Source organism: Rhodococcus sp. KRD197 (assembly GCF_017168235.1).
Taxonomy (GTDB): domain Bacteria; phylum Actinomycetota; class Actinomycetes; order Mycobacteriales; family Mycobacteriaceae; genus Rhodococcoides.
The window spans coordinates 1-57,671 of sequence record NZ_JABFAO010000011.1; the positions used below are offsets into that span (position 1 = coordinate 1).

At 64.8% G+C, this 57,671-nt stretch carries 50 protein-coding genes (1 of these 50 running past the window's edge); 21 read left to right on the forward strand and 29 right to left on the reverse strand.

Going from position 1 to position 57,671, the window contains the following annotated elements; translation table 11 throughout:
- Positions 1 to 1,161 (reverse strand): condensation domain-containing protein (locus J1M86_RS15810; protein ID WP_241260168.1); only part of this gene is annotated, 1,161 nt, incomplete at its 3' end.
- A 56-nt stretch (positions 1,162 to 1,217) separates the two neighbouring features.
- On the opposite strand from J1M86_RS15810, the gene J1M86_RS15815 reads away from it, so the two are divergent.
- The gene (locus J1M86_RS15815) at positions 1,218 to 1,922 is read left to right on the forward strand and encodes an HNH endonuclease signature motif containing protein (RefSeq protein WP_206510610.1); all 705 of its coding nucleotides are present in this window, start codon (positions 1,218 to 1,220) and stop codon (positions 1,920 to 1,922) included.
- Positions 1,923 to 1,975: 53 nt separating this feature from the next.
- Entirely contained in the window at positions 1,976 to 2,404 is a 429-nt protein-coding gene (locus J1M86_RS15820) for an ABC transporter permease (RefSeq protein ID WP_206510611.1), read from the forward strand.
- A 9-nt stretch (positions 2,405 to 2,413) separates the two neighbouring features.
- Here J1M86_RS15820 and J1M86_RS15825 read toward each other — a convergent pair whose 3' ends face one another.
- The gene (locus J1M86_RS15825; RefSeq protein ID WP_206510612.1) at positions 2,414 to 2,791 is read right to left on the reverse strand and encodes a PPOX class F420-dependent oxidoreductase; all 378 of its coding nucleotides are present in this window, start codon (positions 2,789 to 2,791) and stop codon (positions 2,414 to 2,416) included.
- A gap of 15 nt (positions 2,792 to 2,806) precedes the next feature.
- Positions 2,807 to 6,412 (reverse strand): cobaltochelatase subunit CobN, encoded by a 3,606-nt coding sequence (cobN, locus tag J1M86_RS15830; protein WP_206510613.1) that lies wholly within the window; start codon positions 6,410 to 6,412, stop codon positions 2,807 to 2,809.
- 169 nt (positions 6,413 to 6,581) lie between these two features.
- Between cobN and cobG the strand changes: the two genes are divergently transcribed.
- The 3 genes from cobG to cobJ are packed head-to-tail and all read left to right on the forward strand — an operon-like array spanning position 6,582 to position 9,878.
- Positions 6,582 to 7,715, forward strand: coding sequence for a precorrin-3B synthase (gene cobG / locus J1M86_RS15835; protein ID WP_206510614.1), 1,134 nt, complete (start codon positions 6,582 to 6,584; stop codon positions 7,713 to 7,715).
- A gap of 31 nt (positions 7,716 to 7,746) precedes the next feature.
- Positions 7,747 to 8,373 (forward strand): precorrin-8X methylmutase, encoded by a 627-nt coding sequence (locus J1M86_RS15840; RefSeq protein WP_075839774.1) that lies wholly within the window; start codon positions 7,747 to 7,749, stop codon positions 8,371 to 8,373.
- Positions 8,370 to 9,878 (forward strand): precorrin-3B C(17)-methyltransferase, encoded by a 1,509-nt coding sequence (gene cobJ, locus J1M86_RS15845; RefSeq protein ID WP_206510615.1) that lies wholly within the window; start codon positions 8,370 to 8,372, stop codon positions 9,876 to 9,878. Before J1M86_RS15840 ends, cobJ begins: the two co-directional genes overlap by 4 nt.
- On the opposite strand, the gene J1M86_RS15850 is transcribed toward cobJ, so the two are convergent.
- The 3 genes from J1M86_RS15850 to J1M86_RS15860 are packed head-to-tail and all read right to left on the reverse strand — an operon-like array spanning position 9,861 to position 12,549.
- Positions 9,861 to 10,598, reverse strand: a complete 738-nt coding sequence (locus J1M86_RS15850; protein WP_307786657.1) for a cobalt-precorrin-6A reductase — start codon at positions 10,596 to 10,598, stop codon at positions 9,861 to 9,863. The genes cobJ and J1M86_RS15850 overlap by 18 nt on opposite strands.
- The gene (cbiE, locus tag J1M86_RS15855) at positions 10,595 to 11,797 is read right to left on the reverse strand and encodes a precorrin-6y C5,15-methyltransferase (decarboxylating) subunit CbiE (RefSeq protein ID WP_206511071.1); all 1,203 of its coding nucleotides are present in this window, start codon (positions 11,795 to 11,797) and stop codon (positions 10,595 to 10,597) included. The genes J1M86_RS15850 and cbiE overlap by 4 nt, the downstream gene beginning before the upstream one ends.
- Complete coding sequence (locus J1M86_RS15860; RefSeq protein WP_206510617.1) at positions 11,797 to 12,549, reverse strand: SDR family NAD(P)-dependent oxidoreductase; 753 nt, start codon at positions 12,547 to 12,549, stop codon at positions 11,797 to 11,799. The genes cbiE and J1M86_RS15860 overlap by 1 nt, the downstream gene beginning before the upstream one ends.
- Before the next feature lie 32 nt (positions 12,550 to 12,581).
- Between J1M86_RS15860 and J1M86_RS15865 the strand changes: the two genes are divergently transcribed.
- Positions 12,582 to 13,007 (forward strand): PPOX class F420-dependent oxidoreductase, encoded by a 426-nt coding sequence (locus J1M86_RS15865; RefSeq protein WP_075839755.1) that lies wholly within the window; start codon positions 12,582 to 12,584, stop codon positions 13,005 to 13,007.
- A gap of 14 nt (positions 13,008 to 13,021) precedes the next feature.
- Here the strand turns inward: J1M86_RS15865 and J1M86_RS15870 are convergent, their stop codons facing one another.
- Positions 13,022 to 14,167 carry a Xaa-Pro peptidase family protein gene (locus tag J1M86_RS15870; protein ID WP_206510618.1) on the reverse strand — a complete coding sequence of 382 codons (1,146 nt, stop codon included), beginning with the start codon at positions 14,165 to 14,167 and terminating at the stop codon, positions 13,022 to 13,024.
- A 27-nt stretch (positions 14,168 to 14,194) separates the two neighbouring features.
- Between J1M86_RS15870 and J1M86_RS15875 the strand changes: the two genes are divergently transcribed.
- Positions 14,195 to 15,166 (forward strand): 5'-3' exonuclease, encoded by a 972-nt coding sequence (locus tag J1M86_RS15875; protein ID WP_206510619.1) that lies wholly within the window; start codon positions 14,195 to 14,197, stop codon positions 15,164 to 15,166.
- A gap of 15 nt (positions 15,167 to 15,181) precedes the next feature.
- Here the strand turns inward: J1M86_RS15875 and J1M86_RS15880 are convergent, their stop codons facing one another.
- The 7 genes from J1M86_RS15880 to pafA form a co-directional block, all read right to left on the reverse strand.
- On the reverse strand, positions 15,182 to 15,931 hold the full coding sequence (locus J1M86_RS15880) for a DUF4333 domain-containing protein (protein WP_206510620.1): 750 nt from the start codon (positions 15,929 to 15,931) through the stop codon (positions 15,182 to 15,184).
- A 68-nt stretch (positions 15,932 to 15,999) separates the two neighbouring features.
- Positions 16,000 to 18,717, reverse strand: coding sequence for a DEAD/DEAH box helicase (locus J1M86_RS15885; protein ID WP_307786658.1), 2,718 nt, complete (start codon positions 18,715 to 18,717; stop codon positions 16,000 to 16,002).
- A 15-nt stretch (positions 18,718 to 18,732) separates the two neighbouring features.
- Positions 18,733 to 19,677: a twin-arginine translocase subunit TatC gene (tatC, locus tag J1M86_RS15890; RefSeq protein ID WP_075839752.1), complete on the reverse strand. Its 945-nt coding sequence runs from the start codon at positions 19,675 to 19,677 to the stop codon at positions 18,733 to 18,735.
- 66 nt (positions 19,678 to 19,743) lie between these two features.
- On the reverse strand, positions 19,744 to 20,025 hold the full coding sequence (gene tatA, locus J1M86_RS15895; protein WP_075839751.1) for a Sec-independent protein translocase subunit TatA: 282 nt from the start codon (positions 20,023 to 20,025) through the stop codon (positions 19,744 to 19,746).
- A 137-nt stretch (positions 20,026 to 20,162) separates the two neighbouring features.
- Positions 20,163 to 21,128, reverse strand: a complete 966-nt coding sequence (locus tag J1M86_RS15900; RefSeq protein ID WP_206510622.1) for a YafY family protein — start codon at positions 21,126 to 21,128, stop codon at positions 20,163 to 20,165.
- A complete protein-coding gene (locus tag J1M86_RS15905; RefSeq protein ID WP_206510623.1) occupies positions 21,125 to 22,114 on the reverse strand; it encodes a YafY family protein in 990 nt (329 codons plus the stop codon). Before J1M86_RS15905 ends, J1M86_RS15900 begins: the two co-directional genes overlap by 4 nt.
- 31 nt (positions 22,115 to 22,145) lie before the next feature.
- On the reverse strand, positions 22,146 to 23,504 hold the full coding sequence (pafA, locus tag J1M86_RS15910) for a Pup--protein ligase (RefSeq protein WP_206510624.1): 1,359 nt from the start codon (positions 23,502 to 23,504) through the stop codon (positions 22,146 to 22,148).
- Between the two features lie 100 nt (positions 23,505 to 23,604).
- Between pafA and J1M86_RS15915 the strand changes: the two genes are divergently transcribed.
- Positions 23,605 to 24,156, forward strand: coding sequence for a phosphatase PAP2 family protein (locus J1M86_RS15915; protein ID WP_075839749.1), 552 nt, complete (start codon positions 23,605 to 23,607; stop codon positions 24,154 to 24,156).
- Between the two features lie 34 nt (positions 24,157 to 24,190).
- Here J1M86_RS15915 and prcA read toward each other — a convergent pair whose 3' ends face one another.
- The 5 genes from prcA to arc form a co-directional block, all read right to left on the reverse strand.
- Positions 24,191 to 24,967: a proteasome subunit alpha gene (gene prcA, locus J1M86_RS15920; protein WP_075839748.1), complete on the reverse strand. Its 777-nt coding sequence runs from the start codon at positions 24,965 to 24,967 to the stop codon at positions 24,191 to 24,193.
- Positions 24,964 to 25,839 (reverse strand): proteasome subunit beta, encoded by an 876-nt coding sequence (gene prcB, locus J1M86_RS15925; RefSeq protein ID WP_075839747.1) that lies wholly within the window; start codon positions 25,837 to 25,839, stop codon positions 24,964 to 24,966. Before prcB ends, prcA begins: the two co-directional genes overlap by 4 nt.
- Positions 25,836 to 26,030 carry a ubiquitin-like protein Pup gene (locus J1M86_RS15930; RefSeq protein ID WP_075839746.1) on the reverse strand — a complete coding sequence of 65 codons (195 nt, stop codon included), beginning with the start codon at positions 26,028 to 26,030 and terminating at the stop codon, positions 25,836 to 25,838. Before J1M86_RS15930 ends, prcB begins: the two co-directional genes overlap by 4 nt.
- A gap of 93 nt (positions 26,031 to 26,123) precedes the next feature.
- Positions 26,124 to 27,623: a depupylase/deamidase Dop gene (gene dop / locus J1M86_RS15935; protein WP_075839745.1), complete on the reverse strand. Its 1,500-nt coding sequence runs from the start codon at positions 27,621 to 27,623 to the stop codon at positions 26,124 to 26,126.
- A 188-nt stretch (positions 27,624 to 27,811) separates the two neighbouring features.
- Entirely contained in the window at positions 27,812 to 29,584 is a 1,773-nt protein-coding gene (gene arc, locus J1M86_RS15940; protein ID WP_075839744.1) for a proteasome ATPase, read from the reverse strand.
- Between the two features lie 294 nt (positions 29,585 to 29,878).
- On the opposite strand from arc, the gene J1M86_RS15945 reads away from it, so the two are divergent.
- The gene (locus J1M86_RS15945; protein ID WP_241260169.1) at positions 29,879 to 30,244 is read left to right on the forward strand and encodes a hypothetical protein; all 366 of its coding nucleotides are present in this window, start codon (positions 29,879 to 29,881) and stop codon (positions 30,242 to 30,244) included.
- A gap of 22 nt (positions 30,245 to 30,266) precedes the next feature.
- On the opposite strand, the gene J1M86_RS15950 is transcribed toward J1M86_RS15945, so the two are convergent.
- Complete coding sequence (locus J1M86_RS15950; RefSeq protein ID WP_206511072.1) at positions 30,267 to 31,121, reverse strand: tRNA (adenine-N1)-methyltransferase; 855 nt, start codon at positions 31,119 to 31,121, stop codon at positions 30,267 to 30,269.
- Positions 31,122 to 31,326: 205 nt separating this feature from the next.
- Between J1M86_RS15950 and J1M86_RS15955 the strand changes: the two genes are divergently transcribed.
- Both J1M86_RS15955 and J1M86_RS15960 read left to right on the forward strand, forming a co-directional pair.
- Positions 31,327 to 32,190: a RecB family exonuclease gene (locus J1M86_RS15955; protein ID WP_307786686.1), complete on the forward strand. Its 864-nt coding sequence runs from the start codon at positions 31,327 to 31,329 to the stop codon at positions 32,188 to 32,190.
- Positions 32,187 to 33,008, forward strand: coding sequence for a thioesterase family protein (locus J1M86_RS15960; protein WP_075839742.1), 822 nt, complete (start codon positions 32,187 to 32,189; stop codon positions 33,006 to 33,008). The genes J1M86_RS15955 and J1M86_RS15960 overlap by 4 nt, the downstream gene beginning before the upstream one ends.
- A gap of 7 nt (positions 33,009 to 33,015) precedes the next feature.
- On the opposite strand, the gene hisG is transcribed toward J1M86_RS15960, so the two are convergent.
- Genes hisG through metH form a run of 4 tightly spaced genes read right to left on the reverse strand, consistent with a single transcriptional unit; the run spans position 33,016 to position 38,448 of the window.
- On the reverse strand, positions 33,016 to 33,867 hold the full coding sequence (gene hisG, locus J1M86_RS15965) for an ATP phosphoribosyltransferase (protein WP_075839741.1): 852 nt from the start codon (positions 33,865 to 33,867) through the stop codon (positions 33,016 to 33,018).
- Between the two features lie 48 nt (positions 33,868 to 33,915).
- On the reverse strand, positions 33,916 to 34,197 hold the full coding sequence (locus J1M86_RS15970; protein ID WP_187346772.1) for a phosphoribosyl-ATP diphosphatase: 282 nt from the start codon (positions 34,195 to 34,197) through the stop codon (positions 33,916 to 33,918).
- Complete coding sequence (locus tag J1M86_RS15975) at positions 34,194 to 34,886, reverse strand: HAD family phosphatase (RefSeq protein ID WP_206510626.1); 693 nt, start codon at positions 34,884 to 34,886, stop codon at positions 34,194 to 34,196. The genes J1M86_RS15970 and J1M86_RS15975 overlap by 4 nt, the downstream gene beginning before the upstream one ends.
- Positions 34,879 to 38,448, reverse strand: a complete 3,570-nt coding sequence (metH, locus tag J1M86_RS15980; RefSeq protein WP_206510627.1) for a methionine synthase — start codon at positions 38,446 to 38,448, stop codon at positions 34,879 to 34,881. The genes J1M86_RS15975 and metH overlap by 8 nt, the downstream gene beginning before the upstream one ends.
- 265 nt (positions 38,449 to 38,713) lie before the next feature.
- Between metH and J1M86_RS15985 the strand changes: the two genes are divergently transcribed.
- From J1M86_RS15985 to J1M86_RS16020, 8 genes are all read left to right on the forward strand, one after another.
- Positions 38,714 to 39,574, forward strand: coding sequence for a PAC2 family protein (locus tag J1M86_RS15985; RefSeq protein ID WP_307786687.1), 861 nt, complete (start codon positions 38,714 to 38,716; stop codon positions 39,572 to 39,574).
- A gap of 103 nt (positions 39,575 to 39,677) precedes the next feature.
- Positions 39,678 to 40,025, forward strand: a complete 348-nt coding sequence (locus J1M86_RS15990; RefSeq protein ID WP_206510628.1) for a molybdopterin oxidoreductase — start codon at positions 39,678 to 39,680, stop codon at positions 40,023 to 40,025.
- Complete coding sequence (nirB, locus tag J1M86_RS15995; protein WP_206510629.1) at positions 40,025 to 42,514, forward strand: nitrite reductase large subunit NirB; 2,490 nt, start codon at positions 40,025 to 40,027, stop codon at positions 42,512 to 42,514. The genes J1M86_RS15990 and nirB overlap by 1 nt, the downstream gene beginning before the upstream one ends.
- The gene (locus J1M86_RS16000; protein WP_075839770.1) at positions 42,511 to 42,825 is read left to right on the forward strand and encodes a Rieske 2Fe-2S domain-containing protein; all 315 of its coding nucleotides are present in this window, start codon (positions 42,511 to 42,513) and stop codon (positions 42,823 to 42,825) included. The genes nirB and J1M86_RS16000 overlap by 4 nt, the downstream gene beginning before the upstream one ends.
- Positions 42,826 to 42,917: 92 nt before the next feature.
- A complete protein-coding gene (locus tag J1M86_RS16005; protein WP_241260228.1) occupies positions 42,918 to 44,393 on the forward strand; it encodes a TIGR02677 family protein in 1,476 nt (491 codons plus the stop codon).
- Complete coding sequence (locus tag J1M86_RS16010; protein WP_206510631.1) at positions 44,390 to 45,778, forward strand: DUF2398 family protein; 1,389 nt, start codon at positions 44,390 to 44,392, stop codon at positions 45,776 to 45,778. Before J1M86_RS16005 ends, J1M86_RS16010 begins: the two co-directional genes overlap by 4 nt.
- Positions 45,775 to 49,944, forward strand: coding sequence for a TIGR02680 family protein (locus J1M86_RS16015; RefSeq protein WP_206510632.1), 4,170 nt, complete (start codon positions 45,775 to 45,777; stop codon positions 49,942 to 49,944). The genes J1M86_RS16010 and J1M86_RS16015 overlap by 4 nt, the downstream gene beginning before the upstream one ends.
- Positions 49,945 to 49,957: 13 nt before the next feature.
- On the forward strand, positions 49,958 to 51,199 hold the full coding sequence (locus J1M86_RS16020; protein WP_206510633.1) for a DUF2399 domain-containing protein: 1,242 nt from the start codon (positions 49,958 to 49,960) through the stop codon (positions 51,197 to 51,199).
- Positions 51,200 to 51,206: 7 nt separating this feature from the next.
- On the opposite strand, the gene mshC is transcribed toward J1M86_RS16020, so the two are convergent.
- The 5 genes from mshC to J1M86_RS16045 form a co-directional block, all read right to left on the reverse strand.
- The gene (gene mshC, locus J1M86_RS16025; RefSeq protein WP_075839737.1) at positions 51,207 to 52,448 is read right to left on the reverse strand and encodes a cysteine--1-D-myo-inosityl 2-amino-2-deoxy-alpha-D-glucopyranoside ligase; all 1,242 of its coding nucleotides are present in this window, start codon (positions 52,446 to 52,448) and stop codon (positions 51,207 to 51,209) included.
- Positions 52,449 to 52,493: 45 nt separating this feature from the next.
- Positions 52,494 to 53,297, reverse strand: a complete 804-nt coding sequence (locus J1M86_RS16030) for an SCO1664 family protein (protein ID WP_206511075.1) — start codon at positions 53,295 to 53,297, stop codon at positions 52,494 to 52,496.
- A gap of 35 nt (positions 53,298 to 53,332) precedes the next feature.
- Positions 53,333 to 53,926: a DUF3090 domain-containing protein gene (locus tag J1M86_RS16035; RefSeq protein ID WP_075839736.1), complete on the reverse strand. Its 594-nt coding sequence runs from the start codon at positions 53,924 to 53,926 to the stop codon at positions 53,333 to 53,335.
- A gap of 72 nt (positions 53,927 to 53,998) precedes the next feature.
- Positions 53,999 to 54,718, reverse strand: coding sequence for a histidine phosphatase family protein (locus J1M86_RS16040; RefSeq protein WP_075839735.1), 720 nt, complete (start codon positions 54,716 to 54,718; stop codon positions 53,999 to 54,001).
- 26 nt (positions 54,719 to 54,744) lie between these two features.
- Positions 54,745 to 55,587 (reverse strand): undecaprenyl-diphosphate phosphatase, encoded by an 843-nt coding sequence (locus J1M86_RS16045; protein ID WP_206511076.1) that lies wholly within the window; start codon positions 55,585 to 55,587, stop codon positions 54,745 to 54,747.
- Positions 55,588 to 55,855: 268 nt separating this feature from the next.
- Between J1M86_RS16045 and J1M86_RS16050 the strand changes: the two genes are divergently transcribed.
- Both J1M86_RS16050 and J1M86_RS16055 read left to right on the forward strand, forming a co-directional pair.
- On the forward strand, positions 55,856 to 56,788 hold the full coding sequence (locus J1M86_RS16050; RefSeq protein WP_206510634.1) for an aldo/keto reductase: 933 nt from the start codon (positions 55,856 to 55,858) through the stop codon (positions 56,786 to 56,788).
- An 88-nt stretch (positions 56,789 to 56,876) separates the two neighbouring features.
- Positions 56,877 to 57,671, forward strand: partial view of a hemin ABC transporter substrate-binding protein gene (locus tag J1M86_RS16055; RefSeq protein WP_241260230.1) — the 5' portion only. Its footprint extends 168 nt past the window's final position; only the first 795 of its 963 coding nucleotides appear in the window; its start codon is at positions 56,877 to 56,879; its stop codon lies off the right edge, out of view.

A 57,671-nucleotide genomic window follows, 5' to 3' on the forward strand; every position in this document is an offset into this window, starting at 1 on the left:
GACGTCGAGTCCGGGGAGTTCGAGGTGTGCGGTGGTGTTGTTCTGGAATTCGAGGAGGACTTGGAACAGGGGTGAGTGGTCGGTCGAGCGTGTGGGTGCGAAGGCGTCGACGAGTCGCTCGAAGGGGATGTCGGTGTTGTCGAAGGCGGCGAGGTCGGTTGCGCGGGTGCGGGCGAGGAGGTCGGTGAAGGACTCGTGCGGGGAGACCTCGGTGCGCAGCACCAGGGTGCCGACGAACATGCCGACGAGGTTGTCCAGGCCTGCTTCACCGCGGCCGGCGATGGGGGTTCCGACGGTGATGTCCTCGGTGCCACTGAGCCGAGAGAGGAGAAGTGCGAGCGCAGAGTGCACAACCATGAACAGAGTGGCATCGTGTGCAGCGGCGCAACGCGTGAGCTGCGCACGAATATCGGACGGAATCTCGAATCGAGTCGTGGCGCCGTCGACAGTTTGCTGGGTGGGTCGTGGGTGGTCGAGCGGCAACGGCAACACATCGGGCACATCTGCCAACGTCTGCGACCAGAACGCCAACTGCTTCGACGCCACCGACTCCGGATCGTCCTCGTCACCGAGCAACGACCGCTGCCACAACGTGAAATCGGCGTACTGCACCTCGAGCGGCGCCCACGACGGAGCACTGCCGGAGACCCGCGCCGAATACGCCACCATCACATCCGCCGCCAACGGCGCCATCGACGCACCATCAGCGGCGATGTGATGCACCACGATCGCCAACACGAACCGATCGAGCGACTCGGAGTCCGCATCGACGACCCGATACAACGACGCCCGGAACGGACGATCCACCGTCACATCGAACCCACGCGAGGCATCGGCCAACACCCGCGCCGACACCTCAGCGGACTCGACCTCGACAACATCGAACGAGAAAACTCCGACCTCGGCTGGATGAATCAACTGATGCGGCAACTCCCCCACCGTCGGGAACGTCGTCCGCAAACTCTCGTGCCGAGAAACCACATCGGACACCGCAGCACCCAAGGCAGCGATGTCGAGTGCACCGGTCAACTGCACCGCAAGAGGAATGTTGTACGCCGCCGAGGACGTATCGAACTGATTGATGAACCACATCCGCTGCTGCGCCTGCGACAACGGCACCCGATCCGGACGCTCCATCGGCACCAGAGCCGGACGCTCCATAGATGCTTAACCGAGCCTTATCGTCGGCAGCGTCAGATGTGTATAAGGGACAGCGCATGAGCACACCCACCCGCACACAAACCACTGACGACCGACGCCGAGCCACCCTCACCACCACCGACAACAAAGACGACCCGAAACCCGACGACCCGAACCCCGACACCGAGACCGAAGGCACCGACACCGGCAACAACGGATTCCTCTACGACACCGACCTACTCGCCGACCTCACAGAACCCGAACCTGCCAGCACCACCCCCGACCTGATCCTCGGCCGCACCCGCACCCTCGCAGCCGGACACCTACCCGACCCGCCACCGAACCCGCCACGGGCGCCTGCACCCGCCACCACCGCCGCAGGCCTCGCCGACTACTACCGCGCCGTCGTCGCAGGCGACCCACACCACGATCACGCCGAACACCCCGACGGCCACGGCGGTCATCCGACACCTCCACCCGGAGCCCTCACCTACACCCCCGGCACAGCACTCGCGACGTACATCCGCGCCCAATACCCCACCTGCCGCCACCCCGGCTGCACCATCGCCTCGAACCGCTGCGACCTCGACCACATCGTCGAATTCGACCATCACAACCCCCACCGCGGCGGCTGGACCATCGCCGCCAACCTCGCCCCCTACTGCCGCACCCACCACAATCTCAAAACCAGCAAACTCTGGACCACCGAAAAACTCCCCTATGACGTCATCCACACCACCGACCCACACGGCAACCACTATTTCGACCCACCCGAACTATGAGCGCGCACATAACCTTCGAGCAGACAGATTGCAGGCCGGGATAGGCTGCGGGCGTGTGGAGAGCAGTGTGGTGGGCCCTGGTTGTGGTCGCAGTGGCCGTCACCGCGAGTGTCGGGACCTCGTGGTCGATGGCTGATGTGTCGCTCTCGTGCTCCAAGATCGGCGAAAGCGGATCTTTCTACCAATGCGATGACCGTGCCGTCCACGTGCTTGGGGTATGGCCGTTGATCGGTGTGGGACTGTTGCTCGCGGCACCGCTCGTAGTGGCAGCATTGGCCATGCGAAAGTGGGTTTCCTGGGTCGCTGTTGCGGCGTTCCTCGGTCTGTCTTTCGCCGGGCTTCAGCTATGGGCCGCGTCCTCTTATTGGAGCCTGCTTTTCCTTGCGGTTCCCTTGGCGGCCCTCGGATCAGTCGCCGCCACGTTCCAGCGCAGTGCCCCGCGCCCAGGAACGTCAGGACGCCGTTCTACTCCAGTGGCGTAGATCTCCAGGTCACCCAGGTACGACGACGATCCCGACTGTTCCGTCCTTGCCACGGCGAAGTGAACTGCCCTTGACCACCAGCCATCCTACGATGCCGTACTTCGACGTGATCGCCGCGCGAGCCTTCTCGGTCCCCGCCGCGTCGAGGACTTCGGCGATGCCGTCGACAGCGTCGCCCTCGATCTTTCCGCGTGCCGAGCAGGGCGCGACGGTGACCTTCGCGTTGCGCCTGATCCGTTTGACCTTCCACGAATCGGCCGTGGTCCAGACGAGGAGTCGGTCACCGTCGCGCGCGCCCCACAGGGGTGTCGCGACGGGCGTTCCGTCCTTCTTGAACGTAGTGAGCGAAACGTACTTTCCGTCGGCGATCTCCTGGAACGTAGCCATGCGCCAAGCGTACGGCTACTCGCCCTCGAGGTCTCCCTCTGTTTCCAGGTACACCTGACGCAACCCGTCGAGCACATTCGGATCGGGTTCTGCCCACATCTTCCGTTCAGCGGCCTCGAGGAGACGCTCGGCGATTCCGTGTAGTGCCCAAGGATTCGACTGCTGCATGAACTTCTGGTTCTGCTCATCCAACACGTATGTCTCGGCGAGCTTCTCGTACATCCAGTCGGCCACCACGTCCGTTGTGGCGTCGTAGCCGAAGAGATAGTCGACAGTTGCCGCCATCTCGAACGCACCCTTGTAGCCATGTCTACGCATCGCATCGAGCCAGCGCGGATTGATCACACGCGCACGGAACACCCGAGCAGTTTCCTCGGACAGTGTGCGAGTGCGGACCGATTCCGGTCGCGTGCTGTCGCCGATGTAAGCCTCGGGTGACTTACCGGTCAGCGCACGCACGGTCGCAACCATGCCGCCGTGATACTGGAAGTAGTCGTCGGAATCGGCGATGTCGTGCTCGCGCGTGTCGGTGTTCTTGGCTGCCACGGCAATACGCCGGTACGCGGTGCGCATGTCGTCGGATGCAGGAACACCGTCGAGGCCGCGACCGTAGGCGAAACCGCCCCACGTCGTGTACACCTGTGCCAGGTCCTCGTCGCTGCGCCAGGTCTTGCTGTCGATCAGCTGGAGTAGCCCCGCGCCGTAGGTACCGGGCTTACTGCCGAAGATTCTCGTCGTCGCGCGTCGTTCGTCGCCGTGTTCGGCGAGATCGGCCTGGGCGTGGGCGCGGACATAGTTCTGCTCCGCCGATTCGTCGAGGGCGGCGACCAATCTGACTGCGTCGTCGAGCAGTGCCAGCACGTGCGGGAACGCGTCCCGGAAGAAGCCGCTGATCCGGACGGTCACATCGATGCGTGGCCTACCCAGCTCATCGAGGTCGATCACCTCGAGTTTCGTCACCCGGCGGGAGGCCTCGTCCCATACCGGACAAACACCCAGCAGCGCGAAGACCTCCGCAACGTCGTCGCCCGAGGTACGCATCGCCGAGGTACCCCACACGGAAAGGCCTACCGACTTCGGCCAATCGCCATGGTCCTTGCGGTATCGAGCGAGCAGTGACTCGGCCATCGCCTGACCGGTTTCCCAGGCCAGTTTCGACGGCACCGCTTTCGGATCGACCGAGTAGAAGTTTCGGCCGGTCGGAAGCACATTGATCAGTCCGCGCAGTGGGGAGCCGCTCGGACCGGCGGCGATGAATCCGCCGTCGAGGGCATGCAGCACCTGCGAAATCTCGTTCGAGGTTCCCCGCAGCCGTGGTACCACCTCGGTGGCAGCGAACCGGAGGATGTCGACGACAGTCGAACCATGCTCGCCCGCAACACTTTCCACCTCGGCCGGGTTCCATCCGGTGGCAGCCATCGCCGCGACGAGACCGTGCGCGGTGGCTTCGACCTCGTCGACCCGCACCCGCGCCTCGTCGCCGTCCTCACTGAGCCCGAGAGCTTCGCGAAGCCCCGGGACGGACTGCTCGCCGCCCCACATCTGGCGGGCACGAAGCATCGCCAGCACCAGTTCGACCTCGGCGTCGCCGACGGGTTCTTGCCCCAGGATGTGCAACCCGTCGCGTATCTGGACATCTTTGATCTCGCACAGCCAGCCGTCGACGTGGAGCAGCATGTCGTCGAACACTTCTTCGTCCGGACGCTCCTCCAACCCGAGGTCTTGATGCATCTGCGCGGCAGTCATCAATGTCCAGATCTGCTGTCGGATGGCAGGCAACTTGGCAGGATCCAACGTCGAGATGTTGGCGTGCTCGTCGAGAAGCTGTTCGAGCCGTGAGATGTCGCCGTAGCTTTCCGCCCGCGCCATCGGTGGAATGAGGTGGTCGACGAGGGTTGCATGTGCCCGTCGCTTCGCCTGCGTGCCCTCACCCGGGTCGTTGACCAGGAACGGATAGATCAGGGGTAGGTCGCCGAGTGCGGCATCGGTACCGCACGAGGCCGACATGCCCAGCGTCTTACCCGGCAACCATTCGAGGTTTCCGTGCTTGCCGAGGTGAACCATCGCGTCGGCGCCGAATCCGCCGTCCTCACGGGCAGCTTGGATCCAGCGGTAGGCCGCCAGATAGTGATGACTCGGCGGCAGATCCGGATCGTGGTAGATCGCGACCGGCCGCTCACCGAATCCGCGGGGCGGCTGCACCATGATCACGACGTTGCCGAACTGCATCGCGGCAATGACTATCTCGCCATCTGGATCGCTCGAACGGTCGACGTACATGTCCCCCGGCGCCGGGCCCCAATGCTCCTCCACCGAGGAGGTGAAATCCTCGGGTAGCTCGGCGAACCACGAGCGGTAGCGGGCGGCGGAGATTCGGATGGGGTTGCCCTCGAGCTGTTCTGCGGTAAGCCAGTCGGGGTCCTGTCCGCCGCGCGCGATCAGGGCATGGATCAAGGCGTCACCGTCTCGTGCCGCCAGGCCGGGAATGGCGTCGGGCCCATCCTCTGGACCGAGATCGTAACCGGCGGAGCGCATTTCCGACATCAAAGCGATGGCACTGGCCGGGGTGTCGAGACCGACGGCGTTGCCGATGCGGGCATGCTTGGTCGGGTAAGCCGAGAACATCAGGGCTATACGACGGTCGGCGGCCGGGATGTGACGGAGCTTGGCATGGCGGACTGCGATTCCGGCGACCCGCGCCGCACGTTCGTGATCGGGAACGTAGGTCGTGAGGCCGTCCCCGTCGATCTCCTTGAAGGAAAACGGAACGGTGATGAGTCGACCGTCGAACTCGGGCACCGCCACCTGGGTCGCGACATCGAGTGGCGAGAGACCGTCGTCGTTGTCGTTCCAGGTGGCGCGGCTGCTGGTCAAACACAACCCCTGCAGGATCGGCACATCGAGAGCGGCCAGTTCGGCCACATCCCACGCCTCGTCGTCGCCGCCGGCCGATGCACCGGCCGGTTTGGTACCACCGGCTGCAAGCACGGTGACGACCATGGCGTCCGCAGACTTCAGCGTGCTGAGGAGTTCGGGTTCGGCGGTGCGCAGCGACGCGCAGAAGATCGGCAGTGCGCGCCCGCCGGCCTTCTCGATGGCAGTGCAGAGCGCGTCGATATAGGCGGTGTTGCCGGCGAGGTGCTGCGCCCGGTAGTACAGGATTGCAACGGTCGGGCCGTCCACCTCGATGGTCGGAGTGCGGCCGAGCAGGCCCCATGTCGGCGTATGGAGCGGTGCCGCGAAGCCGTGCCCGGTCAGCAGCACGGTGTCGGAGAGGAATGCGTGCAGCTGTGCGAGGTTCTCCGGGCCACCCTCCGCCAAGTAGTTGTGGGCCTGAGCCGCGACATTGGCCGGAACGGTCGACAGCTCCATCAGCTCGGCGTCCGGAGCCTGCTCGCCGCCGAGGACGACAACGGGAACTCCCGCGGCCAGGACTGCGTCGACACCGTCCTCCCAGGATCGCTTGGAGCCCAGGATGCGGAGGACGATCAGATCTGACCCGTCGGCCAAGCCAGGTACATCGTCGGCCAGCAATCGCGACGGATTGCCCCACCGGTATTCCGCGCCACTGGCACGCGCGCTGAGAAGATCGGTGTCCGAGGTGGACAGCAGCAGGATCACAGGTAACGCCCTTCTGAGAGGTTTTCGCGCCCCTCGTTCAAGTGTGTAGCTCACCGAGAGGGTCTGACTGTGACAGTGGCGCGACCGCACCGGAATTTCACCGGTTTCCTCTCGGCCGAAGCCTACTTCAGCGGAATGCTACCGAAGTTCCAGCTAGTAACCTGGATGCGTGAGCTCGCCCGCGCCCCGCACCACCCCCGACAGATGTCCGGGTGCGCTGTCCACGCACCAGGCTGCGGACGGGGCGCTGGCACGGGTTCGATTGCCCGGCGGTCTGCTCACATCGGCGCAGCTACAGGTACTGGCGCACTGCGCCGCGGAGCTCGGCAACGGGTCGATCGAGCTGACCTCACGCGGCAACGTGCAGCTTCGCGCGGTGACCGATACCGAAAAGTTGGCACGTAGGCTCGCCGATATCGGGCTGCTCCCGTCCCCCTCGCACGAACGCGTGCGGAACATCGTGGCGTCGCCGCTCAGCGGCCGCGTAGGCGGCACCTCCGACGTGCGTTCGATGATCGGCCGCCTCGATGTGGCGGTGTGCGCGGAGCTCGAGCTGGCAGATCTGCCTGGTCGTGTGCTGTTCGCACTGGACGACGGTCGCGGTGACGTCGCATCACTTGCCCCGGATTTCGGTGTTCTGGCGGTTGCACCCGACCGGTACGCACTGCTTCTCGCCGGTGCAGACACCGGTGTGCGGATCAGCGAGGACACCGTCGAGGTTCTCGTCGCGGCGGCACGTCACTTCGTGGAGTTGCGGCGCGAGCAGTGGAGGCTCAGCGAGCTGCCCGACGGTACGGCCCGGGTGCTGGCCCGGTTGGGTCTCGCGTCAGGTGCCTCGACCGATGTTCCCCGGAGATCCGATTCTCTCGCACCGATCGGATGGCTACCGCAGCGTGACGGACGGGTGGCCCTGGGGGCCGCGCTCGCACTCGGCGTTCTCGATGCCCGTTCGGCCGAGTTTCTCGCGGCCGTCGACAAACCAATGGTCATCACGCCGTGGCGAAGCCTCGTGCTGTGCGATCTCGACGAGGACGCCGCCGAATCGGTCGTGCGCGTGCTCGCCCCCATGGGGCTCATCTTCGATGAGCATTCACCATGGATCCACGCCAGCGCGTGCACGGGGTCGCCCGGGTGCGACAAGTCCCACGCGGATGTACGAGCTGATGTCACCGCCGCTGTCGACGCCGGCAACATCTCGCCAGGAGAGCGTCAGCATTGGTCCGGATGCGAACGCCGCTGCGGGCGACCCAAAGGCGCAGTACTGGACGTGGTCGCCGGACCGACCGGATACCGGGTGTCCTGACGGCCGACCGGCCTGGCTTATCGTGATCCTCATGCACGACTACATCCGCGACGGCGCGGAGATCTACCGACAATCCTTCGCGACCATCAGGGCCGAGGCGGATCTTTCGGCGTTCTCCCCTGATATCGCGCAGGTGGTCGTTCGCATGATCCACGCGAGCGGTGAAGTCGATCTCACCGAGGTCGTCGCCGCCACACCCAACGTCGTGGTCGATGCACGCGCCGCTCTCGAGGCCGGCGCCCCGATTCTCTGCGATGCGAACATGGTCGCCGCCGGGATCACTCGACGACGCCTCCCGGCGGACAACGAAGTAATCTGCACGCTCTCGCACCCGTCGGTTCCGGCGCTGGCCGAAAAGCTGGGGACCACCCGAACGGCCGCTGCTCTCGAACTGTGGGGTGATCGACTCGACGGTGCCGTCGTTGCCATCGGCAACGCGCCCACGGCGTTGTTCCACCTGCTGGAGATGCTCGAGGCAGGCGCGCCGAAGCCCGCCGCGATTGTCGGCGGTCCGGTCGGTTTCATCGGGGCAGCCGAGTCCAAGGAAGATCTGATCGAATCCGGCTCGGGTGTCGAATATCTGGTGGTGCGTGGGCGACGCGGCGGCAGTCCTATCACCGTCGCCGCGGTCAATGCTATTGCGAGCGAGACGGAATGAGCATTCAGTCAGGAAAGCTGTGGGGCGTGGGCATCGGACCGGGCGACCCGGAACTGGTCACGGTCAAGGCTGCGCGTGTGATCGGCGAAGCAGATGTCGTCGCCTTTCACAGCGCACAGCACGGGCGCAGCATCTCTCGCGGTGTCGCCTCGCGCTACATGCGTGAGGATCAGATCGAAGTGCATCTCGTCTATCCAGTCACCACCGGCACCACCGATCACCCGGGCGGGTATCAGGGTGCCATCGACGAATTCTACGAGCAGGCCGCCGAACGCCTTGCCGAACATCTTGTTTCGGGCCGTTCGGTTGCACTGCTGGCAGAAGGTGACCCGCTCTTCTACAGCTCGTACATGCATATGCACAAGCGACTCGCCGATCGGTTCGACGTCGAGATCGTTCCCGGTGTCACATCGGTGAGTGCGGCCTCCGCCGCGATGGAAACCCCACTGGTCGAACGGGACGAGGTGTTCACCGTCCTGCCCGGCACCCTGCCAGTCGACGAGCTGGCCCGCCGCCTTCGCACCACCGACGCCGCAGCAATCATGAAGTTGGGCCGCACATTTCCCACGGTGGTTCGTGCCCTGGAGCAGTCGGGCAGACTGGCCGAGGCTCGCTACGTCGAACGTGCGAGCACCGATCGTGAGCGGGTGCTCGCCATCGGCGACGTCGACCAGTCGGAAGTACCATATTTTTCCATCGCCATCGTTCCGAGTCCGTCCAACAACAACGTTGCTGCCGATCCCCTGCCAGGTGAGGTCGTCGTGGTCGGGCTTGGGCCGGGCGCCGATCACTGGACCACCGACGAGGTACGCCAGGAAATCGCCGCCGCAACGGATCTCGTCGGCTACGTCACCTATCTCGATCGCGTGAGCGCACGCCCCGGACAGGTACGCCACGCCAGCGACAACAAGGTCGAGTCCGAGCGCGCCGCATTCGCCTTGGATCTCGCCAAGCGCGGCAAGCGAGTCGTGGTGGTCTCGTCCGGCGATCCAGGGGTGTTCGCGATGGCTGCTGCCGTCGTCGAGGTAGCCGCGGAGCCGCAATGGCGCGATGTCCGCGTGCGCGTGGTGCCCGGAATGACCGCAGCCAACGCTGTTGCCAGTCGCGTCGGAGCGCCACTCGGACACGACTACGCGGTGATCTCGCTCTCGGACCGGCTCAAGCCGTGGGCTGTCGTGGCTGCTCGCCTGGCCGCCGTGGCCGCCGCGGACATGGCCATCGCGATCTACAATCCCGCCTCGAAGTCGAGGACCTGGCAGGTCGGTGCCATGCGCGATCTCCTGCTCGAGCACAGGGAGGCGGACACGCCCGTGGTCATCGGTCGCGCAGTGGGTACCGCGGATGAATCCGTGCGCATCGTCACTCTCGAAGAGCTCGAACCCGAGGACATCGACATGCGGTGCCTGCTCATCATCGGCTCCTCCCAAACCGAAGTCGTCGAATCCGACGCGGGCACCCGAGTATTCACCTCGCGTCGCTACCCGGATTCACAGCCGAGTTCGTAACCAGGCCACGGCGCCGTCGACCGAATCGGTCACATGGTCGCTCGGTGATGCCGGGGGCCGGGCGATCATCACCACTGGGATACCGAGTCGACGGGCGGCCACCAGCTTTCCCTCCGTCATCGCCCCCCCGCTGTTCTTGCTGACCACGACATCGATTCGGTGCTCGCGCATCGTGGCGATCTCGTCGTCGATGTCGAATGGTCCACGCGCCAGCACAAGCTCGTGCCGCGATGGCAGCTCATCCACGGGTGCATCGATACTTCGGATCAGAAACCAGGTGCGACTGTTACCTGCGAACGCCCATACCCCGAGGCGTCCGATCGTGAGAAAGGCTCGTTCCGAGAACGATTCGACCATTCTTGCGGCGTCGGCGGGAGTCGAGGCGTCCAACCACACGTCGCCGGCGCCGGCTGTCCACTCCGGTCGATTCAACCGTAGCAACGGAACTCCCACGCTCGCAGCGGCAATAGCGGCATTGCCGGACATGGTTGCGGCAAAAGGGTGCGTTGCATCGACGACGACCTCGATCGCATGGGCGTGGATCCAGGTAGTCAATCCATCGGCGCCACCGAAGCCGCCGACTCGCGAATCACCTTCTGGCAGATGTGGATCGGACACTCTTCCCGCCAGCGAGGTCATGATGGCGAATCGGCTGTCCTGCGACAAGCGCGCTGCGAGAAGTCGAGACTCGGACGTGCCCCCGAGGATCAGCACGTTCACGACTTGACTGCACTCCACTGGGCAACCGGGAGCTGAGGTCGCCAACTCGTGAACGTCCCGAGCGGCTCACCCCGATAGATTTGAAACTTCCTGAGAGTACCGCCGAAACGCGAAACACAGTCCAGCAAGAGCGCTTCGGACTCGGCGGTCACGGCGTTGGCGGTGAGCCGGCCACCTCGACCCAGCTGCTCCCAACAGGCGTCGACCATGCCGTCCTGGGTCAGTCCTCCGCCGATGAAGACGGCGTCGGGCGGGTCGCCCCCGAACTCGTCCGGGGCCGGCCCCAAGACTCGCAGAGCAGGCACACCGAGCGCGGACGCATTCGATTCGATCTGTTCGCGGCGGCCGACAATCGATTCGAACACCGTTGCACGGCAACTCGGGTCGGTGCGCATCCACTCGATCGCTATCGACCCGGAGCCGCCGCCGACATCCCAGAGGTGTTCACCGGGAGCCGGAGCCAGCGCTGACAATGTCAGACTGCGCACCTCGGACTTCGTCAGCTGCCCGTCGCCACTGTATGCAGAATCGGGTAGACCGGGGACACGCGTGAGTCGTTGGTATGTCGGATCGCTCACACACTCGATCGCGACCACGTTCAACGCATCGCCGACGGGGTGACTCCACTTGTCGGCAGTTCCCGTGACCAGTCGTTCTGCGGGACCGCCGAGTTGTTCGAGCACGGTGACGGAGGAACCGCCGAAACCGGAACGGCGAAGCAGTTCGACGACGTGCGCCGGAGTGTGCTCGTCTCGAGACAGAACAAGAACGTGGGCGCGATCGAAGAGCGCAGGGGAAATGCTGGTGACGGCCGCATTGACGATGTTGACCGTGGTGGTGGCGTGTACGGCCCAGCCCAACCTGGCGCATGCCAGCGACAGCGAGGATGCAGCCGGGATGACGTGCAGCCTCGAGGCGCCGAACTCGCGTGCCAGGCTCACCCCGATCCCATGGAACATCGGATCACCGCTGGCGAGTACACAGACCCGGCGTCCGTCGAACTCCTCGATCGAGGATCGGAGTGCTGGAAGCAACGGGCTCGGCCAGCGACGTAGCCGGTCCGCAGCGATCGGCAGTGTCGATAGTTGCCGGGCGGACCCGAAGACCACATCGGCAGCGTGGAGTACAGCTCGCGTGTGCTCGGACAGGCCGTCCCAGCCGTCGGCGCCGATGCCGATCACCTCGATCGGGTGGTGCATCAGCGCGGCATCTTTCGCCACAGCCATGCCGGCAGCATGTTCAAGCCGAAGTAGATCGGTGCGAGGATGCCCGGTACCCACACGCGCGCTCGGCCGCGGGCGAGAGCCCGAACCACTGCGTCAGCGACCTGTTCCGGCGTGCTGGAAAACGGCGCGGGCGTCATCCCCTGGGTCATCGACCCGATGACGAAACCTGGCCTGACCAGCAACAGTGACACGCCCGACCCGTGCAGCGCGTCGGACAGACCACACGCGAAGCCGTCGAGGCCTGCCTTTGCCGAGCCGTAGACGTAGTTGGCTTTCCGAACGCGGACACCGGCAACCGAGGAGAACACGACGAGTTGGCCACTACCCTGCTTTCGCAGCAAGTTTGCGGCATGGGTCAGGACGGACACCTGCGCAACGTAGTCGGTGTGCACTATCGCCACCGCGTGCTCGGCGTCTGTCTGTGCGCGAGCGTTGTCGCCCAGAATGCCGAACGCCAACACGACGGTGCCCAGTTTGCCATGGGCTTCGACAACAGAATCTAGAAAGCGCCCGTGCGACGCCAAGTCGTCGGCATCGAAGAAGACTGTGGACACCTCCCGTGCCCCCGCTGCTGTCACCTGCGCAACCTGATCGTCCAATTCGTGGCTACGCCGCGCGGCAAGCACCACTCTTCGGCCCTCGGCCAGCCGAAGAGCTACCTCCATGCCGATATCGCTGTGCCCTCCCAGAACGAGCAGGGTGTCGTTTACGCCTGTGGCAGTCACGCCTGACAGTGTCGCCGATTACCGTTTGTTTCATGACTACCACCCCCACGGATCCGTCCTCGCTCACCGAGGGAGCGCTCGAGTTCTTGACCGAACGCCACCTGGCGACACTTACCACCCTTCGAAAGGACGGGACCCCGCACGTCGTTGCAGTGGGCTTCACCTGGGATGCGGAGAACTCGATCGCTCGGGTGATCACCAGCCGTGCGTCCCAGAAGGCCCTGAACGCAGCACGCGGCGGCTATGCCGCGGTGAGCCAGGTCGACGGCGCTCGCTGGTTGACGCTCGAAGGTCCGAGCGAGGTACTCACCGACAAGGACGACGTGGTGGACGCCGAACAGCGATACGCACGGCGCTACCGAGTGCCGCGGGAGAACCCCGAGCGCGTCGTCGTGCGCATTTCGGTGCAGCGTGTTCTCGGTTCTCGGTCGCTGTTAGGACGAACGCCGACACCCTGATCAGTGGCCCGAAATCAGTCGATGGGAAGCGAGACGAGACCGTGCGGCCGCTGGTTGACGGACTCGCAGCCGTCCGCGGTGACGATCACGATGTCCTCTATGCGCGCGCCCCAGTGACCACGGAAGTAGATTCCAGGTTCGATGCTGAAGGCCATCCCGTCGACCAGTTCGATATCGTTCCCGGCAACGATGTACGGCTCCTCATGCACCGACAGCCCGATGCCATGCCCGGTCCGGTGTAGGAAAGCCTCTCCCAGGCCCTCGGCGACGAGAATGTCACGTGCAGCAGCGTCGATGGCCTCGGCAGTGACGCCGGGCGCGACCGCGCCGACGGCGGCCTGCTGAGCTCGCTCGAGCACCGCGTACTGGGCGGCGATCTCCGATGATGGTTCGCCCAGAACGTATGTGCGCGTCGAGTCGGAGTTGTAGCCGGGGTCGACCGGCCCGCCGATATCGATGACCACGACATCACCGACCTCGATCACCCGATCGGAGACCTCGTGGTGGGGGTCGGCGCCGTGCGGACCGGATCCGACGATGATGAATGCGGCCTCGGTATGACCTTCTGCAACGATCGCGTCACCGATATCGGCGGCGACGGCCGCCTCGGTACGCCCGACCTTCAAGAACTCGCCCATCCTGGCGTGAACCCGGTCGATGGCCTGTCCGGCCCGGCGCAGTGCAGCGATCTCGGAATCGTCCTTGAGCATCCGCAGCCGGCGCAGCACCTCGGTTGCGAGGATGGGGGTCCGGCCGAGCTTGTCCGCCAGCGGGACGAAATGCAATGCAGGCATGGCGTCGTCGACTGCAGTGGCAGCCCCGCTGGGCAACAAGCCGGAGACAATGTCGTACGGGCTGACGCCGTCGACCCAGTCGGTGACACGCAGCCCTAGCTCGGTCACCGCCGAAGGCTGCAGGGCAGCAAGTTCGAGTCGTGGAACCACCACCGTCGGGGTGGATCCGTCAGCCGCGACGACAAGGCAGATCAAACGCTCGAAGGAGCTGGCTTGCGAACCCACCAGATAGCGAAGATCCGGACCCGGTGAAATCAACAGAGCATCGAGTCCGGCCTGCCCCGCGTACTCGGCTGCGCGGGCAAGCCGAGAGGAGTAGATCTCTGAAGGGAAGCGAGCAGCTGACTGCTGGGAATCGGAACTCATGACTCCAGGCTATCGGCGTTTGGCAAGATGATGGCCATGACAGACCCGGGAAAGTCGCCTCTGCTCCTTCTCGACGGAGCCAGCCTGTGGTTTCGCGCCTACTACGCACTGCCCGAGTCGATTACGGCCCCGGACGGAAGGCCCGTCAATGCTGTCCGCGGATTCATCGATATGGTTGCCGCGCTGATGACGCGAACCGAACCGAGCCGCCTCGCCGTCTGCCTCGATTTGAACTGGCGCCCGCAGTTCCGTGTCGACGCCATCCCGTCCTACAAAGCCCACCGCGTCGCCGAGGCGGCGCCGGGAACTGAGGAAAGCGAGGAAGTTCCAGACTCGTTGACGCCGCAGGTGGACATGATCATGGACGTTCTCCAGGCCGCGGGCATCGCCACGGCCGGCGCCGACGGGCTCGAGGCCGACGATGTGTTGGGAACACTGGCGGCCCGCGAAAGAAACGATCCGGTGGTGGTGGTGAGCGGCGACCGTGACCTGCTTCAAGTTGCCGCAAACGAGCCCGTGCAGGTGCGGGTTCTGTACGTCGGCCGGGGGCTCGCGAAGGCCGAAATGTTCGGGCCGGCGGAGGTCGCCGAGAAGTACGGCGTGCCGTTGCACCGCGCCGGTGACGCCTACGCCGAACTGGCCTTGCTTCGTGGCGATTCGTCCGATGGACTACCGGGTGTCAAAGGCGTGGGCGAGAAGACAGCATCGACGCTCATGCTCCGATACGGGTCCGTCGCGGAGCTGCGTGCAGCCGCCCTGGACCCGAGCAGTGACATGGCGCAGGGTGTACGCGCCAAGTTGAACGCCGCGAGCGACTACCTCGACGCCGCCCTGCCGGTGGTGCGGGTGGTGACCGACGCCGACGTTCACCTGTCACGATCGGACGTCATCCCCGCAGCGCCGGCCGACAGCGAACGACTGAACCAGCTCGCCGTCGAGCTGGGAGTCGTCAACGCTGTGGACCGGCTCGTCTCGGCTCTCGCGGCCAACGGAAGCTGAGAAAGCCCTTCGCGGTCAACGAGGGCGCGATACCACGTAGGTGCCCTGATCGTCGGTCATCGTCAGCGTGACGGTTCGCTGCGCGCCATCGACCTCGAGCGTGCACTCGAATGAGGCACCCTCCTCGACCGTCATACCGTCGGGGCAGGACACACCGGACACCGTGGACGCGCCGTATGTTCCGATGACAATTTGCTCGACACCGGATTCGGCGGCTGCACGGTCCAGTTGAGCCGTCCGGCCGAAGGCGAAGACAAGACCGCCCACGACGACGATCGCCGCGAGGACCCCGGCGGCGATCAGCAAGGGCTTCTTCGATTTGCTTGGTGCTGCCTGCTGTTGCCCGGGGTTCCACTGTCCCTGTGTCGGATACTGGCCCTGCTGTGGGTACTGCCCTTGCGGATATTGACCCTGTGTCGGGTACTGGCCCTGCTGTGGGTACTGCCCTTGCGGATATTGGCCCTGCGGCGGGTACTGCCCCTGTGTCGGGTACTGGCCCTGCGGATACTGACCCTGCGGTGGGTACTGGCCCTGTGGTGAGTATTGACCGTACTGCTGCTGGGGATAAGGCTGTTGCGGGTACGGCTGGCCGTACTGCTGCTGAGCGTTGGGATCCGGAGCCCATCCCTGCTGACCGGGTTCGATTGGTTCTCGAGGCGGGTTGTTCCAGCCGTCCGAGCCTGTATCTCGGGATTCGGGTTCGCGTGACCCGGCACCGCGGGACCACTGGTCGTCCGGATTGTTCGGACCGTACGGGCCGCTCATCTCGCCTCCACTCGATTGGATCGATCGGCCGTCACCTTATCGCGCCGCCAACGGCTCCGGTCGGATGATCAGGCCGCGTCGATGGCAACCACTCCTCGACGCAACGCTTTCACAGCTTTCGAGGCGGTCTGGGATATCTCGGGATCCGGTGACGCGAGCCGTACCTGATCGAGAAGATCGATGACCTGGCGGCACCAGCGGACGAAGTCACCACCGGACAACGCCTTGCCGTTGTCGCCCGCAGCGATGAGCGCGTCCACGAGAGAGTGGTTGCTCGCCCACCGGTGCACCGCAGTGACGAATCCCACATCCGGTTCACGGGTAGGCGGCAGCTTGTGCCGAACCTCATCTGCTCGCAGCTCGGTCCACACGCGCACCGTCTCGCCCAGTGCGTGCCGAATAGGCCCGGTTGGGCCATGCGGGGTGGCGTCACCCTCCTGCCGGGACTCGAACACGACCGCCGATACGACGGCGGCGAGTTCGGCCGGCGCCAGTCCCCGCCACAAATGCTGGCGTAGGCACTCGGCCACCAACAGGTCCGACTCGGAATAGATTCGGCCGAGACGGGCACCGTGCTCGGTGACTACCGGCGTCTTGCCCGAGGTGATGTAGTCGCGTTCCACGAGCAGGGCCAGGATCCGATCGAAGCTTCGCGCCAGGGAGTTGGTCGTGGCCGACACCTCCCGCCGCATCGCCTCGGTGTCTCGGACGAGCTTGCTGTAGCGCTCGCCGACCCGACCGAGTTCGTCGCGGTCCGGGCGCGAGTGGACAGGGTGCGAACGGATGCTTCGGCGCAGCGTAGCCAGCTCTCGATCGTCTGCCGCGGTGGACTTCTGACGCCGCCTGTCCGAGGGTGTCGAGATGCCGGTCGATCTGAGCGCTGCGGATAGATCTCGCCGAGTGCGCGCGGTCCGATGATCTACGAAGCGCGGCAGTCTCATCCGGCCCAAGGTATCGGCGGGCGAAGGGAAATCGGCCGCCGACAAACGTCCGGCCCACGCATCCTCGGTGAGTACGAGCGGGCGGGGGTCGAGGCGATCGTCGTCAGGCTCGAGAACAACGGCGAGTCCGCTTCGCTTCCCACTCGGTACCGAGACGACGTCACCGCGCTCGAGTCCGTGCAGTGACTCGACGGCTCGATCACGTCGGTCCTGTCGGCCTTGGCGCTCCAGAATCCGTTCGCGCTCCTTCAGCCGTTCGCGCAACCGTGCGTACTCGAAGTACTCGCCCTCCGGCCCGCCCAATCGATCACCGAGTTGAGCGATTGTCTTGTCGTTGCGGTCGATACCGCGAACCAACCCGACGACCGAACGATCGGCCTGGAACTGCGCGAACGATCGCTCGAGCAGAGCACGCGACTCCGGCGCCCCGAACTGCTCGACCATGTTGATCGACATGTTGTATCCGGGACGGAAGGAACTGCGAAGAGGGAAGGTACGTGTCGAGGCGAGCCCAGCAACTTCCGTAGGCTCGGTCCCCGGTTGCCACAGCACCACGGCATGACCCTCTACGTCGATTCCCCGACGCCCGGCGCGTCCGGTCAACTGCGTGTACTCGCCGGGGGTCAGTTCGGCGTGAGTCTCACCGTTGTATTTGACAAGCTTTTCGAGCACCACGGTTCGCGCCGGCATGTTGATACCGAGGGCAAGTGTCTCCGTAGCGAACACGGCCCGCACCAGACCCTTGACGAACAGCTCCTCGACGGTGTGCCTGAACACGGGGAGCATGCCCGCATGGTGCGCCGCGAGACCACGCTCGAGTGCCTCGCGCCACTCCCAGAAACCGAGGACTTCCAGGTCTTCACGAGGCAGTTCGGAGGTGTGTTGCTCGACGATGTAGCGAATTTCCTCCGCCTGCTCGGGCGTGGTCAGTACCAGACGAGACCGCAGGCACTGCGTCAGCGCGCCGTCACATCCTGCACGACTGAAGATGAAGGTGATCGCCGGCAACAACCCTTCTTGATCGAGCTTTGCGATCACGTCCGGACGCGGCAGAGGACGGTTGTTGGCACTTGTCCGACCACTGCTCCGCCCCCGCCCCCGCCCGTGCGCGGGCTGCCATCGGTCCGCGTGGTCGAGCGCCTGGCGCTGCTTCACATGCCGTACCAGTTCTCGGTCGACCACCAACCGGGACGCGCCGTCACCGGACTGCGCACGCGTGTCGAACAGGTCGAACAATCTGCGTCCGACCATGATGTGCTGCGAGAGGGGAACCGGGCGGTTCTCATCGACGACCACGGTGGTGTCGCCGCGCACCGTCTCCATCCATGCGCCGAACTCCTCGGCGTTACTGACGGTCGCAGACAGGCTCACCAGTCGAACGTCCTGAGACAGGTGCAGGATCACCTCTTCCCAGACTGCTCCACGGAATCGGTCGGCCAGATAGTGCACCTCGTCCATCACCACGTGCGACAACCCACGCAGGGCATCGGAGGACGCATAGAGCATGTTGCGAAGAACTTCGGTCGTCATGACCACGATCGGCGCGCTCGGGTTGATGGACGAGTCGCCGGTAAGCAAACCGACGGTGTCACGACCGTAGCGGGCGGTGAGCTCGGCGAACTTCTGATTGCTGAGCGCCTTGATCGGCGTCGTATAGAAGCACTTTCTTCCCGCTGCCAGGGCAAGGTGAACGGCGAACTCGCCGATGATGGTCTTGCCTGCACCTGTCGGCGCACAGACCAGTACCCCATGACCGGCCTCGAGCGCGGTACACGCATCGACCTGGAAGCGGTCCAGTGGAAATGCGAGTGTGTCGGTGAACTGCTGCAATCGAGTGGCATGCACGCTCACATGATCACATCAGATCGTGTCGGTGAAGTCCCGATCGGTCTGGACGGGAGGCTTGACCGAGACAGGCGACTCGACGGAACTTGCGAAATCGATCGACGTTGCCTCGTCATCGGACACATCACCCCATTCATCGGCTCTCTTGCGCAATTTACGCTTGTCGTGAATTCGGGCAATCTGCACCGCGAACTCGAACAGAAGCGTCAACGCGAGCGCGAGCGCCAGCATGGAGAACGGGTCCTGCCCCGGCGTCGCGATGGCGGCGAACACGAAGAGGCCGAATATCAGTCCGCGTCGCCATGCCTTCAGTCGTTCGTACGTGAGTACACCGACAAAATTCAACGCGACGACCAGCAGAGGAATTTCGAAGCTCACGCCGAAGATGATCAGCAGATTTATGACGAAGCCGAAATACTGTTCACCACTGAGCGCGGTGATCTGCACGTTGTCACCGATGGAGAGGAGAAACTCCAAGCCCTTCGCCACGATGTAGTACGCGAGTACTGCACCCGCGACGAAAAGGGTCGCCGCGGCTGTCACGAAGGAGACAGCGTACCGCCGCTCCTGCTTGTAGAGGCCCGGGGTGACGAAGGCCCAGATTTGATGCAGCCAGATGGGGCAGGCCATGACGATACCGGCAGTGAACGCAACCTTGAAGCGTAGGAGGAACTGGTCGAACGGACCGGTCGCCAGCAACCGGCATTCGTCGGTGTTGCTCAGGTTGGCGCGCAGGCTCGGATCCAATGAGCAGTAGGGACCCCTCAGCAGGTCACCCAGGCTATCGATGCCGAACAGTGACTGCGAGTACCAGAAGAACCCGAGGGTAGTGGTGATCGCCACCGCGAGTACCGCCCACATCAACCGGGTACGGAACTCGTAAAGGTGGTCGACCAACGACATGGTGCCGTCGGGATTCAAGCGGCGCTTGGAGCGCCTCGGATCGAACGGGATTCGCATCTTCCGTCTTCAGTCAGCAGTGAACCGGGGTACGGCGTGCGTACCCCGGTGTGGAGACGTATGCCCTCAGGCCGATTTGGAGTCGTGCTGTGCGCTCGACCCGTTGCTGAGGTGGATGTCACTCGCGCGAACGTCGGTCTGCGAGGTCGAGTCGAGCTCCGTCGGCGTGGACGATTGTCCGGTCTGCGTATCGGACTTGCCGTCGTTCTGCATTTCCTTCACCTCGCTCTTGAAGATGCGAAGCGAACGACCGAGTCCTCGAGCTGCTTCGGGCAGCTTCTTCGAACCGAACAGAATGACGACCACGATAGCGACGATGGCCCAATGCCACGGGCTTGTGAATCCCATGTAAACCTCCCAAGATCAGATGCTGTGAGCCTACCCGACATGCGGCGCTGGAGGCTTGGTGGAAGCTGTACGTTTTCTGCGCGTTCACTGGGATGGACCGCAGCGAAACAGTAGAAAGTGTGTGCGAGATGCGCCTGTCACTTCAGGTCGGCGTATGCCGCCAGTGCAGCACGAGCACGCTCGTCCACACTGCGCTGCAGCTCAGGTGGGCCCAGGACTTCGATCGCCTCGCCGAACCCTAATGTCAGTCGCGTCATCCAGCTCAGCGTTGCGAACCGCATGGTCACGGTGATCGAACCGTCGCCGTCTGCGCCCACCTGCGTCATCGGGTAGTAGTCCATCACCCACGAGTGTCCCGCGGCGATCCGCAGGCGTGCCTGCGATAGCGATGGGTCGTCGTTGAAGATCTCGAAACTGTCGTCGGCAGGGGCATCTTCCGGGGGCCGGGACGGCTCGGCCGACTCCACCGCGCGATCGATACGGTCGAAACGGAAGAGCCGGACGCCTTCCGCGCGTCGACACCATGCCTGTAGGTAGCTGTGCCCGTCGATGAGCACCGTGCGGATCGGATCGACGGTCCGCTCCGAGACGGCATCCCTCGATGCCGAGTAGTAGGTCAGCTCGATGGCGTGCTGGTTCCGGAGCGCCGACCGCACCGCGGCGGCGGCGGGGTTCTCCGGGCTGTCACCGGAGCCCGCTGCCGACGAGCTCGGCACGTTGGCAGCGGCCGCACCTGCAGCATCCTCGATTTTCGCGATCGCTCGTTGCGCGGCGGTGGGATCCACCATTCCAGGCATGGAGGTCAGCGACCTGAGTGCCACCAGCAGTGCGGTGGCCTCGGTAGAGGTCAGTCGCAGCGGGCGATCGATGCCCGCGGAGAACGTCACCTCGATGCTCTCCTCGGAGAACGAGAGGTCGATCAAATCGCCAGGGCCGTATCCGGGTAGTCCGCACATCCACAACTGATTCAGGTCGGTCATGAGCGTCGCGGTGGAGACACCTAGTTCCTGGGCCGCCTCTGCTGCACTCAGTCCGGGGTTGGCCAGAAAGAACGGCACCATGTTGAGCAGTCGGGCCAGCCTGACCGACAAACGTGCGCTCATCGAACACCTTCCGCAACGCCGGCGTGGAGCGTTGCGATCACGTCCGCGCGCAACTCGGGCGGATCGAGGACCAGCGCGTCCGAACCGTGGCCTGCGACCACACGTGTCATCCACTCCCAGGATCGAACCGGAACGTGCACCACCGAACCGTGCCTGTTTCCGATGGCGCGATCTTCCACCACCGTCCCCATCCGACGAATTTCGAGAGCGCCGTCGTCGACGACCCAGATCGTGGCCGATCCGCTGACCTCTGCTGTTCCGGCGACACGTTCGACGATGGCCTGCAGATCGACGCCCTCAGGCTTGCGCACGCTCCCAGCCCGGCCGAACGTAGACACGTCGTCACCGATTCGGGACAACCGGAACGTCCGGATGTCGTTGCGGTCCACGTCGTGACCGACCAGATACCAGCGGCCACGAAACGTCACGACACCCCACGGCTCGACGGCGCGTGTGACAAACGGATCCGTCGTCGAACTGCGATGCTCGAAGCGAACCGACCTGCCCGCATCGATCGCGGCCAGCAGGGCACCCAACGCGGGCTCGGACCCCCGCGTACGAGCCGGAACCGCAGTCACCGCCCCCGCGGAATCGTCCTGATCGACCTGGATGCCCGCTGCGCGCAGTTTCAGCAGCGCACTCTGTGCGGCGGATGTCAGCTCCGGCGACTCCCAGAGTTGAACCGCAACAGCGACGGCGGCCGACTCTTCGCGCGAAAGGTCGATATCGGGGAGTTCGTAGGCGTCCCTGTTGATGCGATAGCCCTCGACGCCGCCCGTTCCCGCCGATACGCCGGTCTCGAGTGGGACACCGAGATCGCGAAGTTCGTTCTTGTCACGCTCGAACATGCGACTGAACGCCTCGTCGCTGCCTGAGTCTCCGTAGCCCGCAACGCTGTCCTTGATTCGTTCCGCCGTCACGAACTGACGCGTGGAGAGCAGACAGATGACAAGGTTCATCAGCCGTTCAACTTTGGTGATCGCCACCCATGAAGCCTATCGGTCGAGTTCACATCCACTACATCGACGCGATCAGCCGCTCCACCCGTTCGTCGACGGACCGGAACGGGTCCTTGCACAGAACCGTGCGCTGTGCCTGGTCGTTGAGCTTGAGATGAACCCAGTCGACGGTGAAGTCTCTGCCTGCTTCCTGCGCCGCGGTGATGAATTCACCGCGCAGTTTGGCTCGGGTCGTCTGCGGGGGAAGATCGACTGCCTCGTCGATCTGCTCGTCCTCGACGATCCGCTTGGCCAGGCCCTTTCGCTGCAGCACGTCGAACACGCCTCGACCACGCTTGATGTCGTGGTACGCCAGGTCGAGTTGCGCGATCTTCGGATCGGACAATTCCATCCCGTATCGATCCTGGTATCGCTGCAGAAGCTTGCGCTTGATCACCCAGTCGATCTCGGTGTCCACCTTCGCGAAATCCTGTGCCTCGACAGCGTCGAGGGTGCGGCCCCACAGGTCCACGACTTGCTCGACCTGAGCGTCCGGCTCACGGGATTGGAGGTGCTCGACTGCCCGCGTGTAGTACTCGCGCTGGATCTCGAGCGCGCTGGCCTGCCGCCCGCCGGCCAACCGCACCGGTTTCCGGCCCGTCAGGTCGTGGCTGACCTCTCGAATCGCGCGAATCGGATTGTCCAGCGCGAAATCTCGGAAGGAGACACCGGCCTCGATCATCTCCAGGACGAGAGCGGCTGTGCCCACCTTGAGCATGGTGGAGGTCTCCGCCATGTTCGAGTCGCCGACGATGACGTGGAGGCGACGATACTTCTCGGCGTCGGCATGCGGTTCGTCGCGAGTGTTGATGATCGGCCGCGAACGAGTGGTCGCCGAGGACACGCCCTCCCAGATGTGTTCCGCGCGCTGCGACAGGCAGAACGTGGCGGCCTTCGGAGTCTGCAGAATCTTGCCGGCACCACAGATGAGCTGGCGCGTCACCAGGAAGGGCAGGAGTACGTCCGAGATGCGCGAGAACTCACCGGCGCGTTGGACGAGATAGTTCTCGTGACAACCGTAGGAGTTGCCGGCCGAATCGGTGTTGTTCTTGAACAGGTAGATGTCACCGCCGATACCCTCTTCGGCCAGACGCTGCTCGGCGTCGATGAGCAGGTCTTCGAGCACGCGCTCGCCGGCCCGATCATGGGTGACCAGCTGAAGCAGACTGTCACATTCGGCCGTCGCGTATTCGGGATGTGATCCGACGTCGAGATACAACCGTGCGCCGTTGCGCAGAAAGACGTTGGAGCTGCGTCCCCAGGACACGACTCTGCGAAAGAGGTAGCGGGCAACCTCGTCCGGGCTCAGTCGCCTGTGCCCGTGGAAAGTACATGTGACACCGAATTCGGTCTCGATGCCCATAATTCGTCGCTGCACACTTCGACAGTACAACGCACACCGTCCCCTGGAGCGTTCGAACTATTCCGCCGCGCGTCGGTGTCCCCAGCGTCCGCACACCGGCGCATAGGCTGATCAGGTGACCGAGACACCGGTATCCCTTCGCAGTCGGATCCACGACTGGGACGCACGCGTCTTCGATCGGGCGGCGGCAAGCGGGGCGTCCGTCGCCGACCCGGTGCTTCGAGCGTTGAGCAAGGCCGCCGACCACAGCAAGCTGTGGGCCGCTTCGGCGCTGGTTCTCGGCAGTCGCCCGGGTGCGACCAGGCGCGGGGCTGTTCGGGGACTCCTCGCAGTGGCGGGCGCCAGCGCAATCGTGAACGGCATCTTCAAGCCGCTCTTTCCGCGAACAAGGCCCGGATACGACAGAACTCCCCTCGCCCGCCGGCTGCTGTCGCCGCCCGCGTCCTCGTCGTTTCCGTCGGGGCACTCGGCCTCGGCCGCCGCTTTCGTCACCGGTGTCGCGCTGGAGTCGCCGAGGGCCGGTGCAGTTCTGGCGCCTGTCGCAGCCGCAGTCTGCTATTCCCGAGTACACACCGGAGTTCACTGGCCTGTCGACGTCGTGGTGGGCGCTGCACTCGGAACCGGAATCGCACTGACGACACAGCGCTGGTGGGCTGTACCCGACTAGGAATTCCCCCAACCAGGAAACTCCGGGGCGACGGTTACTCGGTCGTCTCCTGCTCGGGGCTATTGCTGCTGGTATCGGCGGCGGGAGCCGGCGACGGCAGCAGGTCACTCAGGGCAGATCCGCTTATGCGCCGAAAAGCGCGGCGTGGGCGTCGCTGATCCAACACGGCCACCTCGAGGGAGGCCACCTCGAGCGGCTTCTTTTCCGGTTCCGACGCCCCGTTGGGTGCGGGAGCCGAACCGGCCGCCAGAGCGTTGACCGCCACCTGCACCGCAGTAGCGAGGTCGAGACCGCTTCGGTACGACTCGCGTAGCGCCTTCACGATCGGCTCGGTGGTTCCGCCCATCACGACGAAATCCTGCTCGTCGACGATGGAGCCGTCGTAGGTGATCCGGTACAGCTGGCTCGCAACCGGTTCGTCCGACCGCGACACCTCGGCCACACAGATTTCCACCTCGTAGGGCTTGAGCTGTTCGGTGAAGATGGTTCCCAACGCCTGAGCGTACGTCTTGGCGAGCGAGCGGCCGGTCACGTCACGTCGGTCGTAGGTGTAACCCTTGGTGTCGGCGTGCAGGATTCCGGCTTTGCGTAGATTCTCGAACTCGTTGTACTTGCCGACAGCGGCGAACCCCAATCGGTCGTACAGTTCGCTGACCTTGTGCAGAGCAGACGAGCGGTTCTCCGCAACGAAGAGCACTCCATCGGCGAACGACAGAGCGATGACACTGCGTCCCCGTGCGATGCCCTTCCTCGCCAGCTCCGACCGGTCGCGCATGATCTGCTCGGCCGATGCGTAATACGGCATGGTCATGACGCAGTCTCCCCCGCTCGTGCTTCCTCAGTGGCTGCAGCGCGGTCCGCGATCACGGCGCGAGCGGCTTCCGATATTTTGCTCTCTGCCACCTCCACTGCTCCCGCGCCGGTGATGGCAACCGCGGTCGGATAGATGCCACGCGTGACATCGGGTCCACCGGTCGCGGAATCGTCATCGGCCGCGTCGTACAACGACTCCACGACCGCTCGAAGCGCGGCACTCTCACCTAGACCGGGTTGGTACAGCTTCTTGAGCGCCGACTTCGCGAACAGAGACCCCGAGCCCACTGCGTGATACCCCGAACGCTCCTCGTAGCGACCGCCGACGATGTCGTAGGAGACGATCCGCCCGCCGCGCTCCGAATCCGCGATATCGAGGTCGAACCCGACGAGAAGAGGTACCGCAGCGAGGCCCTGCATCGCCGCACCCAGGTTGCTGCGAACCATCGACGAGAGCTTGTTGGCCTTGCCGTTGAACGTCAGCGGCACGCCTTCGATCTTCTCGTAATGCTCCAACTCGACCGCAAACAGTCGTACCAGCTCGATCGCGATGCCGGCCGTGCCCGCAATACCGGCAGCGGAGTACTCGTCGGTGACGAACACCTTCTGCATGTCACGGTTGGCGATCAGGTTTCCCTGGGTGGCACGACGATCGCCCGCGATCAGCACCCCGCCCGCATACGTCACCGCCACGATGGTGGTGCCGTGCGGAGCGGCATCGGACAGGTTCGCCGAGGACTGCGCCACTCGATTCTCCGGTAGGAGGTGCGGGGCATGGTCGCGTAGATGGTCGGTGAACGAAGAATGGTGCGACCCGAATGTCGGTAACAGCCCCCCCATCGACGCGTTCGGCGTGCGCTCTACCGTCACTGGCCGCCCTTCTGAACGTAGGCACGCACGAAGTCTTCCGCATTCTCCTCGAGCACGTCGTCGATCTCGTCGAGGAGGTCGTCGGTCTCTTCCGCCAGCTTCTCGCGCCGTTCCTGACCGCCGCCGGCCTCGCCGGAAACCTCGTCGTCGCCGTCGCCACCGCCAGAGCGTCGTGTCTGCTCTCGAGCCATAGTCGCCGACCTCCTTACGTGTTCGCAGTACCTACTCGGACCTTCACCCTACCGATTGGCACCCCCATAAGGGTGACAAGTCACCACCATCGTTCAGGAGGTCAGCTGATCGACCAGTTCCGCGGCTGTCTCCGCAGACTCCAACAGCTTGCCGACATGAGCTTTACTGCCGCGCAACGGCTCGAGGGTCGGTATCCGTACGAGCGAATCGCCGCCGAGATCGAAGATCACCGAATCCCAGCTCGCTGCCGCGATATCGGCCCCGAACTTGCGAAGCACTTCGCCGCGGAAGTAGGCCCGAGTATCCGACGGAGGTGTCCCGACGGCGTCGAGTACCTGCTGCTCGGTGACAAGGCGTTCCATCGACCCGCGGGCCACCAGCCGGTTGTACAGGCCCTTGTCGAGTCTGACGTCCGAGTACTGCAGATCAACCAGGTGTAGCCGGGGCGCCGACCAACCCAATCCCTCCCGCTGCCGGAAGCCCTCGAGCAACCGCAGTTTCGCCGGCCAGTCGAGAATGTTCGCGCACTCCATCGGGTCTCGCTCGAGCAGATCGAGCACCATGGCCCACTTGTCGAGAATATCGGCGACCCGCGGGTCTTCGTTGCCTTCGCTGGCAACGAACTTCGCGACGCGCTGATGGTAGATCCGTTGCAGCGCCAGGGCAGTCATCTCGCGGCCGTCGGTCAGCGCAACCGTCTGCCGGAGCGTGGGGTCGTGGCTGATCTGGTGCACGGCCGTCACCGGACGAGCCAGCTGCAGGTCGGACAGATCCACGCCGGCTTCGATGATGTCCAGCACCAATGCGGTGGTTCCCACCTTGAGATATGTGGCCATCTCCGCAAGATTCGCATCACCGATGATGCAGTGCAGGCGCCGGTACTTGTCCGCATCGGCGTGGGGTTCGTCGCGTGTATTGATGATCCCGCGCTTGAGTGTCGTCTCGAGACCGACCTCGACCTCGATGTAGTCGGCGCGCTGAGACAACTGAAAGCCTGCTTCGTCCCCGGACTGCCCGATACCGACACGGCCTGATCCGGTGATCACCTGTCGAGAAGCGAAGAACGGCGACAGGCCCGCGATGACTGCCGAGAACGGCGTCGCGCGGGACATCAAGTAGTTCTCGTGGGTGCCGTACGAGGCCCCCTTGCCGTCGACGTTGTTCTTGTACAGCTGCAGTCGGGGCGCGCCGGGCACGCTGGACGCATGGCGCGCCGCGGCCTCCATGACACGCTCGCCGGCCTTGTCCCAGATGACAGCGTCGAGTGGATCCCGCACCTCGGGCGCGGAGTATTCGGGATGGGCATGATCGACATAGAGTCGCGCGCCGTTGGTGAGAATCATATTGGCCGCGCCGACCTCGTCGGCGTCGATCACCGGCGCTGGACCGCTGAAGCGCCCCAGGTCGAATCCGCGGGCGTCGCGCAGCGGCGACTCGACCTCGTAGTCCCAACGAGTGCGCTTGGCCCTCGGCACACCGGCGGCAGCGGCGTATGCCAGCACCGCCTGCGTGGACGTGAGGATCGGATTGGCCGACGGTTCGGTCGGGGACGATATTCCGTACTCGACCTCGATACCGATGATGCGCTCCATACCGCGAGCCTAAGTGATCGAAAGGATGCGGTCCGCACCGAGGACAGGGCAGCGAGAAGCAAGTACCACTACGCAGCGCTGCGCACCGGCCCCGTGTGGCGTGTGCGTGGGGGCGGGTGCGCAGCGCTGCGTAGCCTTTCGCGCGAGCAGTCAGTCCTAGAGGTACTCCGTGCTAGAGGTACTCCGTGCTAGAGGTACTGACCGGTGTTCGCCTCGGTGTCGATGGCGCGGGACGCACTGGCGTTCTTTCCCGTCACCAGAGTTCGGATGTACACGATGCGCTCACCCTTCTTGCCGGAGATACGAGCCCAGTCGTCGGGGTTGGTCGTGTTGGGCAGATCCTCGTTCTCTGCGAACTCGTCCACGATCGAATCGAACAGATGCTGCACTCGAAGGCCCGGGGTGCCGGATTCGAGCACCGACTTGATCGCGTACTTCTTGGACCTGTCGACGATGTTCTGGATCATCGCACCCGAGTTGAAGTCCTTGAAGTACAGCACTTCCTTGTCGCCGTTGGCGTAGGTGACCTCGAGGAATCGATTGTCCTCGCTCTCGGCGTACATGCGGTCCACAACGCGCTCGATCATGGCCCGAATGCACGACGCCCGATCGCCACCGAACTCGGCGAGGTCGTCGGCATTGACCGGCAACGAATCCGTCAGGTACTTCGAGAAGATGTCCTGAGCGGACTCCGCATCCGGGCGCTCGATCTTGATCTTGACGTCCAAGCGGCCGGGACGAAGAATGGCCGGGTCGATCATGTCCTCCCGGTTGGAGGCACCGATCACGATGACGTTCTCGAGGCCTTCCACACCGTCGATCTCCGCGAGCAACTGCGGAACGACTGTGGTCTCCACGTCCGAGGACACACCCGATCCGCGAGTGCGGAAGATGGAATCCATCTCGTCGAAGAACACGATGACCGGGGTGCCTTCCGACGCCTTCTCCCGGGCGCGTTGGAAGATCATCCTGATGTGACGCTCGGTCTCTCCGACGAACTTGTTGAGCAGTTCGGGGCCCTTGATATTGAGGAAGAAGGACTTGGCTTCCTTGGCGTCCTGGCCGCGCGCCTCGGCGATCTTCTTCGCGAGCGAGTTGGCGACTGCCTTGGCGATCAACGTCTTGCCGCAGCCAGGAGGGCCGTACAGCAGGACGCCCTTGGGGGGCCGCAACGAGTATTCGCGGAAGAGGTCCTTGTGCAGGAAGGGCAACTCCACGGCATCGCGAATCTGCTCGATCTGCCGTCCGAGACCACCGATGTCCTCGTACCCCACATCGGGCACCTCTTCGAGCACGAGATCTTCGACCTCGGCCTTCGGGACACGCTCGAAAGCGTATCCGGCCTTGGTGTCGACCAGCAGCGAGTCACCTGGCCGCAGCCTGCGCGACGGCTCGTCCGGGTCGTCCGAGGGTTCCTCGGTGGCCATCTCGTAGAGTGGCTTGGCGAGCCAGACGACGCGCTCCTCGTCGGCGTGCCCGACGACCAGAGCCCGAGTGCCGTCACCGAGAAGTTCACGCAGGGTGCTGATCTCGCCGACCTGCTCGAACGATCCAGCTTCGACGATGGTCAGCGCCTCGTTGAGACGAACCGTCTGTCCGGGCGCGAGTTCGACGGCCTCGACGTTGGGCGAGCACGTCAGACGCATCTTGCGCCCAGATGTGAAGACGTCCACCGTGTCGTCCTCATGAATCGACATCAAGATGCCGTAGCCGCTGGGCGGCTGCCCCAGACGGTCGACTTCTTCGCGAAGCGCGATCAGTTGCTGACGCGCTTCCTTGAGCGTGTCCATCAACTTGGAGTTACGCACCGACAGCGAGTCGATACGAGATTCCAGTTCGCGAATGTGCTCCGGCGATTCGCCGAGTTGACCGAGTTGGCGCCGTAGGGACGCAGCCTCGGTGCGCAACTCTTCGAGTTCCGCCCTGGCCGCAGCCGAATCCGGATTGTCTGTTGAGCTCATGAGCGACTCCTCCCAGTCCGATCTATCAACGCTACCGGCACAGCGGCAAAAGTGCGTGTGGACACGTCCACCGGCGAGTGGGTGTTCATGTCTTCATCGGATCCAAACCCGCGTGCGGTCATGTTAGCCTCACCTGACCCGAGTGGTTTCGCGCTCTGCAGGAAAGAGGCTTCACCAGTGAGTATGCGCATTTCGTCAGTGTTTGCGACCGCCGCAGCAGCTGCTGTCCTCCTTGTTGGATGCGGCTCGAGCGATGAATCCGATCACGCAGATCACAGTTCGGACTCTGCCGCCGTGACCACGTCCGAAGCAGCGGTGAGCGCCGCGCCGACGACGGACGAGCTCACCCGATCGTTGGCACTGCTCGTCTCTCCCGATGTCGATGCCGCGACCAAGGTCGCCGCTGTAGAGAACGGGCAAGCGCGCCTGGCCAACTTCGAGACCATGACCGCAGCGCTGGCGAACTACGGGGAGATCACGTTCGAGGTAGCCGAGCCGACCGTCGCGGGTGAAACCGTGAGCGCGCCGGTGACGATCGCAACCCCGCGAGGTACGGCCGCTCCCACGCCGAACACATGGGTACTGATCGACGGAGACTGGAAGTTGTCGGAGGCGAGCACGTGCCAACTCCTCGCGATGGGTCAGGCCCCCTGCGTCTGACCGGTTTGCGCACGGCCGACGTTCAGCCCTTGCCCGATCTGCGTTGAGGTTTCGGAGTGACCGTGCCTGCAGCGAGCTTGCGAGCGCTGACGAGGAACGCGGTGTGGCCCTGCATCCGATGCTCGGGACGCACCGCCAGTCCGACGACGTGCCAGCCGCGCACGATCGATTCCCAGGACCTCGGTTCGGTCCAGCACTCCTGTGCGCGCAGCGCTTCCACGACGCGTGAGAGCTGGGTGACCGTCGCGACGTACACGATGAGAACGCCGCCGGGCACCAGAGCATCCGCGACTGCGGGCAGTGCGTCCCAGGGGGACAGCATGTCGAGGATGACCCGATCGACTCTCTCGCCGGGGCGATCACTGCCGAAAGCGTCGATATCCGCGACGGTGAGAGACCAGTTGTCCGGTCGCGCGCCGAAGAAGGTCTCGACGTTCTTCACGGCGTAGTCGGCGTGATCCTGACGGATCTCGTAGGAGATCACCGCACCTTCCGAACCCACGGCCCGAAGTAGCGAGCACGTCAGTGCACCGGAGCCGGCTCCTGCCTCGAGAACCCTGGCGCCAGGAAAGATGTCACCCTCGTGCACGATCTGGGCAGCATCCTTGGGATAGATGACCTGCGCACCGCGGGGCATGGACAATACGTAGTCCGTCAACAGCGGCCGAAGCGCCAGGTACGGCGTCCCGTTGACCGAAGTGACCACGCTGCCCTCGTCGGTACCGATGAGCGCGTCATGGGTGATGCCGCCGCGGTGGGTGTGAAACTCTTTGCCCGCCTCCAGTACGACGGTGTAGTGCCGGCCTTTGCCGTCGGTGAGCTGTACGCGGTCCCCTACTCGGAAAGGTCCGCTGCGAGCAGGTTCGGTGCTTGCGATCTCGGGTGTGGGCCCGGTGCTGTCGACGGGACCTTCGTCCGACGTCTCGCTGACCGAGAACACACTGTCCGAGGACACAGTCGACTACCTCTTTCGCTTGCTGAACCGGTGCAGTCGGTCCAGGGCGGACGATCGACTCGATTCGCTCACACTACTGGCCTGAACGATTTCGTCGGACCACGGGCTTAGTCTGCGTGATGTGAGTATTACGGATGTGTCGGATCCACCTGTTCGTCGCAGCAGACCAGCGTTGTCACCGTCGCGCGCGAACGACTTCAAGCAGTGCCCGTTGCTGTATCGATTTCGTGCGATCGATCGTATTCCGGAACGGTCGACCACTGCTCAGGTCAAGGGAACCGTGGTGCATGCTGCCCTCGAAGCGCTGTACGCGATACCGAGCTCGAAGCGAGACTGCGACAGCGCCGTCGAGTTGATCGAGCCGGCGTGGGACAAGGTTATTGCCGAATCACCGCAGTTGGCCGAGCTGATCTCCGGGAACGAGCTGGCGACCCTGCTCGAGCAGGCCCGCAGCCTCGTCACGGGGTATTACGAGATGGAAGATCCGACCCGATTCGATCCGGAGTGCTGCGAGCAGCGGGTGGAAATCGAACTGGCAGACGGCACTCCGCTGCGCGGTTTCATCGATCGAATCGACGTGGCGTCCAACGGCATGCTGCGTGTCGTCGACTACAAGACCGGCAAGTCGCCGCGTGAGTTCACCGAGGCGAAGGCGCTCTTCCAGATGAAGTTCTATGCCTTGGTGGTCATGCGGATGCGAGGTGTCGTACCGGCTCAGCTCAAACTGATGTACCTGGCGGACAAGCAGTCGCTCACCTACAAGCCCGACGAAGGCGAATTGGTTCGTTTCGAGCGGATGCTCTCGGCGATCTGGCGGGCGATTCTCGCCGCCGGCGAGTCCGGCGATTTTCGTCCCAAACGCGGAAAGCTCTGCAACTGGTGCGATCACCAGGCACTGTGCCCGGAGTTCGGTGGCACTCCCCCAGCGTATCCAGGATGGCCCACAACCGTCGATGCGGCGAATTTGCTCGTTTCGGAGTCCGCGTCGTGACCGGGCAAACGGAGCATGACGCCTTCTTCGTCCCGCTCGGCCGCAATGCAGCGGGAAACGAGGTGTTCGCGACCACCGAGCGGACCGTCAGCCTCTGGGCGCCGACCATGCAGCACGGAGCTCCCCCGTCGGCGTTGCTGCTGCGCGCTCTCGAACGAGTCGGCGCACGGGCAGACGTTCGTGTCTCCCGTGTCGTGGTCGAGCTACTCGGCCCGGTACCGATTGCAGAAATCGAGGTCAGATCCTGGGTGGAGCGGCCGGGTAGGAACATCGAACTGGTGATCGCCGAACTCTGGGAGCACTCCGGGAACACAGCTGACCGGGCGGTGGCACGAGCAACCGCTTGGCGACTGTCCACGGTCGACACCGCGCAGGTCGCCTACGCGGCCGATCCACCCCTGGCGCCGGTGTCGGAGGCCTCGCAACACGTCTGGGAGGGGACGTGGAAATCCGGCTACCTGGACAACGTCGAGATACGCGCCCTCGGAAAACTCGGCGGCCCCGGACCTGGACAGGTCTGGGCTCGAGCGAGTACCGCTTTGGTTCTCGGCGAGACCATGACGCCGTTGGAACGACTGTTCGCCGTCGCGGACATCGCCAACGGGATCGGCGCGAAGCTCGACCTCGACGAATGGACGTTCCTCAACACCGATCTCACTGTCCACATCTTCCGGGTTCCGGAGAGCGAATGGGTGGGAATCTCGGCTGAGACCTCCACCGGGCCCGACGGATTCGCCATGTCAGCAGGCGTTCTTCACGACGAGCACGGACCGGTGGGACGGATCGCTCAGACGGTGCTGGTGCGGCCCAGACCCTGAACAGCTTTCAGAACGCTCGGCACGACCTGATGTCCGAGGCAAGAATGGCTTTGGCACCGAGTTCGGCCAACTCGTCCATCACGGTGTTGTGGACCTTGCGAGAGACCATCGCGCGCACGGCGAGCCAGTTCTCGTCCGCCATCGGCGAGAGCGTCGGCGATTCGATACCCGGAGTGATCTTGACGGCCTCGTCGAGAATTGACTTCGGGCAGTCGTAGTCGAGCATCAGGTATTGCTGAGCGAACACCACGCCCTGTACCCGTGCGATCAGCTGCTTGCGGGTCTTGTCGGTGCTGTTGCCGCCAGCGCGTTCGATCAGCACACCTTCCGAATCGCACAGCGATTCGCCGAAGGCAACCAGATTGTTCTGACGCAGCGAACGCCCGGATTCGACCACATCCGCGATGGCGTCGGCGACACCGAGTTGAATGGAGATCTCGACTGCGCCATCGAGGCGGATGACGGTCGCCTCGAGTCCACGCGCCGCGAGGTCGGCTTTGACGAGGTTCGGGTACGACGTGGCAATGCGCAGGCCACCGAGATCATTCGGTGACCACTCCTTACCGGCGGGCGCAGCGTACCGAAACGTAGACCGCCCGAAACCGAGGGACAGGATCTCGTCGACCGGCGCCCCCGAGTCGAGCGCGAGATCTCGGCCGGTGATACCCAGGTCGAGTTCACCGGAACCGACGTAGATCGCAATGTCCTTGGGGCGGAGGAAGAAGAACTCGACACCGTTGGCCGGATCGAGCACCGTCAGATCCTTGGAGTCACTACGGCGTCGGTAGCCCGCTTCGCTGAGAATCTCGGCGGCGGATTCGGACAGGGCACCTTTGTTGGGAACAGCTACGCGCAACATTGCGTGATCCTTCGGTCATAGTGGAGAGCAGTGCGGTGGAAGACATGCTCACAGATGTCGGTAAACATCCTTGGGCGTCAGACCTCGCCCGACCATCAACACCTGAACCCAGTACAGCAACTGTGAGATCTCCTCCGCGAGAGCCTCGTCGCTCTCGTGCTCGGCGGCGATCCACACCTCACCCGCCTCCTCGATGATCTTCTTGCCCTGAAAATGCACGCCGGCGTCCAACGCAGCGACCGTGCCCGAGCCCTCGGGACGAGAATCGGCGCGGTCGGTGAGCTCGGCAAACAGGGAATCGAAGGTCTTCACGGTCTGTGATTCTTTCATGAGGACGCCGATACCTGCGCATCGCACCAGGCGGATCGGAGGTCGCCGGCGGTGACGCCCAGCAGAGTCTCGCGAATGACATAGCCAGGACCAGGGCTCACAGCGACCTCGGAGGGCACGAGCAACACCGAGCATCCGGCCCGGTAAGCCGAGAGCGATCCCGTCGGCGAATCCTCGATGGCCAAACACGTGGCCGGATCCAGACCGAGCAGCGACGCCCCTCGTAGATACGGTGCCGGGTGCGGCTTTCCCTCGTCGACCTCGTCTCCACTGACGGTGAAGTCGAAGTACTCGCGGCCGATGGTCTCGAGCGCATTCTCGACGAGTCCGCGTTCGGTGTTCGTCACCAACGCGGTCTTCAGACCCATCTCGCGAGCGAGCGCCAGAGTGTCCTTCGCACCGGGTCGCCACGGAATGCCTTGCGAGAAAAGCTCCGCAACGCGTTCGGTCAACCAGTTGCGGCTGTCCTGCAGAGCGCTGTCGGTCGCGTCGGTGCCGGTGTGGGCAAAGACCTTGCGTAGCGCGCCGTGCATCGAGTTGCCGAGGGTGCTCTCGCGCACCTCTGCGGTGAGCTCACGGCCCAGTTCCAGCGAGAGCTCGGCGACTGCCACGTCCCAGATCTTCTCCGAGTCGAGCAGTGTGCCGTCCATGTCGAACAGGACACCGAGGAAATCGTTGTTCTCATACATTGAAGTACTTGGCTTCCGGGTGGTGGAGCACGAATGCGTCGGTCGACTGCTCTGGGTGGAGCTGAAGCTCCTCCGAAAGTTTGACACCGATCCGTTCCGGTTCGAGCAGGGCTGCGAGTTTGATGCGGTCCTCGAGATCCGGGCAGGCTCCGTATCCGAACGAGTAACGAGCGCCGCGATATTCGAGCTTGAAGAAACCCTCGGCCTCCTTGGGATCGTTCTCGGCGACGCTGTGCCCGCCCGAGAGCTTCAGCTCCTCGCGTACCCGCCGGTGCCAGTACTCGGCGAGCGCCTCGGTCAGCTGCACGCCGATTCCGTGCACTTCGAGGTAGTCGCGGTAGGAATCCGCCGCGAACAACTCGTTCGCGAAATCCGCGATCGGTTGGCCCATGGTCACCAGGTTCATCGGGAGTACATCGACCTGACCGCTCTCGCGAGCTGCATCACGGGATCGGATGAAATCGGCGATGCACAGAAAACGGTCACGCTGCTGTCGCGGAAAGGTGAACCGGAACTTCTCTGCGGCATCTGGATTCGGCTCTTCCAGGACCACCACGTCGTCGCCCTCCGATACTGCGGGGAAGTAGCCGTAGACCAGTGCGGCGTGAGCGAGAATGCCATCGGTGCTGAGTCGGTCGAGCCAATACCGCAGCCGCGGCTTGCCCTCGGATTCGACGAGGTCCTCGTACGTTGCCCCCTCGCCCTTGCGGGCCCCGCGCAGTCCCCACTGCCCGAGGAAGAGGGCGCGTTCGTCGAGCAGACCCGAATACTCGGCGAGTGCGACACCCTTGACGATGCGGGTACCCCAGAACGGCGGAACCGGAGTTTCGATATCGGTGGCCACATCGGATCGCTCGGGTACGACGACGGGTTCCGCACTCGCCTTTCGCTGCTCGGCGATCCGCCTCGACCGTTCGTGGCGCGCTTTGCGCTCGGCTGCCTTCGCCTTCGCCTCGAGTGCCTCGGGGCTGTCGGGTGCCGGACCGCCACCGCGCTTGGTGGTCATGATCGTGTCCATCAGACGCAGACCCTCGAAAGCGTCTCGCGCGTAATGCACGTCACCCTCGTAGATCTCCTGCAGATCGTTCTCGACATACGACCGGGTCAGTGCTGCCCCGCCGAGCAACACCGGGAACTTCTCGGCCACACCCTTGTTGTTGAGCTCGATCAGGTTGTCCTTCATGACCACCGTCGACTTGACCAGCAGCCCGGACATCCCGATGACGTCGGCTCGTTTGTCCAGAGCCGCGTCGAGTATCGACGAAATCGGTTGTTTGATACCGAGATTGACCACTTCGTAGCCGTTGTTGCTGAGAATGATGTCGACCAGGTTCTTGCCGATGTCGTGGACGTCGCCCTTGACGGTGCCCAGCACGATGCGGCCCTTGCCGTCGTCGTCCGTCGCCTCCATGTGGGGCTCGAGATGAGCCACTGCGGCTTTCATCACCTCAGCCGAGGCGAGCACGAACGGCAGCTGCATCTGACCCGAACCGAACAGTTCACCCACGGTCTTCATGCCCGAAAGCAGGGTCTCGTTGATGATCTCCAGCGGCGGCTTCTCGTCCATCGCGGCGTCGAGGTCGGCATCGAGACCGTTGCGTTCACCATCGACGATGCGCCGTTCGAGGCGCTCGAACAGCGGTAGGCGTCCCAGCTCCTCGGCACGGGATTCGCGAGCCGAGGCAGCGGACACACCCTCGAAGAGCTGCATCAGCTTCTGCAGCGGGTCGTACCCCTCGCGACGTCGGTTGTAGACCAGATCGAGTGCGGTCTCGCGTTGCTCGTCGGGAATCTTGTTCATCGGCAGGATCTTCGATGCGTGCACGATGGCTGTGGTCAGACCGGCCTCGGTGCATTCGTGCAGGAACACCGAATTGAGTACCTGACGTGCTGCGGCGTTGAGACCGAACGAAATGTTGGACAGGCCCAGCGTCGTGTGGACCTTCGGATACTTGGCCTTGAGCTGCCGGATCGCCTCGATTGTTTCGATGCCGTCCCGGCGCACCTCTTCCTGACCGGTCGAAATGGGAAAGGTCAGGGTGTCGACGATGATGTCCTCGTGACGTAGGCCCCAGTTGGTGGTGATGTCCTCAATCAACCTGTCGGCGACACGGACTTTCCACTCTGCGGTGCGAGCCTGACCTTCCTCGTCGATGGTCAACGCGACGACGGCGGCGCCGTGCTCTTTCACGAGCTGCATGATCTTCTGGAATCGCGAGTCCGGGCCGTCACCGTCCTCGTAGTTGACGGAGTTGACCGCGCTGCGCCCTCCGAGATGTTCGAGGCCTGCTTCGAGAACCGCAGGTTCGGTGGAATCGAGCATGATCGGCAGGGTCGACGCCGTCGCCAAGCGCGATGCCAGCGCTGCCATATCGGCAGCGCCGTCACGTCCGACGTAGTCCACGTTCAGATCCAGCATGTGCGCGCCGTCGCGGATCTGGTCCTTGGCGATGTCGAGGCATTTTTCGTAGTCCTCGGACAGCATTGCATCGCGGAACGCTTTGGAACCGTTGGAGTTGGTGCGCTCACCGATCATCAGGATGCTGGCGTCCTGCTCGAACGGGACGGCGGTGTAGATCGACGACACCCCGGGCTCGGGAGCCGGGACGCGTTCGGCCTTCTGCAGCCCGTGCACGAGATCGGCGACCTGCGCGATGTGCTCGGGGGTGGTACCGCAGCAGCCGCCGACGAGCGAGAGACCGTATTCGGTGACAAAGGTACCGAGCGCAGTAGCCAGCTCGGGTGCCGTCAGCGGATAGAGGGCACCGTTCGGCCCGAGAGTCGGTAGGCCTGCGTTGGGCATCACGGAAACCGGCAGCCTCGAGTGCTTCGACAGGTGCCGAAGGTGCTCGCTCATCTCCGCCGGCCCGGTCGCGCAGTTGAGCCCGATCATGTCGATGCCGAGGGGTTCGAGCGCCGTCAGCGCCGCGCCGATCTCACTGCCGACGAGCATCGCGCCCGTCGTCTCGACCGTGACGTGGGTGATGATCGGAATGCGGACGCCGAGTCGGTCCATCGCATGCTGGCTTCCGATGATCGCGGCCTTGACCTGCAGCAAGTCCTGGCACGTCTCGACGAGGATGGCGTCGGCGCCGCCATCGATCATGCCGAGAGCCGCTTCGGTGTACGCGTCGCGCAGAATCGCGAACGGAGCATGCCCGAGGGTCGGCAGTTTCGTGCCCGGCCCCATCGACCCGAGGACGAACCGCTCCATGCCGTCGCGTCCGGGACCCATTTCATCGGCAGTGTCGCGGGCGAGGCGCGTGCCCTTCTCCGCAAGTTCGCGGATGCGGTCCGCGATGTCGTAGTCCGCGAGGTTGGGCAGGTTGCACCCGAAGGTGTTCGTCTCGACGGCGTCGGCGCCTGCGGCGAAGTACGCGCGGTGAATCTCGCGCAGCACGTCGGGGCGGGTGTCGTTGAGGATCTCGTTGCAGCCCTCGAGTCCGAGGAAATCGTCCAACGTCAGATGCGCATCCTGCAACATCGTGCCCATGGCCCCGTCGCCGATGACGACGCGCGTTTTCATCGCATCCAGCAGACTGGTCTTGTGTAGCGCAGGCATCCCTACAGAGTAGTGGGCACCGAGCTGTGCTCATGACAGGCACTCGAGCTGTCACCGCGCGCGGCCGGGCTGGTCGTAGGCTGTCGTGGTGAGTCCCCGAAACCGAGACGGCAATTTCTCCGCCGACAAAGACGACACAGCACCCGGTGAGTCCACCAGCGCTGCGGAAACACTGCTCAACGCGGTGTCCTCCGCTGTGTCGAACGCAACACCGATCTCGCCGGATGCCGAGTTCGACCCCGAAGACGATTTCGCCGAGGACGAAGTGGAGTTCCCCTCCCTTCGCGACCCGATCTTGGTGGCCGCGTTCGAGGGATGGAACGACGCGGGCGACGCAGCGAGCGGCGCCGTCGAGCACCTCGAGCTGACGTGGGATGCCAGCCCCCTTGCCGAGTTGGACTCGGAGGATTACTACGACTACCAGGTCAACAGGCCCACGATCCGGCAGGTCGACGGTGTCACCCGTGAGATCCAGTGGCCTGCGACCCGGTTGTCGGTGTGCTCTCCCCCCGGAAGCAAGCGCGATGTGGTGTTGCTGCGCGGCATCGAACCGAACATGCGGTGGCGCAGCTTCTGCGACGATCTCCTCGAGTTCATCGAGCAGTTGGGTGTGGACACCGTTGTCATCCTCGGCGCGCTCCTGGCCGACACACCGCACACTCGGCCCGTGCCGGTCACGGGAAGCGCGTACAGCGTCGAACCTGCCGAACGCTTCAACCTCGAACAGACCCGATACGAGGGGCCGACGGGTATCACCGGCGTGCTGCAGGACGAATGTGTCAAAGCCGGTGTACCTGCGGTCTCGTTCTGGGCGGCAGTCCCGCATTACGTCTCGCAGCCACCGAACCCGAAGGCCACGGTCGCCCTGTTGCAGCGGGTGGAGGAGGTTCTCGACATCGAGGTACCGCTCGGCGAACTGCCCGCCCAAGCCGAGGAGTGGGAGGAGGCCGTCACCGAGATGACGAAAGAGGACGACGAGATCAGCGACTACGTCCGAACCCTCGAGGAGCGGGGCGATGCCGAGACGGACATCTCCGAGGCGATCTCCAAGATCGACGGCGACGCCATCGCGGCAGAGTTCGAGCGATACCTGCGACGCCGTGGACCTGGGAACTTCGGCCTGTGACTGCTCGAACGCACAGCCACAGCTGGTTCGTGGTGAGAACTTGCTGATGCGGCCGTAACGCGGACGCAGTGGCGGTGTCACCGGCAGAGACCAACCTGTGTTCATGGCCAGCACACCGCGTTTTCTGCAGGGCGTCTTTCCGTTCACCGGACACGGGTTGAGCAAGCCCGAGGTGATCGATGTTTCGACCAGCTTCGTCGTCCCCTCGGGGTCGATTGCACAGCCCCTGTACTTTCGCGGCGGCAATTCGAGCGACGAGTTGATCGTCGTGACGCTTCTGCGGGACGGCCTGCCGATGCGGATGTTCCCGATGGGGGCCAGGGACGGCGTCAACGTTCCGCTGCGTGTCGTCGAGGATGTCGACCCGGATTCTGTGCTCGAACTGGTGATCGCGGCCCCCGAAGGCACGTCCGGTGAAGTCGTCGTCGACTTCGGCCTGGTGTTGATCTGATGCAGCGGCTGCTCGTCGTCGGCAACGGCATGGCCGGTGCCCGCACGGTCGAGGAGATTCTCGCGCGCAGTGCCGGCAAGGATGCCGACGACACCTTCGAGATCACGATGATCGGTGACGAACCCTACGGTAACTACAACCGGATCATGCTCTCGCACGTCCTTGCCGGCGAGACCGGCGTGGACGATGAGGAACTGCTGCTCAACCCTATGAGCTGGTATCGCGAGAACGGCATCACCCTCTACGCCGGTGATCGCGCAATCTCGCTCGATCGTTTCGCCAAGTCCGTTCGATGCGAGAGCGGACGCGTCGTGGAGTACGACGTGCTCGTCATCGCGACCGGCAGCAACACCTTCTTTCCCAACATGGACGGACTACGCGAGCCGGACGGGCGGCTTGCGCGCGGGGTGTTCGGTTTCCGCACCATCGCGGACACCAACGGCATGCTGCAGATGGCGGGCGCCCAGGACGAACTGGCCGCGGTGGTCATCGGCGGGGGGCTGCTCGGACTCGAGGCCGCCTACGGTCTGCGGACTCAGGGCATGAAAGTCGACGTCGTCCACTCCCCCGGACACCTGATGAATCAGCAGCTCGACGAGCGCGGCGGACGCCTGCTACGGAACAAGATCACCTCGCTCGGGGTGGGGGTGCACACGTCGAAACGGACGACCGCCGTGCGACGCACCGAGTCCGGAAGTGTGGCCGGCGTCGAATTCAACGACGGCACCTGGCTCGCCGCCGACATGATCGTTGTGACCGCGGGCATCCGACCCAACGTCGAGTTCGCCCGCGGCGGTGGCCTGGTGATCGAGCGAGGCATCGTCGTCGACGATCAGTTGCGTTGCGAGGACGAGGGATCCATCTACTCTGTCGGTGAGTGCTGCCAGCACCGCGGCGAGGTCTACGGGCTCGTCGCCCCGCTTTGGGAGCAGGCTGCGGTCCTGGCCGACCATCTGACCGGTAGCAACCCGGCCGCTGCGTACCACGGTTCGCGGTCGACAACGAAGCTCAAGGTTGCCGGGGTCGACGTCGCCGCAATGGGAGTCCAGGGCCCCGAACGCGAGGACGACGAGTTCGTCCAGTTCTACGAACCTCGCAGCGGCACCTACAAGAGTGTTGTCGTTCGAGACGGCAAACTCATCGGTGCCACACTGCTCGGCGACATCGGCAAAGCGAACTTCCTGACCCAAGCCTTCGACGAGAAAGTGCCGCTGCCGGAGGAGCGCATCAGCATGCTCTTCGACATGGGTACGCCCTCCGCTGCCACGAGCGCGGCGGAACTGGCCGACGACGTGCAGGTCTGCAACTGCAACGGTGTCACCAAGGGCGCGATCGTTGCGTGCGTGCATGCCGGGGCGAAGTCGATGAGCGATATCGCCGCGGCGACGCGTGCCGGCAAGGGTTGCGGTTCCTGCAAGGGCCTCGTCGCCGATATCCTGGCGTGCGCAGCCGGGGGCGCCGTCGAATCCGATCCGGCCGCCGACTGGTACGTGCCCTGCATCCCGCTGACCAAACCAGAGCTCATCGCCGTCGTCCGTGAGCGAGATCTGCGGTCGGTCTCGCAGGTCTTCGCCGAACTGGCAACCGACGGGCGCGAGGACGCGGCGTCGAAGATGCCGCTCGCGTCGCTGCTACGCACCGTGTGGGGGCCCGATTGGGTGGACGAGCGGGGCGCTCTGTTCATCAACGACCGCGTGCACGCGAACATTCAGCGCGACGGTACGTTCTCGGTTGTCCCCCAGATGAAGGGCGGGGTGACCACACCGGATCAACTGCGCCGAATCGCCGATGTGGCCGATAAATACGGGGTCCCGTTGGTCAAGGTCACCGGCGGCCAGCGGATCGATCTGCTCGGGATCAAGAAGGAAGACCTACCCAAGGTGTGGGGCGATCTGGATATGCCTTCGGGTTTCGCATACGGCAAGAGCATGAGAACCGTCAAGACTTGTGTCGGCAGCGACTTCTGCAGGTTCGGTCTCGGCGATTCGACCGCGCTGGGCATTGCCATGGAGGAACGCTTTCAGGGTCTCGAGACGCCTGCGAAGCTCAAGCTAGCCGTGGCGGGTTGTCCTCGCAATTGTTCCGAGGCCCTGTGCAAGGACCTGGGAGTGGTCTCCGTCGGCGACGACCGCTGGGAGATCTACGTCGGCGGCGCGGCAGGTGCACACGTGCGCAAGGGCGATCTGCTGGCGACGGTAGTCGGCGCCGAGGAAGTTCTCCGCGTCGCGGGGCTTTTCATCCAGCACTACCGCGAAACCGCAGGCTGGCTCGAACGCACCTATGCCTGGGTACCGCGGGTGGGCCTGGAAACGCTGCAACGGACATTGATCGACGACGCGGACGGCATTGCCGAAGGACTGGCGCAGCGCATGCAAACGTCGGTGGACGGATATCGAGATCCATGGCAGGACCGAGTGGAACCGAAGTCGCCGGCCCAGTTCACGCCGTCGCTGCCGTTGCTGCCGCTGCCGCGGGTGCCGGTCCGATGAGCATCCCGGTCGATGCGGTCCCAGTCGGGGCCCTCGAGGATCTCACTCCCGGCGAGGGACGCACATACGTCGTGGACGGCAAACAGCTGGCCGTGTTCCTACTGGGAGACGGCACAGTCCGCGCCATGGATGCCGTGTGTCCGCACAAGGGCGGGCCCCTGGCCGACGGGCAGATAGACGGCTCGGTGGTGGTGTGTCCGCTGCATCAGTACACGTTCTCTCTCGACGACGGTTCCTGTCCGAGCGGGATCGGGTCGGTCCGAACGTATCCGGCGGCCGTGGTCGACGGGAAAGTCACCGTGCAGCTGTAGCCGCACGTTTTCGCTCGTACAGGGCCAACGCCTACCCTGTTCCAGTGAGCGAATCAGGTGACGACCCGCAACTCGGGCCCGCGGCCGCGTTCCTGCAGGAAGATCGCCTCAAGTTGTTCGCGTTCACCGTTGCGGAAAAGCGCACCGAGTACCTGTGGGTGCTGCGAGCCTTCGACGTAGCCCGTGCCAACTACGTGGTGCTGCTGCACGCGGCGGACGTCGCGGACACCCTAGCCCGCCACGCGCCTCCCGAAGGGCAGTTGAGCGCCGCCGACACCGCTCCCCTGCTCGAACAACTCCACTCGTGGGATCTCCTCGAACGCAGCTACGACGGCTCGCGGGCCGCCACCCTTGCCGAGTACCGAAATCGCCATTTCGTCTACCAGTTCAGCCAGGCCGGGTACGCGGCATTCCGCGCGGTCGAGGACGTCCTCGGAGCACGGCTCGACGACGCCTCGCTCTCGCGCCTCGTACTCCCCGAACTTCTCGCCGACATGCACGAGTTGGCCGAGGCGAACCGTCAGGGTGACGGCGACCGGATCTTCCGCAAGCTCAGTCGGCTGGACTCCACCTTGTCGGAAATGGCGACCCGCGCCGCACATTTCTACCTGGTCCTCGGGGATCTGGTTCGGACCACGGAGATCACCCCCGAATCGTTCCTCGTTCACAAGGACGCCCTGCTCACGCACATGCGTGAGTTCAGTTCCGATCTCAGCAGGTACGCACCGAAGCTGGCGGACGCGATCGCGCTCGTCGAGTCGACCGGGATCACCGAGTTGATCGAGCGGGCCGCCGTCAGCGACGAACGGGTGTTCCTGAGCGTCGAGGAACGGCGTGCCGACTGGCAGGCCCGCTGGTCCGGTCTCTCGCACTGGTTCGTCGCTGCCGAGGCCGAAACGAGCGAGTCCGATCGCCTGCGCGAGGGCACGATGAGCGCGATCGCGGCCGTACTGTCGCTGCTCCGGCGTGTGACCGAGACACGCAAGGGTGGTGTGAGCCGGGAAAGCCAGCTCCGGCACCTCGCCGGGTGGTTCGCCAACACCTCGTCGGAGGACAGCGCGCACGCGCTCTTTCATGCCGTGTTCGGCTTGGGGCGGCCGCGTCACCTGTCGATGGTCCATCCCGACGCGGACATCGTGCCCTCGTCGAGAACATGGTGGGAGGCGCCGCCCGTCGAGATCTCACGGACGTTGGCCGAGACGGGACGCACCCCGACCCCGGGCATGCCCGGCCGCCTGCAACGCAACGACGGCGGAGTCCGGCGGCTCCGCGAGCAGCAACTCGAGGCACAGCGGACCCGCAGCGCCGCGGCACAATCACTGGCAGCGACCGGGGTGTACGAGCGCGTTCTGAGCGAAGAGGAGACCGAGGTGCTGCTGAGCCTGCTCAACGCCGCACTGACTGCGCGCGTGCGAGTGAGCGGACGCACCGCCAGCGGTACCGGCTCCGACAGCGGTGTCCGACTGACCCTGAGCGAAAGCCCGATCTCGACGGTGGTGCAGACCACGCGCGGGCGGCTGCACCTGGATCGGCTGCAGCTCGACGTCGCGGAGGTGGTGGCGCGATGAGAGCACGCGAGATCCCCACCCTGGCACTGGATTCCTATCAGCGCGCAGCGAGAGTGGCGCTGGCCAACCACCTCGTCACGCCGTCGTACCCGGATCGGATCGCGCTCCCACTCCTGCGGCGTTGGGCGACGGAACTACGCGAGGATCTTCTCGAGCTGTTCGGCTATCGCCTCGAGGTCACCGAAACCACCGCCCGCCTGTTTCCCGTTCTCGACAGCCTGGATGCCAGCCAGCCCGCGCGCACTGGCACGGACCGTGTGTTCGACCGGCGTCGGTACGCCTACCTGGCACTCTCGCTCGCTGCTCTCGGGCGAGCGGGCAATCAGATCACACTGTCCGAGCTGGCCGACCACGTCGCAGCCGAGGCCGGTCAGGTCGACGGCGTCGAGCTCGAAGCCGATCGCGCATCCGATCGCGACGCGTTCGTCGATGCAGTCGGTTGGCTCGCCGCCCGGGGAGCGATCTCCCTCGCCGACGGTGACGCCGGCGGGTGGGCCCACAATCCTGCCGCAGGTGAGGCGCTCTACGACATCGAGCGGCCCGTCGTATTGGCGCTGTTCCGGCCCCCACGCGCCGTGCAACATCTGCGCTCGGCCGCTGGTCTGCTCGCGGGGTTCGAGGCCCCGGCCGGTGCGGACGACGAGGCACGCGGTCCGGAGGACCCGAAAGAGGTCCTGCGGCGCGTACGCCGAGCTCTCGTCGAGCATCCCGTGGTCTACTTCGACGATCTGGACCCCGATGGGCGCACTGCCCTCGCCGCGCCGCGAACCGTTGCGGAGGTCGAGCTTCTCACCGGCCTCGTCTCGGAGCGTCGCGCCGAGGGTGTCGCGTTGATCGACACCTCGGGACGACTGTCCGACATACGCTTTCCCGGTACCGGCACGATTGCGCAGGTCGCTTTGCTCCTGGCAGGAGAGATATCGGACCGCGTCGTCGATCCGGATGCGCCCGCGCTGGTCCGTCATCCGATCGGCGACGACTCCGCCCTGCTTGCACTCCTCGACGACGCCATTCCCGGCGGAGGCGTCTTCGACGACCTCGCCGAGTCCGCAGTGTCGACGACAACGGCGGCCGCGTTCGAAAGCAACCGGCGTGAACAGACGTACCCGTTCATCGAGCAGAGCTGGCTCGTGGACACCGTCGGCGCCCTGGTCGAGCGTTTCGGTCGTACGTTCGCCGCGCAGTGGCAGGCCGATCCCGACGGGTTACGTGCACGCGCGGTGGACATGCTGCATCGACTTCGCCTCGTGCACATCGTTTCCGGAGGAGTCATCGTGCTTCCGGTGATCGCGCGGTACCGCGACGTGATGGTCAGTATTCGAGATCGGGCACCCCAGGACTCCCTGTTCACCGGCGACAGCACAGAAAACGAGGCCACTGCATGACGGCACACGCCCGACGCTTCCGTCCCACGCGAGCCGGAATCATCAACCTGTGGGACTACCGAGATCAGGAATTCTCGTTCGCCGACGGACGACTGGTACTCCGGGGACCGAACGGGTCCGGTAAGACCAAGGCGCTGGAAGTGTTGTTCCCGTTCGTCCTGGATGGGCGAATCGAACCTCGCCGGCTCAATCCGTTCGCCGGTGAGGAGCGGACGATGAAGTCCAATCTGCTCTACCGCGGTCAGGAGAGCGCACACTCGTACGTCTGGATGGAGTTCGGTCGAGGATCACGCCACGATCCGGAGTCGGTCACCGTCGGCATCGGCATGCGCGCGAGCCGTCAGAACGACAAGGTGACGCGCTGGTACTTCGTCGCCGACGGCCGTGTGGGAGTCGATTTCTCGCTTCTCGGACCCGATGACCGGCCGCTGACGAAGAAGCAACTCGCCGAGCAGCTGGGCACCGACGCCATCACGGACCGACCGGTGGACTACCGGGCCGCGATCGATGCGCGCATGTTCGGATTGGGAGCCCAACGATACGACCAGCTGATCAATCTCATCCTGACGCTGCGGCGACCGCAGCTGGCGAAAAACCTGGACCCGAAGGGGCTTTCGCAGGCGCTCACCGACGGTCTGCGCCCGCTGGACGATCAGCTCGTGCTCGAGGCGGCGCGCTCGTTCAGCGACATGGAGGAGGTCGGTCGCGCCCTGGAAGGCCTGACCCAGGCAGATCGCGCCGCCAGGAATTTTGTCGGCGTCTACTCCAAGTATTTGCGAGTGCAGGCGCGTTCGGATGTCGACCAGGTTGCGCGCAGACTCGAGGCCGTCACTCACGCAACCACGGCGCACTTCGCCGCTGCGGCGCTGAAAGAACGCAGATTGGCCGAGCGCGTGGCCGCCGAGCACCGATTCGACGAGGCCGAACGGGCACTGGACCAAGCTATCGCCGATCGTGAGACGTTGCAGCGTTCGAGCGCATACGAGGGCAAGCAACAACTCGACGATCTCGCCGAGTCCGCTGCCAAGCTCAAGGTGTCGGCCGCCCAGCAGTCCGAGCGTGCTCGCAAAGCGCAGTCGGACCTCGAACAACGTTCCACCGAGGCGGCCCGTGCGAGCGCAGCACTGCGCGACTGCGCTGCCGCATTGACCCGGGCCGAGGACGAACTCCAGATCGCAGCAGAGGACGCCGGTATCGTCTGGGCACCGGTGCCCGCCTCGGCGCGCACCGACCAGTTCAGTACGGCGCTGCGCGGTCACGCCGAGGAGCGCGACGGCGATGTTCGCGCGGTCCGCGAGGCGCTGAGCACCGTCGAGAAGGCAGCGGCAGAACGGACTCGAGCCGACACGAGCGCTGCGCGTGCACGTGGGCTGCACGAGTCCGCACGGGCGGCGGTTGCCGAGGCCGAGGCTTCGGTCGAGCTGGCACGGGCCCAGTACGCCTCAGCTCTGCGTGCCTGGTGGACGGAGAACTCGGGGCTCTACGCCACCGCTGGCATCACCGTCGCGGCATACGAGGATCTGGATGCGGCCGTTGCCCGGATCGGTGAGGACGATGCGCCCAGTCTCGATGCCGTGCTCGCCGACGCGTCCGCGGACGGGCTCGAGAATGTCCGCGCATCCCGCATGCAGGCCTCGAACACGGTGGTCGCGTTGACCGACGAGCTTTCCTCGATGCGCTCGGAGAGGGACCGCATCGGCGCCGAGCACGACGATGCACCCCCTCCGTTCGCTGCGAGGACGGCCGAGCGGGAGGGCAGAGTCGGCGCCCCCCTGTGGCGGCTGGTGCGATTCTCCGACGGCATCAACCCCGTCGATGCGGCCGGTATCGAAGCGGCTCTGCATGCGGCGAACCTTCTCGACGGCTGGATTTCGGCAGCGGATGGGCCGGATTCCGAGGAATCGGAGCAATATCTCGTACCGTTGCCGGAGGCGACGAGGCCCAGCGGTCGCACACTCGCAGACGTGCTCGAAGCCGAACCGGGAACCGAGGTCCCCGAACCGGTCATCCGCGCGGTGCTGGCCTCGATCTCGCTCGAGCACGACGAGAACGCGAGCACCTCGATCGGTCTCGACGGCCGGTTCTGGCAGGGCGTGCAGCAGGGCCGTCACCAGAAATCCGACGCCGAGTACATCGGAGCCACGGCGCGTGCCCGGCGCCGGGCCGCACGCATCGCTGAGCTGAACACCGCGATCGATTCGGCGGCAGCTGCATTGGACGCTGCCCGAAGCGAGGAACGATCCGCGAAGGAACTGCTGCGCGGCCTCACCGTTGCCGCCAAGGCGCTGCCGAAGGTATCCGGGATCGTGCGGGCGCAGAAGTCGGTGACCGAGGCTGCCGGTGCCCTCCGCACGTCGGCAGCAGCGGCGACGGCCGCCGACCTCGAGCTCGATCAGTCGATCGCCGATCTCTCTGCGAAGGAGAAACGGCTGCGTAGCACGGCAGTTGCACACCGCACTCCGCACACTGCGCGGGACATCGACTCCCTGGCCGCGGCCATTCGGCATTTCGGAAATCAGGGTGAGCTGGTATTGCGTCGGCGCGGCGAACACGTCAGAGAGAGCGAGCGGGCCCGGGAGGCCGACAATCGCCTCGAGGAGGCCACAGGACTGGCGGAGGAACTCGCCGAGGAAGCTGCCATCGCCGAGGAGAACCATCTGCAGCAGGTTCAGCGGTTGGACATCCTGACCGAGAAACTCGGTTCCACCGCCGATCAGATCAGCGTGGATCTGGAACGGGCACGCGAGAAGATCGAGGCCTGCAAGGTAGAACAACGTGCTGCGCGAAAGACCGACAAGGAGGCCGGTGAGGCTATCGGAAAAGCTGAGGGAGGCTGCAACACGGCCCAGGAGGCGCTGCGGGCCGCGCTGACCGAAACCCTCGACGACGCCGGCCGACTTGCGCCCTACGCCCGCAAGGACCTGCTCGGGATCCTCGGAGTGACAGAGGCCTACGCGTGGCCGTCGAGCGAGTCCGCCTGGCTCACCGTCGACCAAATCCTCTACGGCATCGCGCACGCATCCTCACCCGATTCCGAGATCGCAGTGCTGCCGCAGGTGGTGCACCGGCTGCATGCCGCGCTCGATACCGCAACCGAAACGGTGAAGGCGAGCGATTCCTACCGCAAGAGCACCCGGACCGCTCTGACAGGTGCTTTGCAGGAATTCGACGCCCAACTCGCGTCCTCGGGTCAGGACTACCGCCTGCACTGGGATTCCCCCGACGGGCTGACCGTCGTGCGCGTCCAGGACGAACAGGGCTATTCCTCCGTCGGTGAGTTCGCCGACCGGATCGAGAACGCACGGTCCAACCAGGAGACCCTGCTGACCGAGCACGAGCGTCGAATCCTCGAAGATGCCCTGTTGACCGGCCTGGCCCAGCAGATCCACGAACGGACCGTCGACGCTCGCGAGCTGATCGCGCAGATGGCGGCCGAGATGAAGCAGCGAAGAATGTCCTCGGGCAACACCATCGGGGTGCACTGGGTGCTCGCGGACAACCTCGACGAGGGTGCACGTGCGGTATCGAAGCTGCTGGACAGGGACGCCTCGGCGCTGGGGGCCGACGACTTGGCTGCGATGCGTGCACATTTCGCCTCGGAGATCCGCATCGCACGCGCGGCCCATCCCGAACGCTCGTACCCCGAGATTCTCGCGACCACGCTCGACTACCGTCGTTGGCGGGTGTTCTCCTTCACCCTGATTCGCGGTGACGGCACCGAGGACCGGCTCACCGTGGCGCGCCACAGCGCGCTCTCCGGCGGCGAGCAATCCGTCTCGCTGCACCTGCCGTTGTTCGCCGCCGCCCACGTGATGCTCTCGTCCGCGGACCCGCACGCGCCCCGGCTTCTCGCGCTCGACGAAGCATTTGCGGGTGTCGACGACAACGGTCGAGGCGAATTGTTGGGGTTGAGCGTGCAATTCGACCTCGACCTGTTCATGACCGGGTACGACCTGTGGATCACCTACACCGACGTGCCGGGGTGCGCGCATTACGATCTCGCCCATTCCACGGCCGAGAACACCGTCAGCGCGGCTCTGCTCGTATGGGAGAACGGTGAGTTGTTCGCCGAGCACGACGGCACGGATCTTGCGGCAGCGCTGGGTTCACCGTTGACCAGACGAATTCCGACACACGCGGAGGGTGGGCTGGAATTTGTCGGATGACCGAGAATCCGAAGTGCCGGCCGGCTCCGACCGGCGGGGCAGTATCGATTGGCGGGGCAGTCCCGAGCTCGAGGTGCTGCTGAGTGCGGCTCGCAAATCCTTGGAGTCGAACTGGTTGACAGTGGACGGCAAGATCTCCGTCCAGTTGTCGCGGGCTCCCGAACTATGGCGTCTGCTCAGCGCGATAAACAAGTCGACCACCAAACTTCACAGCCGTGCGCAGACGAGTCGCCTGGACCTGGGGGAACTCGACCGCTGGCTTGCGCACCCCGCCAACGGTGGTCTCGGACTGGTCGATACTCTGTCCGCCCAGGCCCCGCTCGTCGACAAGAAGCGCATCGCAGCGCAGAAGGCCGAGGTCAAGGCCGCGGCGCTCGCCGACGCGCGCGGGATTCTCGACACCGCATCGAACGAGGACTGGGCCGACCGCTGGTTGTCCTCGCTTCTCAATCAGGACGGAACTCTCGGCGGCCGCGTCGCGGTCGACGCTCTTCGAGTGGCAGCCCGTGTTCTCGCGCAACTGCCCGTCGACGGACTCTCGCTCACCGAGCTCGCAGAGCTGGCCTGCGGCGATACCAAGGCATTGTCCTCGGGGGGTGCACCGAAGTTGGTGCTCGACGCGCTCTCCCTTCGCGAAGGGGTCCCCCTCCCCGTCGATCCGGTCGGGATCCGCCTGCTCTGGGAAACCGCCGGAGTGTCGGTGGACGCACTGTCGAGCCGAGTGGTCGTGTTGAACTACCGCGTCCGCGAGGACCATGTGATCGGGCGCTGGCTCGATGACGCCGCCGAGCTGGGCATCCCGTTCACGCTCACCCTCGACATGATCGCTCGGGGCCCGCTGACCAATCTCGGCGATCGAGTCTTCGTCTGCGAGAACGTAGCGGTGGTGGCGGCGGCGGCACGGACCCTCGGCCCCGAGTGCGCTCCCCTGGTGTGCACCGACGGGCAACCGTCCGCCGCCGTGCACAAGCTGCTCGCCGGGCTGGCGCCGGAAACAGTGCTGCACTGGCGAAACGACTTCGACTGGCCCGGTCTGAACATGACCTCCCGTGCGGTCTCTCGCTACGGCGCGCAACCGTGGCGGATGGACAGCGACTCGTACTCGCGGGCCCTCGACGTACGTAATTCCGAGCCGCTCAAAGGTAAACCGACCGCGAGCGCATGGGATCCTGCGCTCGCGGCCGCGATGCGCGAGTCGTCGAAGGCCGTCATGGAAGAACGGCTCGTTTCCGACCTGCTGGCCGACCTACGCTGAAGAGCTGTCAGCGCAGCGGTATTCCCAGCAGCGCGTCGACGGCGTCGGCGAATGCACCCGGCGCAGAGACGTCCGAGCCGCCTCGCTCAACCGCGAAGCTCGCCCACGCATCGAGCGCGTCGAGCGCCTTCGCGGTGTCCAGGTCGTCGGCGAGATGCTGCCGCAGACGCATGACGACATCGTCGGCGCTGACCGCGGATTCGAGCGCCGCAGCGTCACGCCAGAGCTTCAGGCGAGTGTGGGCCCGGCCGAGAACTTCGTCGGTCCACGCCCGGTCCTGGCGGTAGTGGCCGGCGATCAGACCGAGCCGAACGGCCGCCGGATCGACGCCCTCGGCGCGCAACGTCGAAACGAACACGAGGTTCCCCCGACTCTTGGACATCTTTTCACCGTCCAGACCGATCATGCCGGTGTGCACGTAGTGGCGTGCGAAACGTCCTCCACCGGAGACAGCTTCGGCGTGCGCGGCCGAGAATTCGTGATGGGGAAAGATCAGATCGCTGCCGCCACCCTGGATGTCGAATCCGGTTCCGATGCGGTTGAGCGCGATCGCCGCACACTCGACGTGCCAGCCAGGACGTCCTGGACCGAACGGCGACGGCCACGAGGGCTCGCCGGTCCGTTCGGCGCGCCAGAGGAGCGCGTCCAGCGGATCCCTCTTTCCGACCCGGTCGGGGTCTCCCCCACGCTCGGCGAAGAACTTGTCCATCGTCGCGCGGTCGTACCCTGATTCGTAGCCGAACTCCGGATTGGCGTCGGCTCGGAAGTAGATATCCGGGAACTCGGCGTCATCCACGGTGTATGCGGCCCCCGAGGCCACGAGCTTGTCCACCAACTCGATCACCTCGCCGATCGATTCGATGGCGCCGATGTAGTCACGCGGCGGAAGTACCCGGAGAGCTTCCATGTCCTCGCGGAACAGTGCTATCTCGCGGGTGCCCAGATCCATCCAGTTCTCACCGTCGCGGTCCGCGCGTTCGAAGAGCGGGTCGTCGACATCGGTGACGTTCTGCACGTAGTGCACCTCGTGCCCAGCGTCGCGCCACAGACGGTTCACCAGGTCGAAAGTCAGATAGGTGGCAGCGTGACCGAGATGGGTGGCGTCGTAGGGGGTGATGCCGCAGACGTACATCTTCGCCTCGGCGCCCGGTGTGACAGGCCGCACCTGTCGATCAGCGGTGTCGTACAACCGAAGCGGGGGTCCCTGGCCTGGAATGGACGGTACGGCTGTCTCGGACCAAGAATGCATGCAGACGAGCCTATCCGAGGGGATTCGCAGCGAAGCAGGGAGACTTCAGAACGCAGGCCACGGTATCGGCCGGCTCGATCGAGGCTCGGGCATCACCGGCATCGCGATCAACGCACAGGCTCGGCCGAGCAGCGCTTCGATCTCCTGCTCGGTGATGTGGCCCCTCAATCGAGGCTCGACGTCGGCGGCGAACGAGTCCACGAAGGACACGATGTCCGCCATCAACGCATCATCGACGGTTGTTCCGGCCCAACCCCACAGCACGGTGCGCAGCTTGTCTTCACTATGTAGGCAGATGCCGTGATCGACTCCGTAGACGTACCCGTCGAGCCCTTCCAGTGCGTGTCCGCCCTTGCGGTCCGCATTGTTGAGGATGACGTCGAGAACCGCCATGCGCGAGAGTCTGGGGTCATCCGCGTGCACCAGCGCGACTTCTTCCCCGTCGCCGTCGTACGCCCGCAGAATCGGAATCCAGCCCGACGGGATCCTGTCGGGCGGGCAAATGTCGATCAGACCCACTCGGTCGCCGTGTTCGCCATGTCGTTCCGGAGTGTCTATCCAGCGTTGCACCATGCCAGGTCCGAGCGGACCGTCACGCAGGACCGTCGTCGGAACCACGCCCCATCCCAGGGCGTCGGAGATCTCATACGACGCGACTTCCCGTCCGGCCAGGGTCCCCTCCGGAAAGTCCCACAGCGGAACTTCGCCTCGAACCGGCTTGTAGACACACCGCACCGGAGCAGGCGCCGTCTCGGCGTCGGATGCACTGGGGGCGGTCGCATCGCACACGAGTGTCGTATTACTCGCGGACACGATGCGTCCGACCACGATGAGTTCACCGGTTTCCATGATGTGACGCCCCTCGAACGGGGGGCGGCCATCGGTCAAAGCTCTTCTCCGAGTTCGGCCGCCGAACCGAAAGTTGCATCGCGCCGGTACCCGTTGGTCCTGATGCAGATGTGCCCTTCCTGTGCCAGGGGCTGTCCGCAGAGCGGGCATGGTGCACGTCCGGCTGCGATGACCCGTTCGGATCGCAGCGCGAACTCGCGGGCCTGGATCGGCGTGAGAAAGACGCGCACCGCGTCCGGTCCCTCCTCCGTATCGTCGAGTACCACCGATTCGTCGATCTCCGTCTCGGTGATCGCGAGCAGTTCGACCACGACAGCGTTTGCGTCCGCGTCCCAACCCAGTCCCATCGTGCCGACTCTGAACTCGGTGTCGATGGGCGTCAGCAAAGGACTGGTGTCGCCGACCTGTGTCTCCTCCGGCGGCACTTCGGCCCCGAAACGCCGATGCACCTCTTCGAGCAGCAGTCCCATTCGGTCGGCGAGAACCTGCACCTGCTGCTTCTCGAGCGCTACCGATACCACCCGGGCGTCGTGCACGGCCTGGAGGAAGAACGATCGGTCGCCGGGTTCACCCACGGTCCCCGCAACAAATCGATCAGGGGTGCGGAAAACATGTATTGCGCGCGGCATTGCACCTCCTGCGTCTCGTATCGAAGAACCCCTCGTTCGGGTCCCTGTTCGCCATTATCCGCTATCTCGGCGCTACGTTCCGGAACCGCCGCCGGGAACTGCGTCGGAATTCGATGGCGCGGCCCCGTCCCGCTCGGCATTGCCGTCCGTGGCCGCCGCCGGAGCTGGTGCCAGGCTGGAGAGATCTGAGCCGGTGTCGTTCGTGCGTAGCACGAAAGACCGCGTGGCGGTGTACCTGATCACGCTGATCGATGCGGGGTCGGCGACGATGCGCTGGAATGCGTCGAGGTGGCAGCCGACTGCATCGGCGACGATCGACTTGATCACATCGCCGTGCGAACACGCCACCCACAACACGTCCCGGCCGTACTCCTCGGCGAGTCGTGCGTCGTGCTCACGGACAGCCGTGACGGCACGGACCTGCATGTGAGCCAGAGCCTCGCCGCCGGGAAACACGGCCGCGGACGGATGTTGCTGAACGACCTTCCACAACGGCTCGGAGAGCAACTCCTTGATGGTGCGGCCCGTCCATGATCCATAATCGACTTCCGCCAGCCGATCGTCCACCACCGGGGCAAGCCCCCTGCGTTCGGAGAGGGGCCGGACGGTCTGCTCGCATCGCTGCAACGGCGAGCGCACGATCTCTTCGATCGGGAGTGACCCCAACCGTTCGGTGACCAGCGCCACCTGCTCGCGTCCCCGCTCGTCCAGATCGACGCCCGGTGACCGTCCTGCGAGCGTTCCGGCCGTGTTTGAGGTCGAGCGGCCGTGCCGCAACAGGATCACCGTCATGACACCAGCCTACGGTCGCAGCGCGGTCAGGTCGCAGACACGACTCCGGTAGCGAGCAGTGCCATCACTGCAGCTCCGAGTGCAATCCGGTAGCCGACGAACCAATACAGCGAGTGATTGACCACGAACTTCAGGAGCCAGGCGATCGATGCATATCCCAGGGCGAAGGCGACCACGGTAGCCACGAGCAGCTGCGGACCGGACGCGTTGAGTCCTTCGCCGGCGGGCGCGAACGCGTCGGGAAGCGAGAACAGCCCCGAGGCTGTCACGGCTGGAATCGCCAGCAGAAACGAGAATCGGACAGCCGCTTCTCGATCGAGACCCATGAACAGCCCGGCGCTCGTGGTGGCGCCGGATCGGGATACACCCGGGATCAACGCCAGGCACTGCGAGAACCCCATGACGATTCCGTCTCGAGTGGTGATTTTCTCGATCGGCCGACGCTTGGTGCCGACGTATTCAGCGAGAGCGATGACGATCGCGAACACGATCAGCATGGTGGCGATCAGCCACAGATTGCGAGCCCCTGTTCGAATCTGATCCTTGAACAGGATCCCCAATATCCCGATCGGAATGGTGGCGATGATCACATACCATCCGAGCCGATAGTCGAGGTTTCGTTCGGACGCGTGGCGCAGACCCACGAACCACGCCCGCACGATGCGAGCTATGTCGCGCCAGAAGAACAGCAGTACCGCAGCTTCGGTTCCGAGTTGGCTCACCGCGGTGAACGACGCTCCTGCATCATCGCCGAAGAAGACCTCGGAGACGATTCGGAGGTGGCCAGAGGAGGAAATCGGCAGGAATTCGGTCAGTCCCTGCACCGCTCCCAGCACTATGGCCTGCACCCAGGTCATGGATTCACCGATCACAGCTCGACCGCTCCCACGAGTCCGGTGGCCGTCGCGGTGCCCGCCGAAGTGAGGGCGGGCCTCCCGTAGCGATGGATGCGGCGCACGCCGTCAACTGAATTCACGGCCATGACCGTACTCGGAAGATGCAGTGCGCACCGCACGAGAGTCGGACTTCCGAGCTGCCGTGAACGGCGCGGCAGGCTCGCACGTAGCCGATCGGCACACTACTGTCCTCACCTGGCGCCTCCGCGTCCGACGACCGTAGAGGAAAGTTTTCACAACGATGAAGCAGAGATCTGTCGGCTCGAGTGGCCTGCGTGTGTCCAGACTCGGCCTCGGGACGCTGGGGTGGGGCAGCGGCACCGACGGAGACGACGCTGCCGCGCAGCTCGCGGCCTTCGCCGAAGCCGGTGGAACCCTGATCGACACGTCGCCGGCCTACGGCGAGGGTCGCGCGCAACGGGTGCTCGCCGAGGTGCTCGACGACGTCGTCCCGCGCCGCGAACTGATCGTCAGCAGCGCCGCCGGAATCTCGATTCGCGGCGGTCGCTCACGGATCGACTGTTCACGACGCGCCCTGCTCGATCAGCTCGACGCGACGCTCGCCGAGCTCGGCACCGACCACCTCGACCTGTGGCAGATCGCTGCCTGGGACCCGCACACTCCGGTCGACGAGGTTGCCTCGACGCTCGACTACGCCGTCACCAGCGGCAAGGCCCGCTACGTCGGTGCGCGCGGATACCTGGGATGGCAGCTCGCTACCGCCTCCGGTGCCGCCGGAGCGGGTCGCATCATCGCGACGCAGGCGGAATACTCGCTGCTCGCGCGCGGCGTCGAGGACGAACTATTGCCTGCAGCCGACCACCACGGTGTGGGGGTGCTGGCTGCCGTGCCGCTGGCAGGCGGTGTTCTGACGGGCAAGTATCGGAAGGGCACCCCGGCGGACTCCCGTGGGGCCGACGACGCGCATGCGGAGTGGATCCGGGGATATTTGACCGACACCGCCGAAAACGTGGTCGATGCAGCAGTCACCGCGGCCAGCGGATTGAAGACCTCGCCCTTGGCGGTTGCGCTGGCCTGGGCGCGCGACCGGCCCGGTATCAGCTCGGCCATCGTCGGCGCGCGTGACCTCGCTCAACTCACTGGAATTCTGGTATCCGAGGAGCTGGAACTTCCGTCGGCGATAGCGTCGGCTCTCGACGACGTCAGCGGCTAACCCTGCACAGGCTAACCTTGTCTGCGTGAACGTGAAGACGGCTTTCCCTCGTGTGGCGACGGTCACGATCACCGCGACGACACTGTGCTTGCTCGTCGCGTGCGCCGGACCGGAGCCCGCACTGTCCTCCGAGACGGTCGGACCGCGGACCGCAGTGCTCACCGACCCTGATCCCGAACCCATCACCTCGTCCCCCGCGGCCCAACTCCCCGCTACCGTGCGCAGCTTCGACGGCACCGATGTCACCGTCACCGACACCAGCCGTATCGTCGCGGCCGATCAGTACGGGACGCTGACGACCACGGTCTACGCACTGGGACTCGGAGACAATCTGGTCGGTCGGGACAGCGCAGCGGAGTTCCCGGCGGTCGCCGATGTCGCCGACGTGACGCCAGGTGGGCATTCGATGAGCGCGGAGGGCATCCTTGCGCTCGATCCAACCGTTGTTCTCACAGACACCAGCATCGGTCCCCGAGCCGTGCAGGAGCAATTGCGTGCCGCGGGAATCCCCGTGGTGTATTTCGATCCTTCGCGCACGCTGGATGGGGTATCGGCCCAGATCCAAGCCGTCGCCGACGCACTCGGAGTATCCGCGGAGGGCGAATCTCTCGCTGCCAGGACCGCAGAGGAGATCGCGCGGGCGCGTGAACTGGCACCCAGGGGCGAAAACCCAGTGAAAATCGCCTTTCTGTACATGCGCGGTCCAGCGATCAAGATGCTGGCAGGCCCCGGCTCGGGAGCCGACGAACTTGTCGAAGCCCTCGGCGCCGAGGACGCCGGCACAGCCTCCGGTCTCACGGCGCAGTTCGTTCCAGTCACCAGCGAGGCCCTCATCGCTGCCGGCCCCGATGTGATTCTCATGATGACCGGAGGCCTCGACTCC

Coding starts and splice junctions, on each gene's coding strand:
- tatA (WP_075839751.1), bottom strand. CDS start 20,025: ATGGGATTCACAAGCCCGTGGCATTGGGCCATCGTCGCTATCGTGGTC.
- prcA (WP_075839748.1), bottom strand. CDS start 24,967: ATGACCATGCCGTATTACGCATCGGCCGAGCAGATCATGCGCGACCGG.
- J1M86_RS15990 (WP_206510628.1), top strand. CDS start 39,678: ATGGCCAGCACACCGCGTTTTCTGCAGGGCGTCTTTCCGTTCACCGGA.
- mshC (WP_075839737.1), bottom strand. CDS start 52,448: ATGCATTCTTGGTCCGAGACAGCCGTACCGTCCATTCCAGGCCAGGGA.
- J1M86_RS16035 (WP_075839736.1), bottom strand. CDS start 53,926: ATGCCGCGCGCAATACATGTTTTCCGCACCCCTGATCGATTTGTTGCG.
- metH (WP_206510627.1), bottom strand. CDS start 38,448: ATGCCTGCGCTACACAAGACCAGTCTGCTGGATGCGATGAAAACGCGC.
- J1M86_RS15970 (WP_187346772.1), bottom strand. CDS start 34,197: ATGAAAGAATCACAGACCGTGAAGACCTTCGATTCCCTGTTTGCCGAG.
- tatC (WP_075839752.1), bottom strand. CDS start 19,677: ATGCGAATCCCGTTCGATCCGAGGCGCTCCAAGCGCCGCTTGAATCCC.
- J1M86_RS15870 (WP_206510618.1), bottom strand. CDS start 14,167: ATGAGTTCCGATTCCCAGCAGTCAGCTGCTCGCTTCCCTTCAGAGATC.
- J1M86_RS15880 (WP_206510620.1), bottom strand. CDS start 15,931: ATGAGCGGCCCGTACGGTCCGAACAATCCGGACGACCAGTGGTCCCGC.
- J1M86_RS15975 (WP_206510626.1), bottom strand. CDS start 34,886: ATGTATGAGAACAACGATTTCCTCGGTGTCCTGTTCGACATGGACGGC.
- J1M86_RS16040 (WP_075839735.1), bottom strand. CDS start 54,718: ATGACGGTGATCCTGTTGCGGCACGGCCGCTCGACCTCAAACACGGCC.
- J1M86_RS15840 (WP_075839774.1), top strand. CDS start 7,747: ATGCACGACTACATCCGCGACGGCGCGGAGATCTACCGACAATCCTTC.
- cbiE (WP_206511071.1), bottom strand. CDS start 11,797: ATGCACCACCCGATCGAGGTGATCGGCATCGGCGCCGACGGCTGGGAC.
- dop (WP_075839745.1), bottom strand. CDS start 27,623: ATGGAGCGCATCATCGGTATCGAGGTCGAGTACGGAATATCGTCCCCG.
- nirB (WP_206510629.1), top strand. CDS start 40,025: ATGCAGCGGCTGCTCGTCGTCGGCAACGGCATGGCCGGTGCCCGCACG.
- J1M86_RS15875 (WP_206510619.1), top strand. CDS start 14,195: ATGATGGCCATGACAGACCCGGGAAAGTCGCCTCTGCTCCTTCTCGAC.
- J1M86_RS15900 (WP_206510622.1), bottom strand. CDS start 21,128: ATGAGCGCACGTTTGTCGGTCAGGCTGGCCCGACTGCTCAACATGGTG.
- J1M86_RS16000 (WP_075839770.1), top strand. CDS start 42,511: ATGAGCATCCCGGTCGATGCGGTCCCAGTCGGGGCCCTCGAGGATCTC.
- J1M86_RS15930 (WP_075839746.1), bottom strand. CDS start 26,030: ATGGCTCGAGAGCAGACACGACGCTCTGGCGGTGGCGACGGCGACGAC.
- cobJ (WP_206510615.1), top strand. CDS start 8,370: ATGAGCATTCAGTCAGGAAAGCTGTGGGGCGTGGGCATCGGACCGGGC.
- J1M86_RS15815 (WP_206510610.1), top strand. CDS start 1,218: ATGAGCACACCCACCCGCACACAAACCACTGACGACCGACGCCGAGCC.
- hisG (WP_075839741.1), bottom strand. CDS start 33,867: ATGTTGCGCGTAGCTGTTCCCAACAAAGGTGCCCTGTCCGAATCCGCC.
- J1M86_RS15865 (WP_075839755.1), top strand. CDS start 12,582: ATGACTACCACCCCCACGGATCCGTCCTCGCTCACCGAGGGAGCGCTC.
- J1M86_RS16015 (WP_206510632.1), top strand. CDS start 45,775: ATGACGGCACACGCCCGACGCTTCCGTCCCACGCGAGCCGGAATCATC.
- arc (WP_075839744.1), bottom strand. CDS start 29,584: ATGAGCTCAACAGACAATCCGGATTCGGCTGCGGCCAGGGCGGAACTC.
- J1M86_RS16030 (WP_206511075.1), bottom strand. CDS start 53,297: ATGGAAACCGGTGAACTCATCGTGGTCGGACGCATCGTGTCCGCGAGT.
- J1M86_RS15825 (WP_206510612.1), bottom strand. CDS start 2,791: ATGGCTACGTTCCAGGAGATCGCCGACGGAAAGTACGTTTCGCTCACT.
- J1M86_RS16010 (WP_206510631.1), top strand. CDS start 44,390: ATGAGAGCACGCGAGATCCCCACCCTGGCACTGGATTCCTATCAGCGC.
- J1M86_RS16050 (WP_206510634.1), top strand. CDS start 55,856: ATGAAGCAGAGATCTGTCGGCTCGAGTGGCCTGCGTGTGTCCAGACTC.